Origin of the sequence: Cellulosimicrobium sp. KWT-B (assembly GCF_002127155.1) — a bacterium.
Taxonomy (GTDB): domain Bacteria; phylum Actinomycetota; class Actinomycetes; order Actinomycetales; family Cellulomonadaceae; genus Cellulosimicrobium; species Cellulosimicrobium funkei.
This window is the reverse complement of sequence record NZ_NEDO01000005.1, coordinates 115,343-169,725: the sequence shown is the minus strand read 5'-3', so window position 1 is coordinate 169,725 and position 54,383 is coordinate 115,343. Positions and strand designations below refer to the sequence as shown.

58 protein-coding genes and 1 tRNA gene (2 of these 59 running past the window's edge) are annotated in these 54,383 nt (G+C 74.7%); 36 read left to right on the top strand and 23 right to left on the bottom strand.

Features of this window, described 5'->3' with window-relative positions:
• From B9L22_RS16205 to B9L22_RS16195, 3 genes are all read left to right on the top strand, one after another.
• Positions 1–289 carry the end of an Rne/Rng family ribonuclease gene (locus tag B9L22_RS16205; RefSeq protein WP_233140194.1) on the top strand. Its footprint begins 3,443 nt before the window's first position, so the window shows 289 of its 3,732 coding nt (coding positions 3,444–3,732); its start codon lies beyond the left edge, outside the window; the stop codon is at positions 287–289.
• 181 nt (positions 290–470) lie between these two features.
• Entirely contained in the window at positions 471–1,967 is a 1,497-nt protein-coding gene (locus B9L22_RS16200) for a 5'-nucleotidase (RefSeq protein WP_086151151.1), read from the top strand.
• Between the two features lie 20 nt (positions 1,968–1,987).
• Positions 1,988–2,713 (top strand): thymidine kinase, encoded by a 726-nt coding sequence (locus tag B9L22_RS16195; protein ID WP_086151150.1) that lies wholly within the window; start codon positions 1,988–1,990, stop codon positions 2,711–2,713.
• On the opposite strand, the gene B9L22_RS16190 is transcribed toward B9L22_RS16195, so the two are convergent.
• Positions 2,656–3,288: a protein-L-isoaspartate O-methyltransferase gene (locus tag B9L22_RS16190; protein WP_086151149.1), complete on the bottom strand. Its 633-nt coding sequence runs from the start codon at positions 3,286–3,288 to the stop codon at positions 2,656–2,658. The genes B9L22_RS16195 and B9L22_RS16190 overlap by 58 nt on opposite strands.
• A 168-nt stretch (positions 3,289–3,456) precedes the next feature.
• On the opposite strand from B9L22_RS16190, the gene B9L22_RS16185 reads away from it, so the two are divergent.
• From B9L22_RS16185 to B9L22_RS16125, 14 genes are all read left to right on the top strand, one after another.
• Positions 3,457–3,663, top strand: a complete 207-nt coding sequence (locus tag B9L22_RS16185; RefSeq protein WP_021482381.1) for a dodecin family protein — start codon at positions 3,457–3,459, stop codon at positions 3,661–3,663.
• A 276-nt stretch (positions 3,664–3,939) separates the two neighbouring features.
• Complete coding sequence (gene rplU / locus B9L22_RS16180) at positions 3,940–4,248, top strand: 50S ribosomal protein L21 (protein ID WP_198285668.1); 309 nt, start codon at positions 3,940–3,942, stop codon at positions 4,246–4,248.
• An 86-nt stretch (positions 4,249–4,334) separates the two neighbouring features.
• Positions 4,335–4,592: a 50S ribosomal protein L27 gene (rpmA, locus tag B9L22_RS16175; protein WP_021482383.1), complete on the top strand. Its 258-nt coding sequence runs from the start codon at positions 4,335–4,337 to the stop codon at positions 4,590–4,592.
• A 141-nt stretch (positions 4,593–4,733) separates the two neighbouring features.
• Positions 4,734–6,254: a GTPase ObgE gene (obgE, locus tag B9L22_RS16170; RefSeq protein WP_043658397.1), complete on the top strand. Its 1,521-nt coding sequence runs from the start codon at positions 4,734–4,736 to the stop codon at positions 6,252–6,254.
• Positions 6,255–6,446: 192 nt separating this feature from the next.
• Positions 6,447–7,574 carry a glutamate 5-kinase gene (proB, locus tag B9L22_RS16165; protein ID WP_086151243.1) on the top strand — a complete coding sequence of 376 codons (1,128 nt, stop codon included), beginning with the start codon at positions 6,447–6,449 and terminating at the stop codon, positions 7,572–7,574.
• Between the two features lie 53 nt (positions 7,575–7,627).
• Positions 7,628–8,980 (top strand): glutamate-5-semialdehyde dehydrogenase, encoded by a 1,353-nt coding sequence (locus tag B9L22_RS16160; RefSeq protein ID WP_086151148.1) that lies wholly within the window; start codon positions 7,628–7,630, stop codon positions 8,978–8,980.
• A 190-nt stretch (positions 8,981–9,170) separates the two neighbouring features.
• Positions 9,171–9,326, top strand: a complete 156-nt coding sequence (locus B9L22_RS20285; RefSeq protein ID WP_021483496.1) for a hypothetical protein — start codon at positions 9,171–9,173, stop codon at positions 9,324–9,326.
• A gap of 43 nt (positions 9,327–9,369) precedes the next feature.
• Positions 9,370–9,975 (top strand): nicotinate-nucleotide adenylyltransferase, encoded by a 606-nt coding sequence (gene nadD / locus B9L22_RS16155; protein WP_031316993.1) that lies wholly within the window; start codon positions 9,370–9,372, stop codon positions 9,973–9,975.
• Positions 9,968–11,017 (top strand): hypothetical protein, encoded by a 1,050-nt coding sequence (locus B9L22_RS16150; RefSeq protein WP_143317351.1) that lies wholly within the window; start codon positions 9,968–9,970, stop codon positions 11,015–11,017. Before nadD ends, B9L22_RS16150 begins: the two co-directional genes overlap by 8 nt.
• 25 nt (positions 11,018–11,042) lie before the next feature.
• Complete coding sequence (gene rsfS, locus B9L22_RS16145) at positions 11,043–11,489, top strand: ribosome silencing factor (RefSeq protein ID WP_021482244.1); 447 nt, start codon at positions 11,043–11,045, stop codon at positions 11,487–11,489.
• Complete coding sequence (locus tag B9L22_RS16140) at positions 11,486–12,166, top strand: histidine phosphatase family protein (protein WP_086151146.1); 681 nt, start codon at positions 11,486–11,488, stop codon at positions 12,164–12,166. Before rsfS ends, B9L22_RS16140 begins: the two co-directional genes overlap by 4 nt.
• A 68-nt stretch (positions 12,167–12,234) precedes the next feature.
• Positions 12,235–12,307 (top strand) — tRNA-Ala (locus tag B9L22_RS16135).
• A 185-nt stretch (positions 12,308–12,492) separates the two neighbouring features.
• Positions 12,493–12,948 (top strand): GNAT family N-acetyltransferase, encoded by a 456-nt coding sequence (locus tag B9L22_RS16130; RefSeq protein ID WP_158097223.1) that lies wholly within the window; start codon positions 12,493–12,495, stop codon positions 12,946–12,948.
• A gap of 208 nt (positions 12,949–13,156) precedes the next feature.
• Complete coding sequence (locus B9L22_RS16125; protein ID WP_086151144.1) at positions 13,157–13,726, top strand: dihydrofolate reductase family protein; 570 nt, start codon at positions 13,157–13,159, stop codon at positions 13,724–13,726.
• A 63-nt stretch (positions 13,727–13,789) separates the two neighbouring features.
• On the opposite strand, the gene B9L22_RS16120 is transcribed toward B9L22_RS16125, so the two are convergent.
• A complete protein-coding gene (locus tag B9L22_RS16120) occupies positions 13,790–14,755 on the bottom strand; it encodes an SH3 domain-containing protein (protein ID WP_158097222.1) in 966 nt (321 codons plus the stop codon).
• Positions 14,756–14,926: 171 nt separating this feature from the next.
• On the opposite strand from B9L22_RS16120, the gene B9L22_RS16115 reads away from it, so the two are divergent.
• Positions 14,927–15,772, top strand: coding sequence for an aldo/keto reductase (locus B9L22_RS16115; protein ID WP_086151142.1), 846 nt, complete (start codon positions 14,927–14,929; stop codon positions 15,770–15,772).
• A 96-nt stretch (positions 15,773–15,868) separates the two neighbouring features.
• Here B9L22_RS16115 and B9L22_RS16110 read toward each other — a convergent pair whose 3' ends face one another.
• Both B9L22_RS16110 and B9L22_RS16105 read right to left on the bottom strand, forming a co-directional pair.
• Entirely contained in the window at positions 15,869–16,300 is a 432-nt protein-coding gene (locus B9L22_RS16110) for a hypothetical protein (protein WP_233140193.1), read from the bottom strand.
• A 109-nt stretch (positions 16,301–16,409) separates the two neighbouring features.
• Entirely contained in the window at positions 16,410–17,342 is a 933-nt protein-coding gene (locus B9L22_RS16105; protein ID WP_086151140.1) for an aldo/keto reductase family oxidoreductase, read from the bottom strand.
• Between the two features lie 257 nt (positions 17,343–17,599).
• Between B9L22_RS16105 and B9L22_RS16100 the strand changes: the two genes are divergently transcribed.
• Positions 17,600–18,565, top strand: coding sequence for a LysR family transcriptional regulator (locus tag B9L22_RS16100; RefSeq protein WP_198947322.1), 966 nt, complete (start codon positions 17,600–17,602; stop codon positions 18,563–18,565).
• A complete protein-coding gene (locus tag B9L22_RS16095) occupies positions 18,562–19,794 on the top strand; it encodes an MFS transporter (RefSeq protein WP_086151138.1) in 1,233 nt (410 codons plus the stop codon). Before B9L22_RS16100 ends, B9L22_RS16095 begins: the two co-directional genes overlap by 4 nt.
• A gap of 58 nt (positions 19,795–19,852) precedes the next feature.
• Here B9L22_RS16095 and B9L22_RS16090 read toward each other — a convergent pair whose 3' ends face one another.
• The gene (locus B9L22_RS16090) at positions 19,853–20,071 is read right to left on the bottom strand and encodes an SCO4848 family membrane protein (protein ID WP_086151137.1); all 219 of its coding nucleotides are present in this window, start codon (positions 20,069–20,071) and stop codon (positions 19,853–19,855) included.
• A 172-nt stretch (positions 20,072–20,243) separates the two neighbouring features.
• Between B9L22_RS16090 and B9L22_RS16085 the strand changes: the two genes are divergently transcribed.
• Entirely contained in the window at positions 20,244–21,071 is an 828-nt protein-coding gene (locus B9L22_RS16085) for a siderophore-interacting protein (protein ID WP_233140192.1), read from the top strand.
• A 54-nt stretch (positions 21,072–21,125) separates the two neighbouring features.
• On the opposite strand, the gene B9L22_RS16080 is transcribed toward B9L22_RS16085, so the two are convergent.
• Together B9L22_RS16080 and B9L22_RS16075 are read right to left on the bottom strand one after the other, a co-directional pair.
• On the bottom strand, positions 21,126–22,235 hold the full coding sequence (locus B9L22_RS16080) for an acyl-CoA desaturase (protein ID WP_086151135.1): 1,110 nt from the start codon (positions 22,233–22,235) through the stop codon (positions 21,126–21,128).
• 153 nt (positions 22,236–22,388) lie between these two features.
• A complete protein-coding gene (locus B9L22_RS16075) occupies positions 22,389–23,342 on the bottom strand; it encodes a helix-turn-helix domain-containing protein (RefSeq protein ID WP_086151134.1) in 954 nt (317 codons plus the stop codon).
• A gap of 90 nt (positions 23,343–23,432) precedes the next feature.
• Here B9L22_RS16075 and B9L22_RS16070 point away from each other — a divergent pair, with 90 nt between their 5' ends.
• Positions 23,433–23,855, top strand: coding sequence for a hypothetical protein (locus B9L22_RS16070; RefSeq protein WP_086151133.1), 423 nt, complete (start codon positions 23,433–23,435; stop codon positions 23,853–23,855).
• A 95-nt stretch (positions 23,856–23,950) separates the two neighbouring features.
• On the opposite strand, the gene mqo is transcribed toward B9L22_RS16070, so the two are convergent.
• The 4 genes from mqo to B9L22_RS16050 form a co-directional block, all read right to left on the bottom strand.
• Positions 23,951–25,471, bottom strand: coding sequence for a malate dehydrogenase (quinone) (gene mqo, locus B9L22_RS16065; RefSeq protein ID WP_086151132.1), 1,521 nt, complete (start codon positions 25,469–25,471; stop codon positions 23,951–23,953).
• Positions 25,472–25,764: 293 nt separating this feature from the next.
• Positions 25,765–26,691 carry a maleylpyruvate isomerase family mycothiol-dependent enzyme gene (locus tag B9L22_RS16060; RefSeq protein ID WP_158097221.1) on the bottom strand — a complete coding sequence of 309 codons (927 nt, stop codon included), beginning with the start codon at positions 26,689–26,691 and terminating at the stop codon, positions 25,765–25,767.
• Positions 26,682–27,356: a pyridoxal 5'-phosphate synthase gene (locus tag B9L22_RS16055; protein ID WP_085387679.1), complete on the bottom strand. Its 675-nt coding sequence runs from the start codon at positions 27,354–27,356 to the stop codon at positions 26,682–26,684. Before B9L22_RS16055 ends, B9L22_RS16060 begins: the two co-directional genes overlap by 10 nt.
• Complete coding sequence (locus tag B9L22_RS16050) at positions 27,353–27,958, bottom strand: TetR/AcrR family transcriptional regulator (protein ID WP_086151130.1); 606 nt, start codon at positions 27,956–27,958, stop codon at positions 27,353–27,355. The genes B9L22_RS16055 and B9L22_RS16050 overlap by 4 nt, the downstream gene beginning before the upstream one ends.
• Positions 27,959–28,178: 220 nt before the next feature.
• Here B9L22_RS16050 and bioB point away from each other — a divergent pair, with 220 nt between their 5' ends.
• The gene (gene bioB / locus B9L22_RS16045) at positions 28,179–29,252 is read left to right on the top strand and encodes a biotin synthase BioB (RefSeq protein ID WP_086151129.1); all 1,074 of its coding nucleotides are present in this window, start codon (positions 28,179–28,181) and stop codon (positions 29,250–29,252) included.
• Between the two features lie 27 nt (positions 29,253–29,279).
• Positions 29,280–30,692 (top strand): MFS transporter, encoded by a 1,413-nt coding sequence (locus B9L22_RS16040; RefSeq protein ID WP_086151128.1) that lies wholly within the window; start codon positions 29,280–29,282, stop codon positions 30,690–30,692.
• Between the two features lie 42 nt (positions 30,693–30,734).
• On the opposite strand, the gene B9L22_RS16035 is transcribed toward B9L22_RS16040, so the two are convergent.
• Both B9L22_RS16035 and B9L22_RS16030 read right to left on the bottom strand, forming a co-directional pair.
• Complete coding sequence (locus B9L22_RS16035; protein WP_086151127.1) at positions 30,735–31,733, bottom strand: IS481 family transposase; 999 nt, start codon at positions 31,731–31,733, stop codon at positions 30,735–30,737.
• Between the two features lie 104 nt (positions 31,734–31,837).
• Positions 31,838–33,016 carry an aminopeptidase P family protein gene (locus tag B9L22_RS16030; RefSeq protein WP_086151126.1) on the bottom strand — a complete coding sequence of 393 codons (1,179 nt, stop codon included), beginning with the start codon at positions 33,014–33,016 and terminating at the stop codon, positions 31,838–31,840.
• Between the two features lie 112 nt (positions 33,017–33,128).
• On the opposite strand from B9L22_RS16030, the gene B9L22_RS16025 reads away from it, so the two are divergent.
• Positions 33,129–33,521: a cupin domain-containing protein gene (locus B9L22_RS16025; protein ID WP_086151125.1), complete on the top strand. Its 393-nt coding sequence runs from the start codon at positions 33,129–33,131 to the stop codon at positions 33,519–33,521.
• Positions 33,522–33,601: 80 nt separating this feature from the next.
• Here the strand turns inward: B9L22_RS16025 and B9L22_RS16020 are convergent, their stop codons facing one another.
• Together B9L22_RS16020 and B9L22_RS16015 are read right to left on the bottom strand one after the other, a co-directional pair.
• Complete coding sequence (locus B9L22_RS16020) at positions 33,602–34,537, bottom strand: NADP-dependent oxidoreductase (RefSeq protein WP_086151124.1); 936 nt, start codon at positions 34,535–34,537, stop codon at positions 33,602–33,604.
• Between the two features lie 45 nt (positions 34,538–34,582).
• The gene (locus tag B9L22_RS16015) at positions 34,583–34,990 is read right to left on the bottom strand and encodes a VOC family protein (protein WP_021482782.1); all 408 of its coding nucleotides are present in this window, start codon (positions 34,988–34,990) and stop codon (positions 34,583–34,585) included.
• A 242-nt stretch (positions 34,991–35,232) separates the two neighbouring features.
• Between B9L22_RS16015 and B9L22_RS16010 the strand changes: the two genes are divergently transcribed.
• Complete coding sequence (locus B9L22_RS16010; RefSeq protein WP_086151123.1) at positions 35,233–36,102, top strand: alpha/beta hydrolase; 870 nt, start codon at positions 35,233–35,235, stop codon at positions 36,100–36,102.
• Between the two features lie 19 nt (positions 36,103–36,121).
• Here B9L22_RS16010 and B9L22_RS16005 read toward each other — a convergent pair whose 3' ends face one another.
• The 3 genes from B9L22_RS16005 to B9L22_RS15995 form a co-directional block, all read right to left on the bottom strand.
• Positions 36,122–37,339: an amidohydrolase gene (locus tag B9L22_RS16005; RefSeq protein ID WP_086151122.1), complete on the bottom strand. Its 1,218-nt coding sequence runs from the start codon at positions 37,337–37,339 to the stop codon at positions 36,122–36,124.
• Positions 37,336–38,586 carry a YncE family protein gene (locus B9L22_RS16000; RefSeq protein ID WP_198947321.1) on the bottom strand — a complete coding sequence of 417 codons (1,251 nt, stop codon included), beginning with the start codon at positions 38,584–38,586 and terminating at the stop codon, positions 37,336–37,338. Before B9L22_RS16000 ends, B9L22_RS16005 begins: the two co-directional genes overlap by 4 nt.
• A 73-nt stretch (positions 38,587–38,659) precedes the next feature.
• Positions 38,660–41,344: an ATP-dependent DNA ligase gene (locus tag B9L22_RS15995; RefSeq protein ID WP_086151121.1), complete on the bottom strand. Its 2,685-nt coding sequence runs from the start codon at positions 41,342–41,344 to the stop codon at positions 38,660–38,662.
• A gap of 215 nt (positions 41,345–41,559) precedes the next feature.
• Between B9L22_RS15995 and B9L22_RS15990 the strand changes: the two genes are divergently transcribed.
• Complete coding sequence (locus B9L22_RS15990; RefSeq protein ID WP_074809919.1) at positions 41,560–42,258, top strand: GTP pyrophosphokinase family protein; 699 nt, start codon at positions 41,560–41,562, stop codon at positions 42,256–42,258.
• Between the two features lie 41 nt (positions 42,259–42,299).
• Here B9L22_RS15990 and B9L22_RS15985 read toward each other — a convergent pair whose 3' ends face one another.
• A complete protein-coding gene (locus B9L22_RS15985) occupies positions 42,300–42,602 on the bottom strand; it encodes a DUF1905 domain-containing protein (protein ID WP_031315545.1) in 303 nt (100 codons plus the stop codon).
• Between the two features lie 91 nt (positions 42,603–42,693).
• Here B9L22_RS15985 and B9L22_RS15980 point away from each other — a divergent pair, with 91 nt between their 5' ends.
• Positions 42,694–43,752: a Ku protein gene (locus B9L22_RS15980; protein WP_086151120.1), complete on the top strand. Its 1,059-nt coding sequence runs from the start codon at positions 42,694–42,696 to the stop codon at positions 43,750–43,752.
• A gap of 126 nt (positions 43,753–43,878) precedes the next feature.
• Positions 43,879–44,331, top strand: coding sequence for a VOC family protein (locus B9L22_RS15975; protein ID WP_034653489.1), 453 nt, complete (start codon positions 43,879–43,881; stop codon positions 44,329–44,331).
• A gap of 105 nt (positions 44,332–44,436) precedes the next feature.
• Here the strand turns inward: B9L22_RS15975 and B9L22_RS15970 are convergent, their stop codons facing one another.
• The 3 genes from B9L22_RS15970 to B9L22_RS20650 all read right to left on the bottom strand — a co-directional run bounded on the left by B9L22_RS15970 (position 44,437) and on the right by B9L22_RS20650 (position 45,840).
• Positions 44,437–44,829, bottom strand: coding sequence for a PIN domain-containing protein (locus B9L22_RS15970; RefSeq protein WP_255376925.1), 393 nt, complete (start codon positions 44,827–44,829; stop codon positions 44,437–44,439).
• Positions 44,826–45,089, bottom strand: a complete 264-nt coding sequence (locus tag B9L22_RS15965; protein WP_086151118.1) for a hypothetical protein — start codon at positions 45,087–45,089, stop codon at positions 44,826–44,828. The genes B9L22_RS15970 and B9L22_RS15965 overlap by 4 nt, the downstream gene beginning before the upstream one ends.
• Before the next feature lie 121 nt (positions 45,090–45,210).
• Complete coding sequence (locus B9L22_RS20650) at positions 45,211–45,840, bottom strand: TetR/AcrR family transcriptional regulator (protein ID WP_198947320.1); 630 nt, start codon at positions 45,838–45,840, stop codon at positions 45,211–45,213.
• 225 nt (positions 45,841–46,065) lie between these two features.
• Here B9L22_RS20650 and B9L22_RS15955 point away from each other — a divergent pair, with 225 nt between their 5' ends.
• From B9L22_RS15955 to B9L22_RS15930, 6 genes are all read left to right on the top strand, one after another.
• A complete protein-coding gene (locus B9L22_RS15955) occupies positions 46,066–47,625 on the top strand; it encodes an MFS transporter (RefSeq protein ID WP_233140190.1) in 1,560 nt (519 codons plus the stop codon).
• Between the two features lie 97 nt (positions 47,626–47,722).
• The gene (locus B9L22_RS15950; RefSeq protein WP_198947319.1) at positions 47,723–49,645 is read left to right on the top strand and encodes a metallophosphoesterase; all 1,923 of its coding nucleotides are present in this window, start codon (positions 47,723–47,725) and stop codon (positions 49,643–49,645) included.
• A 54-nt stretch (positions 49,646–49,699) separates the two neighbouring features.
• Positions 49,700–50,404: a YceI family protein gene (locus tag B9L22_RS15945; protein ID WP_143317349.1), complete on the top strand. Its 705-nt coding sequence runs from the start codon at positions 49,700–49,702 to the stop codon at positions 50,402–50,404.
• A gap of 34 nt (positions 50,405–50,438) precedes the next feature.
• Positions 50,439–51,167, top strand: coding sequence for a metal-dependent transcriptional regulator (locus B9L22_RS15940; RefSeq protein WP_086151115.1), 729 nt, complete (start codon positions 50,439–50,441; stop codon positions 51,165–51,167).
• A gap of 114 nt (positions 51,168–51,281) precedes the next feature.
• Complete coding sequence (locus tag B9L22_RS15935) at positions 51,282–52,553, top strand: MFS transporter (protein WP_086151114.1); 1,272 nt, start codon at positions 51,282–51,284, stop codon at positions 52,551–52,553.
• 168 nt (positions 52,554–52,721) lie between these two features.
• On the top strand, positions 52,722–53,378 hold the full coding sequence (locus tag B9L22_RS15930; RefSeq protein WP_233140189.1) for a vitamin K epoxide reductase family protein: 657 nt from the start codon (positions 52,722–52,724) through the stop codon (positions 53,376–53,378).
• 28 nt (positions 53,379–53,406) lie between these two features.
• On the opposite strand, the gene B9L22_RS15925 is transcribed toward B9L22_RS15930, so the two are convergent.
• A complete protein-coding gene (locus tag B9L22_RS15925; RefSeq protein ID WP_086151113.1) occupies positions 53,407–53,853 on the bottom strand; it encodes a YbjQ family protein in 447 nt (148 codons plus the stop codon).
• Between the two features lie 67 nt (positions 53,854–53,920).
• On the opposite strand from B9L22_RS15925, the gene leuS reads away from it, so the two are divergent.
• Positions 53,921–54,383, top strand: the beginning of a protein-coding gene (leuS, locus tag B9L22_RS15920) for a leucine--tRNA ligase (RefSeq protein ID WP_369824857.1). The gene runs 2,537 nt beyond the window's last position; the window shows 463 of its 3,000 coding nt (coding positions 1–463); its start codon is at positions 53,921–53,923; its stop codon lies beyond the right edge, outside the window.

Here is a 54,383-nt window from a genome sequence, read left to right as displayed (position 1 = left end):
CGCCGCCGCCGAGGAGCCCGCCGAGGGCGGCCGCTCACGGTCGCGCCGCAAGCGCGGTTCCGGCTCGGGCGCCTCGGCGCCGAAGGACACCGGGATCACCCTCCCGCAGCCCGCCGTCCCGGTCCTGCCGGAGGTCACGTCGGAGGCGCGGGCCGCGGTCAAGGCCACGCTCGCGACGATCGCGGCGGCCGCGGCGCACGCCCACGAGCACGACGGCGCCGAAGCGCCGGCGGACGGCTCTGCGCCGACGGCGGGCGACGACAGCGTGTCGGAGCCCACCGAGAGCTGAGCGGTGCGGTTGCGGCAGGGGCGGAGGTCTGCGGACCTCCGCCCCTGCCGCATCTCCCCGGACGATCCCGCAGCCCTCTCTCCCGCGAGGAGCCTCGGACGCGGTACGCGCCCGAGGCTCCTCGCGGGGCCGCTCTCGGGGGGTCTTCGCGCACGTCACCGGCACCTGGCATCATGCGCGCATGGGTTACGACCTCTCGGGCCGCCTCGTCGTCGGCGTCGCCTCGTCCGCACTGTTCGACCTCACCGAGTCCGACCGCGTGTTCCGCACGCAGGGGGAGGCGGCGTACCGCGACTTCCAGGAGCGCCACCGCGACGACGCGCTGGCCCCCGGCGTCGCCTTCGGGTTCGTGCGCCGCCTGCTCGCGCTCAACGACCTCGCTCCCTCCGCCGACGACCCGCTCGTCGAGGTCATCGTCATGTCCCGCAACTCCCCGGAGACCGGCCTGCGGGTCATGCGCTCGGTGCGGCACCACGACCTCGACATCACGCGCGCCGTCTTCCGCCAGGGGCGCAGCCTGCACGAGTTCATCCGTCCCCTGCACGTGGACCTCTTCCTCTCGGCCGACGAGCGCTCCGTGCGCGACGCCGTCGACCTGGGCCTGCCCGCGGGGTACGTGCTCGACCCGACGTTCGCTGACGAGGAGGGCGACGAGCTGCGCATCGCGTTCGACTTCGACGGCGTCCTCGCCGACGACTCCTCGGAGCGCCGCTACCAGGACGGCGGGCTCGCGTCGTTCCGCGAGCACGAGGTGCTCAACGCCGACGTGCCGCTCGGCCGGGGGCCGCTGCGCGAGCTCCTCGTCGGCATTCACCGCGTGCAGGTCGTCGAGCGCGAGCGGCACGCGACCGATCCGTCCTACCGGCCGCGCGTGCACGTCTCGCTCGTCACGGCCCGCTCGGCCCCGGCGCACGAGCGCGCGGTCGCGACGCTCTCCTCGTGGGGCGTGACGGTCGACGACGCGTTCTTCCTCGGGGGCGTGGACAAGGGCGGCGTGCTCGAGGTGCTGCGGCCGCACATCTTCTTCGACGACCAGCGCGCCGTGGTCGAGGCGGCGCGCCGGGTCGCGCCGTCGGTCCACGTGCCGTACGGCGAGCTGAACCGCGGCGTCCTGCCGGCCGACCCGGCCCTCGACGCGCGGCCGACGCGCGCGGCCGACGTCGCGCCGCCCGCACCCGGTCGCCGGGAGGCAGCCACCCCGCCCGCGCCCGGCGCGTCGGCGGAGCGCGACGCGGACGACGAGCGGCCGGCCCAGGGATCGGCGGGGGAGCGGCCGACGCCCGACCCGGCGGTCGAGCGCACCGCGGAGGGCGGCCGTGCGGCGGGCACCGGGACGCGCGAGCTCCCGCTCGTCCGGTCCGTCCCGGGGATCGGCGGGCCCGGGCTCGCCGGGATCGCGGCGGGGGTGCCGACGGCCGAGCCGACGCCCGCGCCCGAGGGGGAGAAGACGGCACCTGCTCCCGACGCCCGGGCCGACGCCGCCCCGGCGGCTTCCGGCGACGAGCAGGCCGACGCACCGACCGACGCGGCGAGCCCTGCCTCGTCCGGCACGACGCTCCTCAGCCGCCGGGACGCGCGGCCCGGCGCCCCCGACCGCGTCTCCGTCCTCGGTCCCGCCGGGGAGCCGAAGCCGCTGCCCGTCCGGCCGTCGTCGAACGGCGGCGCGCGCCACCACTGAGCCGGTGGTTCACTGCTCGCATGAGCGACGCGGCACGCCCGGGCGCCCCCGGGACCGTTCCCGGGGGCGCTGACGCAGGGCCCCCGACGGCCCGCCCCGGCGGGCGCGTCGAGGTCGTGTGCGGCCCCATGTTCGCCGGCAAGACGGAGGAGCTCCTGCGCCGGGTCCGGCGCGCGGAGGTCGCGGGGCGCCGCGTCGAGGTGGTCGGGCACGTCCTCGACACCCGGCGCGGCACCGGGACTGTGAGCTCGCACTCGGGCCTCGCGATCCCCTCGCGCACCGCCCGCGACGCGCACGACCTCGAGCGGATCGTCCGCGGCGCCGGGGCGCTCGACCTGGTCGCCGTCGACGAGGCGCACTTCTTCGGGCCGGAGCTCGTCGACGTCGTCCAGCGGCTCGCCGACGACGGGCTCGTCGTGGTCGTCGCCGGGCTCGACGTCACGTTCGACGCGCGGCCCTTCGAACCCCTGCCCACGCTCGCGGCGCTCGCCGAGCGCGTCGACAAGCTCACGGCGGTGTGCGCGGTGTGCGGCGAGGACGCCGCGTTCCACGTGCGCGTCGTCCGGGAGCCGGAGCCCGACGGCGGCGGGGCGGGCGACCCGCTCGCGCCGGTCGCCGCGCACGTGGGCGGCGCCGAGAGCTACGAGGCGCGCTGTCGGCTGCACCTGCCAGGAGCCCCGTGGCGTCGTCAGGACGGCGGCGGGGCCGGTCCCGCCGGGTCCTCGACGAGCGGGACGAACGAGTAGGACCCGTGCTCGCTCACCCGCACCCCGTCCGGGGCGTCGGGGTCGCGCACGACGACGAGCATCGTGTGCCGCACGGGGACGACCAGGCGCCCGCCGGGCACGAGCTGGTCGACGAGGGCGCGGGGGAGGGCCTCGGCGGCGGCCGAGACGAGTACCCGGTCGTACTGCTCGCCCGGCGTGCCGAGGACGCCGGGCGTCGCGAGGACGAGGCGTGCCCACGGCGCGCGCACCGCGGCGAGGTTGGCCGCGCCCCACGCGGCGAGGTCGGCGTGGCGCTCGATGCCCAGCACGCGCCCGGTCGGTCCGACGAGCCGTGCGAGCAGCGCCGTCGTCCAGCCCGACCCGGCGCCGACGTCGAGCACCCGGGCGCCCGGGACGACGTCGAGCAGGCGCAGCATCGCGGCGACCGTCGACGGCTGCGAGCTGGTCTGGCCGTGGCCGATGGCGAGCGGCCGGTCCTGCGCGGCCCAGCGCCGCTGCGCGCGGGGGAGGAAGCCGCGGCGGTCGACCGTGCGCATCGCCGCGGCGACGGCGTCGTCCCGGCGCTCGGCGTCGGGCGGGACCGTGGGGCGCATGCGACCACCTCCACGGCCAGCGTAGGCACGGTGGCTGGCCCGCGCGCCCGGGTAGCCGGGGCACGGTGCCGAGCGGGAGGCGCCCCGGTGGCGCGGCCGCGGGGACGGCGGGATGCTCGACGGGTGCGCGGGCGCATCGGTGCGCCCGCCCTGGACCGGGGAGCCGCTATGAGCGGAACGGTGGCACGGATCACGCACATCAGCGCGCGGTCGGACACGAGCTTCGAGGACGCCGTGCGGATCGGCGTCGAGCGCGCCGCGAGCACGCTGCGCAACGTCTCGGGCGCGTGGGTCAAGGAGCAGAAGGTCGACGTGGCCGACGGCCGCATCACGGCCTGGCAGGTCGTGCTGGAGGTCACGTTCGTCCTCGAGTAGGGTCGGCCGGCGGCCTCGTCGCACGGAGGCGCCACCGTCCACGGTCCTCGGTGCGACGCCTGCTACGCGCCCCGGAGCGGTCGCCCGCGCCGGGGTCCGTGCGCGCCATTTGACCAGGACGCCCTGCGGTCCGTAATCTTGGACGTCGGCGCGCCCAGGCGCGCCGGTCCCGTGTGCCCACGGACGACTCGCACTCGCACGCCGCGGCGTGGTCGGAGTCTCCAAGACGAACTCGCCGTGACGAGCACGCCAAGACTAGGAGAGATGAGCAGCAACGTGGTGTACGCGATCGTCAAGGCCGGTGGCCGTCAGGAGAAGGTTTCCGTCGGCGACATCGTCGTGGTGGACCGGGTGTCCGCCAAGGCCGGTGAGTCCCTCGAGCTGCCCGCTCTCCTGCTGGTGGACGGGGAGAAGGTGACCACCGACGCGGCGAAGCTCGCGAAGGTCAAGGTCACCGCCGAGGTCGTGCGGGACGAGAAGGGTCCGAAGATCACGATCCTGCGGTACAAGAACAAGACCGGTTACCGCCGTCGCCAGGGTCACCGTCAGCAGCTGACCCGCCTCAAGGTCACCGGCATCAAGTGATCTCGCCCGGCGCGAGCTAGCGGCCCCGCGCCGCGCCGCGCCGACGGCACCCTCCCTCAGCAGACCAGCACGAAAGCAGGTTCGTCATGGCACACAAGAAGGGCGCGAGCTCCTCGCGCAACGGTCGCGACTCGAACGCCCAGCGCCTCGGCGTGAAGCGCTTCGGCGGGCAGGTCGTCAAGTCGGGCGAGATCATCGTCCGCCAGCGCGGCACCCACTTCCACCCCGGTGAGAACGTCGGCCGCGGCAAGGACGACACGCTGTTCGCCCTGGCCGCCGGCGCGGTCCAGTTCGGCACCCGTCGCGGCCGCAAGGTCGTCGACATCGTCTCCGCCGAGGGCTGAGCGACAGCCACAGAGGCTTCGAGCAGGAGGGGCGCACCGACGCGGTGCGCCCCTCCTGCCGTTTCCGGCGCCCGTCCCCGCGGGCCGCACCACCCGCCGCGACCGCGGCACCGCACGACCCACCTCTGAGAGGATCCCTCCATGGCCAGCTTCGTCGACCGTGTCGTCCTGCACGTCTCCGGCGGCGACGGGGGGAACGGGTGCGCCTCGGTCCGGCGCGAGAAGTTCAAGCCGCTCGCCGGCCCCGACGGCGGCAACGGCGGTGACGGCGGCACCGTCCGCCTCGTCGTCGACTCCCAGACCACGACACTCCTCGAGTACCACCACTCGCCGCACCGCCACGCGACGTCGGGCACCCAGGGCATGGGTGACGACCGCGACGGCGCCAACGGCGAGGACCTCGTCCTGCGCGTCCCGGACGGCACGGTCGTCAAGTCGCCCGACGGCACGGTGCTCGCCGACCTCGTCGGCGAGGGCGCCGAGTACGTCGTGGCCGAGGGCGGCCGCGGCGGTCTCGGCAACGCGGCGCTCTCGTCCCCTCGCCGTAAGGCGCCGGGCTTCGCCCTGCTCGGCGAGCCGGGCGAGGAGCGGGACGTCGTCCTCGAGCTGAAGACCATCGCGGACGTCGCGCTCGTCGGGTACCCGAGCGCGGGCAAGTCGTCGCTCGTCGCCGCCATCTCCGCGGCGCGGCCCAAGATCGCCGACTACCCGTTCACGACGCTCGTGCCCAACCTGGGCGTCGTGCAGGCCGGCTCGGCGCGCTTCACCGTCGCGGACGTCCCGGGCCTCATCCCGGGGGCGAGCGAGGGCAAGGGCCTCGGCCTGGAGTTCCTGCGCCACATCGAGCGCACCGCGGTGATCGTGCACGTGCTCGACTGCGCGACGCTCGAGCCCGGCCGGGACCCGATCAGCGACCTCGACGTCATCGAGGCGGAGCTCGCCGCGTACGCGCAGGACCTCGAGATCGAGGGCGGGCGGGTGCCGCTCACCGAGCGTCCGCGCCTCGTCGTCCTCAACAAGATCGACGTCCCCGAGGCGCGCGACCTGGCCGAGCTCGTCAAGCCCGACCTCGAGGCGCGCGGCCTGCGGGTGTTCGAGATCTCGACCGCGAGCCACGAGGGCCTGCGTCCGCTGACGTACGCGCTCGCCGAGCTCGTGGAGAAGGCGCGCGCCGAGGCGCCCGCCCCCGAGCCGACGCGCGTCGTGCTGCGGCCGCGCGCGGTCGACGAGGCCGGGTTCACGGTCAAGCGCAAGGGCGGGGCGACCGACTACTGGTTCGAGGTGCGCGGCGCCAAGCCGGAGCGCTGGGTCCGCCAGACGGACTTCTCCAACGACGAGGCCGTGGGCTACCTCGCGGACCGCCTCGCGCGCCTGGGCGTCGAGGACAAGCTGTTCGAGGCGGGCGCCGTCGCGGGCGACGAGGTGCGCATCGGCAGCGACGTCAACGCGGTCGTCTTCGACTGGGAGCCGACGCTCATGTCGGGCTCCGAGCTGCTCGGCGGCCCGCGCGGCTCCGACAACCGCCTCGACGAGAGCCTGCGCCCGACCCGCTCCGAGAAGCGGCGCGAGCACCACGAGCGCATGGACGCCAAGGCGGAGGCGCGGCGCGAGCTGTGGACCGAGCGCCAGGCCGGCACCTGGACGGACCCCGAGTCCGACTGACCTGGAGTCCGACCGACCCGGCGTCGTCCGCGCCGCCAAGGGCCCGGTTCCCGTGGGGACCGGGCCCTCGGCCGTGCCCGGGACGTCCTCGGCGCGGCCCGGGAGCGGTGCTGTCCCGGGCGCAGGCGTCCTGGTCCGTGAAATCGTGCGCGGCGGCGGCCCTCCGGCGGCGATGATGGTCGCGTGAACGCGCTGTCCTCCCGCTCCGAGATCGCCTCCGCCCGCCGCGTGGTCGTGAAGATCGGCTCGTCGTCGCTCACGGGCGCCGACGGCCACCTCGACCTCGCGGCCCTGCGGGCGCTCGTCGACGTGCTCGCGGCCCGACGCGCGGACGGCGGCCAGGTCGTGCTGGTCACGTCCGGCGCCATCGCCGCCGGGATCGGCCCCCTCGGCCTCGCGAGCCGACCGCGCGACCTCGCGACGGCGCAGGCCGCGGCGTCGGTCGGGCAGGGCATGCTCGTCGCCCGGTACGCCGAGGCGTTCGCAGCGCACGGGCTGCGCGTCGGGCAGGTGCTCCTCACCGCGGAGGACACGGTGCGTCGCGGGCACTACCGCAACGCCCAGCGCTCGCTCGAGCGCCTGCTCGACCTCGGCGTCGTGCCCGTCGTCAACGAGAACGACGCCGTCGCGACCGACGAGATCCGCTTCGGCGACAACGACCGGCTCGCCGCGCTCGTCTCCCACCTCGTGCGGGCCGACGCCATGGTCCTGCTCACGGACGTCGACGGCCTGTACGACGGCCCGCCGACGCGCCCGGGCGCGCGGAGGATCGCCGAGGTGCGCTCGCCGGCCGACATCGAGGGCGTCGAGGTGACGGGACGGGGGAGCGCGGTCGGGACGGGCGGCATGCTCACCAAGCTCGAGTCGGTCTCCATCGCGACCGGCACCGGCATCCCCGTGGTGCTCACCAAGGCGCAGCACGCCGCCGCCGCGCTCGCCGGCGAGCCCGTCGGGACCTGGTTCGCCGCGACGGGCAGGCGGACGACGCGCCGTCGGCTCTGGCTCGCGCACGCCGCCCGCACGCGCGGCCGCCTCGTGCTGGACGACGGCGCGGTGCGGGCCGTGCAGGGCGGGCGGGCCTCGCTGCTGCCCGCCGGGGTCACCGCGGTCGAGGGCGAGTTCGACGCCGGCGACCCGGTCGAGCTCGTGGCGTCCGACGGGCGCGTGGTCGCCAGGGGCCTGGTCGCGTTCGAGTCGCGCGACATCCCGGACCTCCTCGGGCGGTCGACCACCGAGCTGCGGGCCGAGCTCGGCGAAGGCTACGACCGCGAGGTCGTGCACCGCGACGACCTCGTTCTCGTGCGGCGGCGCGCGCGCTGACCGCGGGCCGGACGGCGCTCCCGGCGCCACGGCCGCCGACGTAGGCTCGGACCATGACCACCACCGAGGACGCGCCCGTCGTCGCGGGCGCCGCCGAGCCCGGGACCGCCGGTCCTGCCGCAGCCGCGACCGACGCTCCGACCGACGTCGCGGCGGCCGTCGAGGACGTCGCGCGCCGCGCCAAGGTCGCGTCGCGCACGCTCGCGACGGCGACCCGCGCGACGAAGGACGCCGCGCTCCTCGCGCTCGCCGACGCGCTCGTCGCGGCGACCGACGAGATCGTGGCCGCGAACGCCGTCGACCTGGAGCGCGAGCGCGCGAACGGCATGAGCGAGGGGCTGCTCGACCGGCTCGCGCTCGACGCGCCGCGCGTCGCCGCGATCGCCGACGCGCTGCGCGCGCTCGCGGGCCTGCCCGACCCGGTGGGGGAGGTCGTGCGCGGCTCGACGCTGCCGAACGGCCTGCGCCTGCGCCAGCTGCGCGTGCCCATGGGCGTCGTCGGCATGATCTACGAGGCGCGCCCCAACGTGACGGTCGACGCCGCGGGCCTCGCGCTCAAGAGCGGCAACGCGGTGATCCTGCGCGGCGGGTCCGCGGCGGCGAGCTCCAACGAGGTGATCGTCGGCGTGCTGGCCCGTGCGCTCGAGGCGCAGGGGCTGCCCGGCGACCTCGTGCAGTCGATCGACCGGTACGGGCGCCCGGGCGCGGTCGCGCTCATGCACGCGCGGGGTCTCGTCGACGTTCTCGTCCCGCGCGGCGGGGCGGACCTCATCCGCACCGTCGTGCGCGAGTCGACCGTCCCCGTCATCGAGACCGGGGTCGGCAACGTCCACGTGTACGTCGACGCGAGCGCGGACCGGGCCATGGCGCTCGAGATCCTCCTCAACGCCAAGACGCAGCGCGTGGGCGTCTGCAACGCCGCGGAGACGCTCCTCGTCCACGCGGAGGCCGCCCCCGAGTTCCTCCCGGCCGCGCTCGCCGCGCTCACCGAGGCGGGCGTCGTCGTGCACGGCGACGACCGCACGGCCGGCCTCGCGCCCGCGGGCACCGACGTGCTCGCGGCCACGGACGAGGACTGGGCGACCGAGTACCTCGCGCCCGAGATCGCCGTGCGCGTCGTCGACGACCTCGACGCCGCGATCGAGCACGTGCGGACCTGGACGTCGGGCCACACCGAGGCCATCGTCACGCGCGACCTCGCGGCGTCGGAGCGCTTCGTCGCCGAGCTCGACTCCGCCGCCATCATGGTCAACGCCTCGACCCGCTTCACCGACGGCGGCCAGTTCGGCCTCGGGGCGGAGATCGGCATCTCGACCCAGAAGCTCCACGCGCGCGGCCCCATGGGCCTCGCGGAGCTCACGACGACGAAGTGGGTCGTGCACGGGGACGGCCACGTCCGCCCCTGACGCACGGCCGCCGGCGGGTACCTGATACCCGCCGGACGAGGTCCCCGGACGGTCGTGAGAGACTGGTCGGCGACCGGCGCCCGTCCGGTCCGCCGTCGGGCCGGTCCCGGCGGGCGTACCGTTCCATCGCACCACCCCGGCCCGCGGCACGTGCCCGTCCGGCCCGGGGACGACCTTCGAGGAGGACGTCGTGATCTCTGCCGTCGTGCTGGCCGCCGAGGAAGGCGCCGAGGCCGCGTCGCACCTGCCCATCCCGCCGCTCGCGTACGGGCTGCTCGGGTTCGGCGGGCTGGTGGCCCTGCTGCTCGTGACCTACGCGTTCCGCAGCGTCGGCACGCGGCACTGACCCGCCCCGGACGACGGAAGCGCCCACGACCGATGACGCGTCGATGAGCCCGCGCCGGCCCCGCCTGGGGGTGATGGGTGGCACGTTCGACCCCATCCACCACGGCCACCTGGTCGCCGCGAGCGAGGCCGCGGCGCGGTTCGACCTCGACGAGGTCGTCTTCGTCCCCACGGGCAAGCCGTCGTTCAAGCAGCACCAGACCGTCAGCCCGGCCGAGCACCGCTACCTCATGACCGTCATCGCGACCGCGTCGAACCCGCGGTTCACGGTGAGCCGTGTGGACGTGGACCGGCCCGGGCTGACCTACACGGTCGACACGCTGCGCGACCTGCGGGCCGCGCGACCGGACGCCGAGCTGTTCTTCATCACGGGTGCGGACGCCGTCGAGCAGATCCTCACCTGGAAGGATGCCGACGAGCTCTGGAAGATGGCACACTTCGTGGCTGTCTCCCGCCCGGGTCACCAGCTGAGCGTCGAGGGCCTGCCTCCGGGCGTGGTCACGACGCTCGAGGTCCCCGCCCTCGCGATCTCGTCGACGGACTGCCGTCGGCGCGCGGAGGCCGGGCAGCCGGTGTGGTACCTGGTTCCGGACGGCGTGGTCCAGTACATCGCCAAGCACGGTTTGTATCGAGGTCAGCACGATGAGTGACAACGGCAGCAACATGCAGCCCGTCCGCCCGCTCACCCGGCGCGAGATGCGCGAGCGCGAGCAGGCGGCCGCCGCCGAGCGGTCCGCGCAGAGCGCCGCGCCCCCGCCTGCCCCGGCACCGGGTGCGGGCGGCTGGCAGCAGCCGACGCGCCCCGCCGCGCCGTCCGGCCCGCCGCCGTCGCGCCGCACCCTGCGCGAGACGACCGGCCCGGCGGAGCAACCGGCACAGCCGTCGGTCGTGCGACCGCCGGCCGCCTCGGGCGGCATGCGCGGCCTGGACGAGACCGGGCGCCTCACGCCGGTCCAGGAGACCGCCGAGCGCGTCGCGATCCGCCCTCCGGCCCCGACGCCCGTCGTGCCCACGCGCACGTCCTCGCGTCCGCCCGCCGCGACCCCGCGGCCCCCGGTGCCCGGCGCGTCCGGCCCCGTGCGCCCCGCGACGCCGTCGGCTCCGGTCGGTGGTCTCGCCGCGGGCGCGGGCCCCGCGCGTCCCGAGGCGACGCAGCCGCCGCGCCTCTCGGCGTTCGCGGCTCCGCCCACCAGCCCTGCCCCGCCCGGCACGCCCGCGCCGGCTCCGGCGACCTCCCCCTGGGCGGGGACGCGGGCGCCCGCCCCCGAGCGCGCGCCCGCGCCTGCGCCGCCCGCCGAGGCGGGCGGCGCGGCCCTGCCGTGGTCCGCGATCACGGCAGGCTCCGCGCCCGAGCCCGCGAGCGCGGAACGCGAGCAGACGTCGCCCTTCGGCGGCGTGCGGGAGTCCGCACCCGCTCCCGCCGGCGGCTCGGACGAGCTCTTCCCCCGCGTGCGCGGTCGTGCCGCCGAGCCCGAGGAGTCGGACGACGACGACCTCGAGGACGAGCGGCGGGGCCCGTCGTACACGTGGCTGCACTACCTGATCCTCGTCGCCGTCGCGTTCGTCCTCGGCCTGCTCGTCTGGACGCTCGTGTCCCGCGACGACCCGGGCCTGGCCGTAGAGGACGCGAGCGCCTCGGCCGCCGCCGTGCGGACGTGGGACGACCCCGGCACCCTCGACACCGGCCGCTGACCGGCCGCACCACGAACGGAGACACGTGACCGCCACCGACCGAGCCCTCGAGCTCGCCGTCATCGCCGCCCGGGCGGCGTCCGACCGCAAGGCCGAGGAGATCATCGCGCTCGACGTGAGCGAGCAGCTCGTCCTCACCGACGTGTTCCTCATCGCCTCGGGGTCGAGCGAGCGCCAGGTCTCGGCGATCGTCGACGCCGTCGAGGAAGCCATGCACAAGGCCGGGTCCAAGCCGATCCGCCGCGAGGGCAAGCAGGAGGCCCGTTGGGTCCTGCTCGACTTCGGGGACGTCGTCGTGCACGTGCAGCACGCCGAGGACCGTGTGTACTACGCGCTGGAGCGGCTGTGGAAGGACTGCCCGGTCGTCGAGCTGCCGGAGGACGCGCGCGGCGGTGACGGCACAGCCGACGACACCGACGACACCACGCGCGGCGACGGCGCCATCCGCCTCTCGGGGGAGCCCCTGGCGTGACCGCCGGCACGCTCGTCCTCCTGCGCCACGGTCGCACCGCGTACAACGCGACGATGCGCCTGCAGGGGCAGGTCGACATCCCGCTCGACGCCGTCGGGCAGTGGCAGGCCGAGCAGGGCGCGAAGGCCCTCGCGAGCGCGCACCGCGCGACGCGCGTCGTCGCGTCCGACCTCGTGCGCGCCGCCGACACCGCGCGTGCGTACGCGGCGGCGATCGGCGCGGACGTCACGTACGACCCCCGGCTGCGCGAGCGCGGCTTCGGGGAGTGGGAGGGCCTCACGGGTCCGGAGATCGCCGAGCGCTGGCCCGAGGAGTACGCGGCGTGGCGCCAGGGCGAGGAGCCCGTGCGTGCGGGCGCGGAGCCCAAGGCCGACGTCGCGGCGCGCCTCGTCGCGTCCGTCACCGAGCACGTGGAGTCGCTGGAGCGGGACGACACGCTCGTCGTCGTCTCGCACGGCGCCGCGATCACGCTCGCGGTCACCGCGCTGCTCGGCCTGGACCCGGAGGGCTGGCGCGGGATCTCCGGGCTGCACAACGTCCACTGGTCCCACCTGCACCGCTCGGCGCCCGCAGCGACGCCCGCGTGGCGCCTCGTGGCGCACAACGTCGGGGCCGGGTTCCCGCTCGACGAGTGGAACGCGGGACCGGATTGGAATCTGGAGCCAGTTTCTGCGTAGACTAGCGACGCTCCGCAGGACGGGAAACCGGCCGGAGGAGTGCATGACCTGGATCTTCACGGATCCACGGGGCTGTGGCGCAGCTGGTAGCGCACCTGCATGGCATGCAGGGGGTCAGGGGTTCGAGTCCCCTCAGCTCCACCGAAACACCAGGTCGTCGGCCATCTCGGAGTCCTTCTCGAAGGGCTTCCGAGGTGGCCTTTCGGCGTTCTGACGACGGCCAGAGCCGCGAGCGTTTCTCTGCACCTCCTTCACGCACGACCTCCGACGCCACGGCGCGGTGCCAGAGCGTTGCGGCACGCGTAAGACCTGGGAAGAATGCGGCGATGCGTGACACCCAGCGGTTGCTCGTCCGACCCGCCCAGCCGGGGGACGCCGATCAGGTCTGGCCGCTGGCTCGCGACTTCGCGACGTCGTTCGCCCCAGAACGCGCGGCGTTCGACCGGACGTGGCAGAGCCTCGCCGAGACGCCCGGCACGCTGGTCGTCGTCGCCGAGGCGGGTAGCAGGGTCGTGGGCTACCTCTTGGCCAGCTGCCACCTGACCTTCCTGGCCAACGGTCCGGTCGCCTGGGTCGAGGAGGTGATGGTCCACGAGACTCACCGCCGGTCCGGTGTCGGCCGAGAGCTGATGGGCTGCGCCGAGGACTGGGCCCGGGAGCACGGTGCCGCCTACCTGGCACTCGCCAGTCGTCGTGCGGGGTCCTTCTACCGTGCGCTCGGCTACGAGGACTCGGCCGTCTTCTTCAGGAAGACCCTGGAGGAGGACCGCGGCGCCGGGTAGGGGCCGCTCGTCGGCCGATGGAGGGTAGCGGCGAGGCGTGGCCCGGACGCCGTCGGCCGACCGGTCGGGATCGTCCTGGCGCGGACTCCGTGATCGACGATGCTCGTGCGCCGGGGCGCAGGTCTTGGCGCGGCCTCCCGCGCCTGCCACGCTGGTGCGGTGCGACGGCGCTCCGCCCGTCGCGCGGGTACCCGGGGGAGGGCACGCGATGAGGCCACTGCGCTACGCGATCAACGTCACGCTCGACGGCTGCTGCCACCACGAGGCGGGCCTGCCGCCCGACGAGGATTCGATGCGGTTCTGGACCGAGGAGACGGCGCGCGCGGACGCGTTGCTGTTCGGGCGGGTCACCTACCAGATGATGGAGGCGGCGTGGCGCCGTCCGGCGTCGGGCGCGTGGCCGGACTGGATGGGGGAGCGGGACGTCCCGTTCGCCGAGGCGATCGACGGGGCGAGGAAGCACGTGGTGTCGAGCACGCTGCGCGAGGTCGACTGGAACGCCGAGCTCGTCGAGGGCGACCTGGGAGACGCGGTGCGGCGGCTCAAGGAGGAGCCGGGCGGGCCGCTGTTCGTCGGCGGCGTGACGCTGCCGCTCGCGCTCGCGGACCTCGGGCTGATCGACGAGTACGCGTTCCTCGTGCAGCCGGTCCTGGCAGGGCACGGGCCGACGCTGCTGTCGGGGTTGCGCGAGCGCATCACGCTCGAGCTGGTGGACCGGCAGGAGCTGCGCTCGGGCGCCGTCGCGGTGCGGTACCGGCCCGTGACGGCCGTACCGTGAGCCGGGACGACGACGCCCGGCGCGGCAGGTGCCGGCCGGGCGCTCGTGCGGGAGGAGCGGGGACTACGACGTGCTGACGTGCACGTGGTCGAAGTGGTTGGCGGTCGCGCCGCCACGGTCCTCCATGCCGGACCACGCGCTCGCCGGGTCGCCGGCCATCCAGATCTTCTGCTGGTAGATGAGGTACGTGATGCCGAGCGAGCCCGCGTTGGCCTGCAGGTAGCGCGCGATGTCCCAGCCGGTCTCGCCGCTGATCATGATGTCGACGGCGCGGCCCGTGCCGTGGTCGCCGTCGTCGCCGGGGCGGATGCCGCCGAAGGTGGTGACCTGCGGGAAGTTCGCGCACACGGAGCGGTAGACGGCGCGCGCGTTGGCGCGCAGCGACGACTCGATCCCGGTGCTCACCGAGCACGCGGCGTCCGAGACGCCACCGGCGCTCGACCCCCCGGCCGCGGCGGCGACCTGGGGCGCCTCGGGCTGCGACTGCGCGAGGAAGCTCGACTTGATCCACGCGGCCGCGCCGTCCCAGACGATCTGGCTCCAGTCGCCCTCAGTGACGCCCGTGACGTCGACGGCGGCGGCGAACTCGGTCGTCGCGACGCGCTCGGCGTCCGGGGACGGCGCGGAGCGCACGTTGACGGCCTCGGTGGTCCAGAGCTGGCCGGTCACGGGCGGCAGGGGCGGGGGCGTCGGGGCGGCCTGGGCGGCCGGGACGACGGCGATCTCCGCCGCGGTCTCGACGACCGGGGGCTCCTGGGGCGCCGTGGGCGGCGCGACACGCTCGGACGAGCGGCTGGCGGCCCCCGTGCCGCGCTCCACGCTCGCGCCGGCGGTGGGCTCGACGCTCAGCGGAGCGAGGTCGGGGTTGCCCTCGGCGGGCTGGGGGCCCGCACCCACGGCACCCGCGCCGAGCAGGGTGACGAGCGCCAGCGCGGGGAGCTTGAGCGACCGGACCGGCAGCGTCGGCAGGGCCGGGAGCCGGAAGGAGCGCGCGGTGGCGGGGGCGGCGCTGTGGCGGCCTCGGGACATGGTGCGCTCCGGTTCTTCGTGGGTAGGACGCGCCAATGTAACCAAACCGTGATCTGAGAAGTCCAGTCGGACATTCCGCGCAGCGCGCGCGTTCGACTCATGAGCGGCAGCGCTGAGTCGCATGCGCCGCAGTCGTTGGACGGGCGAGGGGCGGGTTCCTACGCTGGAAGCATGACCGTTCCCTCTGTACCGACCGTGACGCTCAACTCCGGTCACGCCATCCCGCAGCTCGGCTTCGGCGTCTTCCTCGTGCCGCCGGACGAGGCCGAGAAGGCCGTCAGCGAGGCCCTCGAGGTCGGCTACCGCCACATCGACACCGCGGCGATCTACCGCAACGAGGAGGGTGTCGGCGCCGCCATCGCGAAGAGCGGCATCCCCCGCGACGAGCTCTTCATCACCACGAAGCTCTGGAACGACCGCCAGTCGGGCGAGCAGCCGCACGACGCGATCCGCGAGAGCCTCGACAAGCTCGGCCTCGACCACGTCGACCTGTACCTCACGCACTGGCCCGCGCCCGAGCAGGACCAGTACACGAACGCGTGGGCGAAGCTCATCGAGATCCGCGACGCGGGCCTCGCGCGCTCGATCGGCGTCTCCAACCACCTGCCCGAGCACCTCGACCGGATCGTCGCCGACACGGGCGTCGTGCCCGCCGTCGACCAGATCGAGCTGCACCCGGCCTACCAGCAGCGCGACGTGCTCGCCTGGGCCGACGCGAACGGCACGAAGATCGAGGCCTGGGGTCCGCTCGGCCAGGGCAAGTACCCGCTCTTCGAGAAGCAGGCCGTCGTCGACGCCGCGGCCGCCCACGGCGTGACGCCCGCCCAGGCGGTGCTGCGCTGGCACCTGCAGCGCGGCTTCATCGTCTTCCCGAAGTCGTCGCGCAAGGAGCGCATGGTGGAGAACTTCGACCTCTTCGGGTTCGAGCTCACCGCCGACGAGGTCGCCGCGATCGACGCCCTCGACACGGGCGACGGGTCGGGCCGCGTGAGCGCCCACCCGTCCGAGGTCAACTGACCCGGTCGCCCGCGGCCTCCCGCGAGGCAGCACGCACGACGAGGGGCGCCGTCCGACCGGACGGCGCCCCTCGTCGTGCGCTGGTGGAGAAGCGGCTCAGCCGCACTCGTCGCAGACGCCCGTCGCGGGCAGGACCGTGAAGCACGTGGGGCACACGGCCGGCGGCTTCTCGGGCTCCGCGGAGCGGGCGGTCGTGCGGCGCGGCGTGCGCGTCGCGGGCGCGGCCTTCGCCGTGGCCCGACGCGCGGGTGCGGGCGCCGCCGCGGGGGCGGCACCGGGCACGTCGAACCCGCGCTTGCGCAGCAGGTCCGCGACGCCGACGGGGCTGCTGCGAAACTCCTCGGCGGTCGCGACGCGGCCGGTCGCGTACCGGTGCGCGACGCCGAGGATCGCCTGCGCGTCGTAGACGCGGTCCTCGTGGACGAGCGGGGTGCCGGGGGACGCGGTGAACCCGTAGACCCCGAGGAACGCGTCCCGGCCCCGGTCGTCCCAGTCCGCGAGGGCCTGGAGGATATGCTGCCGGGTCACTGCCGAGAAGGTTGCCACGGCACGAGCCTAGACCGCCCCGCGGGACCCCTCGGACGACGAGCGCGTGACCTTCCGCACGCGCTCGTGCCGGGCCCTGGGCGCCCGTGGATCAGGGCACGGTGTACCCCGCGGCGCGGAACATCTCGTACCACTCCGCACGGGTGAGCGGGACCTCCGAACCGAGTGCGGCGCCGGCGACCCGGTCGGGGCTCGTCGTGCCGAGCACGACCTGCGTCCGCGCCGGGTGGCGCGTGATCCACGCGGTCGCGATCGCGATGGGCGGCACGTCGTACCGGGCGGCGAGCCGGTCGATCACGGCGTTCAGCTCGGGGTACTTCTCAGACCCCAGGAAAACGCCCGTGAAGAACCCCGCCTGGAACGGGGACCAGGCTTGGATCGTGATGTCGTGGAGGCGGCAGTAGTCGAGGATGCCGTCGTCGCGACTGATCGACTGGTCGAGGGCCTGCATGTTCGCGGCGACGCCCTGCGCGACGAGCGGGGCGTGCGTGACGGAGAGCTGGAGCTGGTTCGCGACGATCGGCTGCTCGACGTACCGGCGCAGCAGCTCGATCTGGCCCGGCGTGTGGTTCGAGACCCCGAACGCCCGTACCTTGCCCGCGGTGTGCAGGTCGGAGAACGCGCGCGCGACCTCCTCGGGCTCGACGAGGGCGTCGGGGCGGTGCAGCAGCAGGATGTCGAGGTAGTCGGTGCGCAGGGCCTCGAGCGAGCCCTCGACGGACGCGACGAGGTGCTCGTACGAGAAGTCGAAGTAGGGGCCCTCGGGCACGATGCCGGCCTTGGACTGGATGACCCACTCCGCGCGCTCGGCGGGGGAGAGGTCGAGCGCCTCGGCGAAGCGACGCTCGCAGCCGTGGAGCTCGGAGCCGTACACGTCGGCGTGGTCGAGGAACGTGATGCCGGCGTCCCGTGCGGTGCGCACGAGGGTGCGGACCTCGTCGTCGGTCTTGTCCTGGATGCGCATGAGGCCGAGCACGACGTCCGGGACGACGATGTCGGTGCCGGTCAGGGTGAAGGTCTTCATCGGTGGAGCTCCTTCGCAGGGTGGGCGGGTCGGGTGCGCGACGTCGGTGTCCGGGATCCGAGAGTGCGCGGCTGCAGGGGGGGCGTTCCCCAGGGTCGGGGGTAGGAAGGGACGTCGTCCGCCGGGGCGGGGTGCCGGACGACCTGAGCGAGCCCGGTCGGCCGCGACGGGTCGAGCCAAGGAAGCGATAACCTAGAAGTCCAACAACTAGCATTTGTCAGATAGAGAACTGTGAGTGGTCAATGGATCTTCGTCAGATGGAGTACCTCGTCGCCCTCGCGGACGAACGCCAGTTCACCCGGGCCGCCCAGCTCGTCGGCGTCTCGCAGTCGGGGCTCTCCGCCGCGGTCCGCAGCCTGGAGGAGGAGCTCGGCGCGAGCCTGTTCACGCGGACGACGCGGCGCGTCGAGCCCACCGAGGCCGGTCTCGCGCTGCTCCCGCACGCACGCTCCATGCTCGCGCAGGCGGCCGCCGCTCGCGACGCGGTCGTGCGGGCGACGCACGCGCTGTCCGGCTCGCTGCGCGTCGGCTCGGAGCAGTGCCTGGGCGTCCTCGACGTGACCGCCCTGCTCGAGCGCTTCCACCGGCGCTACCCGCAGGTGGAGATCCACTTCGCGCAGGCGGGCTCGCACGACCTCCTCGCGCGCGTCCGCGAGGGCGACCTCGACGTCGCGTTCGTCGCGACCACCGAGCACCTGGGGCCGCTGTCCCAGACGGTCCTGGGCAGCGAGCCGCTCGTGCTCGTGTGCGCGCCCGAGCACCCGCTCGCCGGGAGGGGCCGGGTCGAGTGGTCCGACCTCTCGGGTCAGGAGTTCGTCGACTTCGACCCCTCGTGGGGCGCGCGGCCGGTCAACGACGCGACCTGCGCCGCGCACGGCGTCCACCGGCGCGTGCGGTGCTCGGTCAACGACGTGCACACGCTCCTCGAGCTCGTCGACCGCGGGCTCGGCATCGCGCTCGTGCCGCGCCACGTCGCGGGCAAGCCGGAGGCCGAGCGCCTCGTGACGCTCGCGCTGCCGGAGGGCGGTGCGCCGAGCTGGGTCGTCTCCGTCGTCACGGGGCGCTGGGACCGCGGCGCCTCGGCCGCGCCGCAGCTCCTGGAGCTCCTCGCCGACGCCCCCGCGTGCCGCGGCGTCGAGGTCGCCCGGACGGGCGCCGCGGCGTCGCGCACGGGTGTCGAGGTGCCGAGCCCTGCTGTCGAGGCCGTGGCGGAGGCCCGGTGACCGCCCCCGCGGGCACCGACGCACCGCTCTTCCCGCTGCGCAGCGTCGTCCTCGGCGCGTTCCTCCCCACGCTCGTCCTCGAGATCGGCGTGGGGGCCATGCTGCCGGTCGTCGCGGTCACGGCCACGGGCCGGGGCGCGAGCCTCACGGTCGCGGGGCTCGTGGCCGCGCTCGTGCCGATCGGCAAGATCCTCTTCGACCTGCCCGCCGGAGCGCTCGCCCAGCGCCTCGGTGACCGTGCGGCCATGCTGCTCGCCGGAGGCGTCGCGGCGGTCGCCTTCGCGACGATCGCGCTCACCCCCACCCTGTGGGGCCTCGCGGCGGGGGTCCTCGCGCTCGGTGCGTCGACCGCCGTCTTCAACCTCGCCCGCCAGGCGTACCTCACCGAGATCACGCCCCCGCTGCGCCGGGCGCGCGTCCTGTCGACGCTCGCGGGCGTCCACCGGATCGGGCTGTTCCTCGGCCCGTTCGCGGGCGCGGCGGTCATCGCCGCGACCGACGTGCGCGGCGCCTACTGGCTCGGGACGGGCGCCGCCCTCACCGCGGTGGTGGTGCTCGCCGTCGTGCGGCCGGACCCCGCGGAGGCCGGGCGTGCGCGACTGCGCGGCGCGCGGGCCGTGCCGCGGGTCGGCATCGCCCGCGTGGCGCGCGACCACCGCCACCTGTTCGCGACGCTCGGCGTGGCGATCCTCCTGGTCAGCGCGGTCCGCGGGGCCCGGCAGACCGTCATCCCCCTGTGGGGCGAGCACCTGGGGCTGGACGCCGAGGTGACGTCGCTGATCTTCGGCGTCTCCGGCGCGCTCGACATGCTGCTCTTCTACCCGGCGGGCAAGGTCATGGATCGGTTCGGGCGCCTGTGGGTCGCCGTGCCGTCCATGCTCACGATGGCCGTCGGTCTCGCGGTGCTGCCGCTCGCGCACACCGCCCCCGCGCTCGCGGTCGTCGCGGCGGTGCTCGGGGTCGGGAACGGCATGGGCTCGGGCATCGTCATGACGCTCGGCGCCGACGTCGCGCCCGCGGACGTGCGCCCGACCTTCCTCAGCGTGTGGCGTCTGTTCCAGGACACCGGCGACGCACTCGGCCCGCTCGTGCTGTCGGCCGGTGCGGCGCTGGGATCGCTCGCCGCGGGCGTCTGGGCGACGGCGGCGCTCGGCGCCGGCTCGGCGGCCGCCCTCGCGCGGTGGGTGCCGCGGCACTCACCGCTCGCGAACCTCGTCCGACGTCGCTAGTCCGGGCCGCGCTCGGGCGCGGGGTGGGGCGTCGGGCCGGGCCGCGCGACGGCCCGGCTCAGACGAGCGTGAGGACGCCCAGCACCCCGACGGCGAGGGCGAGCACGAGCGAGACGGCGATGAGCACGACGTGCACGGTGAGGAAGCGCGTCGCGCGGCCGTCGGCGTCGCGCGAGCGGGGGTCCTTGGCGATGCGCTGGAGGAAGCGCGGCCAGATGAGCAGGTTCCAGGCGGCCGTGACGAGCAGGACCACGGACCAGACGACGGGGATCTCCACGTCCCGAGCATGCCAGGAGGCGTCGGGTGCCTCGGGCGGGGCGACCGCGGGCAGGGTGTGGGATCCAGCACATCGACGCAGGCGTGAGGTGAGGCTAACCTCTCTCGTGGTCGACGCGCTCGCGGGGCCGCCGTTCCGCCCGGGGAGCCGGGCGTCGCACGAGGAGCCGCCGGTGTCCGTCAAGACCGTCAAGCCCCAGGACGCGCACGTCGTCACGCTGAGCGTCGTCGGGCGCGAGCGGGTCAGCCCGAACGTCGTGCGGGTCACGCTCGGGGGAGACGAGCTGGACCTCTTCACCCCGCTGGGGTTCGACCAGTGGTTCCGGCTCTTCCTCCCGCGCGAGGACCAGGACGCGCTGCGGCTGCCGACCCGCGCGTCGGGCCTCTGGTACGTCCAGTACCTCGCCACGCCCAAGGCGCGCCGGCCGTGGGTGCGGAACTACACCGTGCGGGCCGTGCGCCCGGACCTGCGCGAGCTGGACGTGGACTTCGTCGTGCACGGCGACGCGGGGCCCGCGTCCTCGTTCGCGCTGTCCGCCGAGCCGGGGGACCGCGTGGGCCTGCTCGACCAGGGGATCGGCTACCACCCGCGCGTCCCGCACGACTGGACGCTCCTCGTCGCCGACGAGACCGGGCTGCCCGCGGTCGCGGGGATCTGCGAGTCCCTGCCCGACGACGCGCGCGGCCTCGCGGTGGTCGAGGTCCCCGAGGCGTCGGACGCCCAGGAGTTCCGCGTGCCGGCGGGCGTCGAGCTGCGCTGGCTGGCGCGCGACGGCGCGCGGCCCGCGGGCGGCGGCGACCACGACCTGCTGCCGGGCCGCCTCGCGCTCGACGCCGTACGGTCGGCCGACCTGCCCGCCGGCCCCGTCTACGCGTACGCGGTCGGGGAGTCGGCGCTCGCGACGGGCGTGCGCCGCCACCTGGTCAACGACCGGGGTGTGCCGAAGGCGCACGTCGACTTCGTCGGGTACTGGCGCCACGGGCACGCGGCGTCCGCCTGACGTGCCCCGCGCGCGCCGTCGGGCGCGGGGCGTCGTGCAGCAGGGGCGGGTCGGTCAGACCCGGCGGAGCTGGCGGAACATCGGGCAGTCGAACGGGTCGCGCGCCGAGAGCCCCACGCGGTTGAGGTACCGGACGACGATCGCGTAGGACTGCACGAGGCTCGTCTCCGTGTACGGCAGTCCGAGGTGCGCGCAGTGCTCGCGCACGATCTCGCGGGCCCGCGCGAGGTGCGGGCGCGGCATGCTCGGGAACAGGTGGTGCTCGATCTGGAAGTTGAGCCCGCCCATGAGGATGTTCATCCACCAGCCGCCGCGGATGTTCCGCGAGGTGAGGACCTGCTTGGACAGGAAGTCGATCTTGCTGTCGGCGGGGATGATCGCCATGCCCTTGTGGTTGGGGGCGAACGACGCCCCCATGTAGACGCCGAAGACGGCGAGCTGGACGCCCAGGAAGGCGGCCGCGAGGCCGAGCGGCAGGAACCAGACGACCGCGCCGACGTAGAGCGACAGGCGCAGCGTGATGGTGACGATCTCGATGACGCGTGTGCGGACGTCGCCACGCGCGCGGCCGCCGGCGAGGAGCGAGCGGAACGCCTGCACGTGCAGGTTCACGCCCTCGAGCGTGAGGAGCGGGAAGAACAGCCAGCCCTGGTAGCGGTTGATGACGGCCCGGAAGCCCTTCGCGACCTCCGCGTCCTCCTCGAGGAACACGACGACGTCGGGCGCGATGTCCGGGTCCTTGCCGCGGCGGTTCGGGTTCGCGTGGTGGCGCGTGTGCTTGTTCATCCACCACGAGTGGCTGATGCCGACGACGCCGTTGGCCAGCACCTTCCCGAGGCGGTCGTTCGCCGGGCCGGACGCGAACACCTGCCGGTGCGAGGCCTCGTGCGCGACGAACGCGAACTGGGTGAGAATCAGGCCGAGCGCCCCGGCGATGAGGAGCTGGAACCACGAGTCGCCCAGGAGCACGAACCCGGCGACCGCGCCGCCGAGCGCGAGCGTGAGGACCCCGAGGGTCCACAGGTAGTAGGCGTGCGTGCGGTGGAGCAGGCCCGCGTCGCGCACCGTGCGCGACAGTGCGCTGTAGGTGCTGGTGACGGCGCCGGGCTCGTCGGTCCGAGGGCGGGTGGCCCGGAAGCCCGGGCGCACTGCGGCAGAGGTCATGTGTCCTCGCAGGGGTGTCGGTGTCGACTTCCCAGCCGCGGAGGTGAGCAGGTGCTCGTCGTGCAGATGGCCCCACCCTACGGGACCGTAGGTTGCGCGCGCGAGGGGGCCGGGTGAAGGAGTCGCGAAGGAGCGACACCTCGCCCGCAGGGCTCAGGCGGCGAACCGGAAGGTCTGGCGGTACTCCGTCGGCGTGATCCCGACCGCCCGCCGGAAGTGGTGCCGCAGGAGCGCGGCCGACCCGAAACCGCTGCGGCGCGCGACCTCCTCCAGGTCCAGCGAGGACTCCTCGAGCAGCGCCTGCGCGTGCGCGACGCGTTGCGACGTCAGCCACGCGAGCGGGGTCGTGCCGGTCTGCGCGACGAACGCGCGCGCGAACGTGCGCTCGGACGTGTGGGCCCGGCGGGCGAGGTCGCGCACGGTGAGCGGCTCGTCGAGGTGGTCGGTCATCCACTCCAGCAGCTCCCCGAACGAGTCCTCCTCGCACTCGGGCACCGGGCGCTCGATGAACTGGCGCTGCCCGCCGTCGCGCTGGGGCGGCACGACCATGCGCCGGGCGATCGTGTTCGCCACCCGCGCCCCGAGCTCGCGGCGCACGAGGTGCAGGCACGCGTCGATGCCCGCCGCCGTGCCGGCGCTCGTGATGAGGTTGCCGTCGTCGACGAAGAGCACGTCGGGGTCGATGTCGAGGCTCGGGTAGCGACGGCGCAGCTCGTCGGCGTGCATCCAGTGCGTCGTCACCCGCCGTCCCTCGATGACGCCCGCGGCCGCGAGCACGAACACGCCCGAGCACACGCTGAGCAGCAGGGCGCCGCGGTCGGACGCGCGGCGGACGGCGTCGAGCACCTCGGGCGGGTAGTCGGTCCCGATGCGGATCGCCGGCACGACGACCAGGTCCGCGTCGTCCGTCGCGGAGAGGTCGTGGTCGGGCACGACGTGCGCGCCCACCGACGTCCGGACGGCACGGCCCGCGACCGGGCCGCACACGCGGAAGTCGAACGACGGGACGCCGTCGTCGCTGCGGTCGAGGCCGAACACCTCGCACACGACGCCGAACTCGAACGGGGCCAGGCCGTCGCACACGACGGCCGCGACGGATCGCACCATGCTCGGCACGCTACGCCGCTGGCAGGATCTTGTCGAGAGGTGTCAGTGCTGCCACTCGTGGCCCGGGTCGTGCGCCGGGAGGGTGGAGCCATGGACATCTTCTGGGGTGTGGTGGTTCTTCTCCTCGTCGTCGGCCCGACGGTCGCGGCCCTCGCGGTCCGCCGTGAGGACCCGGCCCGTCCGTGGTTCCCCGCCGGGTCCGACGGCGCATGGCCCGACGGCGCCGCGTGGGACGCGCGCGGGGACCGGTCGGTGCACGGCGGGCGCTGGGACCGCGACGCGCAGCGCCTGGACGCCGACCTGCGCGCCGCGGCGTCGCGACCGGTCGAGCCGGCCGCCGTCGTCGACCCGCACGAGGTCGCGGCCGAGCTCGTGCTGCGGCGCGTCGTGCCGAACCCGGCCGTGCGCGACGGCGTGCGCGCCGCTCCTGCCGTGCCGGGCGGGCGCCCCGGGGCGAACGCGCCCGTCGCGCCGCGGCGACCGGGGACCCGGGGCACGCCGCTCGCGCGCTGAGCCTCCGCGCGCTGAGCTGCCGCGTCCTCGGACGCACGAACGGCCCGGACCTCGTGGAGGTCCGGGCCGTTCGCGGGGGAGCGGTGTCGCTCGGGTCAGGCGCGCGAGCCGACCGCGTCGACGTCCGCGTCGCCCGTGAGCTGGTCGAGGCCCTCGAGCTCGTGCGCCTCCCACGGCGCGTGGCCGAGGCTCGGGATCATCGTCGCGAGCTCCGGGCGCCACTTGGTGAAGCGGGCGGGGAAGCAGCGCTCGAGCAGGTCGATCATCGCCGGGACGGCCGTCGAGGCGCCCGGCGAGGCGCCGAGCAGGCCGGCGATCGAGCCGTCGGACGCCGCGATGACCTCGGTGCCGAACTCGAGGACGCCCTTGCCGTCCTTGTCCTTCTTGATCACCTGGACGCGCTGGCCCGCGGTGATGGTCTCCCAGTGCTTGGGGTGCGCGGTGGGCATGAAGCCCTGGAGCGCGGTGAACTTGGTCTCCGGGCTCGCGAGGAGCTGGCCGACCAGGTACTGGGTGAGGTCGAGGTTCTTCAGGCCCGCGCCCACCATCGAGCCGAGGTTGTGCAGGCGCAGCGACGTGAACAGCCCGAGGTACTTGCCCTTCTTGAGGTACTTGGGGCTGAAGCCGGCGTACGGGCCGAACATCAGGTACGTCTTGCCGTCGACGACGCGCGTGTCCAGGTGCGGGACCGACATGGGCGGCGAGCCGACGTCGGCCTTGCCGTAGACCTTCGCCTGGTGCTGGGCGACGAGCTCCGGGTCGTCCGTGCGGAGGAACTCGCCGCTGATCGGGAAGCCGCCGTAGCCCTTCGCCTCCGGGATGCCGGCCGCCTGGAGCAGCGGCAGCGCGCCGCCGCCGGCGCCGACGAACACGAACCGGGCCTCGACGGTCGAGCGGCGCTTCGGGGCGTTCCACGAGCGGTCCTTGACCGTCAGGCGCCAGCGGCCGTCCTTCGTCTTCTTGAGGTTCTTCACCTCGTGCTCGAGGTAGAGCTGCGTGCCCTCCGAGACGAGGTAGTCGACGAGCTGCTCGGTGAGGGCGCCGAAGTCGACGTCCGTCCCGCTCGTCGCGCGCGTCGCCGCGACCGACTCGTCGCCGTCGCGCTCGGCGACCAGGAGCGGGGCCCACTCGGCGATGACCGCCGGGTCGTCCGTGAACTCGAGCTCGCTGAACAGCGGGTGGCGGCGCAGCGTCTCGAAGCGGCGACGCAGGTAGTCGACGTTCTCCGCGCCGCGCACGAAGGTCATGTGGGGGGTGCGGGAGATGAAGCTCGCGGGCTGCGGCAGCGCGCCCGTCGTGAGCAGGTGGTGCCAGAACTCGCGCGACACCTCGAACTGCTCGTTGATCTTCACCGCCTTGGTGATGTCGATCGAGCCGTCCGGCTTCTCCGGCGTGTAGTTCAGCTCGCACAGGGCGGCGTGACCCGTCCCGGCGTTGTTCCACGGGTTCGACGACTCCTGCGCCACGGCGTCCAGGCGCTCGTAGATGCGCACCGTCCAGGTGGGCTCCAAGACCTTCAGGAGTGCCCCGAGCGTGGCGCTCATGATGCCACCGCCGATGAGGGCTACGTCGATCTGGTCTGCGCTGCTTGCGGGGTTGCTCGCTCGACTCGACACATGTCGATCCTACGCTTGTGAAAGAGTGCACTAACTGTGCGGTGCGTCACGGGCGTGCGTCACACTTTCGCGGGACCTCGGTCCCGAGCCGGGCAGGTCGGACGTCGCGTACCGCGCGATCCGTCCGCGTTCGCCCGGGTCGCACCACGATCTCGCGAGGGAGAACACGGGTCCCGAGCCGTCCTCCCGCGAGGTAGAGCCGTGGTCTCGCGAGGTAGAGCCGTGGTCCGCGTGCACGAGCCGACCACGCCTCTACCTGGCGGACCTGGGCTCTACCTGGGCCGACCGGGGCTCTACCTCGCGGGGGTGGGGTTCTCCTGCGGCGGGGAGTACGGGGACGGCCAGGGGCCGATCTCGGGGAGGCTCACGGGTTCGCCCGCGAGGCGGGCGGTGGGCTCGGCGCCGGGGGCGCGGCCCGCGAGCCAGGCGGCGACGTCGGTGAGGCGACCGTGGACGACGACGGCGCCCCGGCCGGGCGCGGACGCGGCTGCGGCCGCGGCCCCGGGCGTGGGCTCGGCTTCGGGCGCGGGCTCAGGTCCGGCAGCCACGCGGAGGCCGCCCGGTCCGACGCGGAGAGCGCCCGGTCCGACGCGGAGAGCGCCCGGTCCGACGTGGACGCCGGCGGGGCCCACGACGAGGTCTCCTGGTGCCCCGTCGAGCTCGACCACGACGTCGTCCGCGAGCCTGACCCCGAGGAAGTCGAGGAGGTGCAGCCCGAGCGCGGGAGCCCAGGAGTCGAGGCCGACGCCCGCGTCGAGGTCGACCGCGTGGATCCGCACCTCGCGCCACCAGGCCACGAGCGCGTCCGCGACCGTGCCGTCGCGGTACGTCACCGGCGCGGACCACCCGGCGGACCCGGCGGCGGGCCACGCGGCGTCGAGGCGGTCGGCCAGCGCGTCGAGCGCCGCGACGTGCTGCGCGACCGAGCGCAGCGCGCCCGTCCGGATGCCGTCCTCGCGCCCGGCCGCGCCGCCGTCGTACACCTCGACGAGCTCGCCGCGCGCGGCGAACTCGGCCTGGCGCGCCATGGCCTCGCCGATGGCGGTGACGTGCGCGAGCACGTGGCTGCGCGACCACCCGGGCAGGGCCGACGGCGCGCCGAGCCCGGCGGCGTCGAGCCCGCGCGCCGCGTCGGTCACCGCGTCGAGGGCGGCGCGCGCGTCGCGCCGGACCTCCTCGACGTCGGGCGGGGTGAGGGCGGGGGCGTCGGTCAGGGCCACAGCAGCTCCTTCGTCCAGGTGGTCGGCGCGCCGGACGCCGCGGTGTAGCGCAGGCGGGTCTGGCCCGCGCCCGACGACGCCCAGAACTCCACGCTCGTCGGCTCGAGCGCGTACGCGGTCCAGGCGTCGAGGACGAGCCCGGGCTCCGCCCGCACGCGGTCGAGGGCGGCGTCCCACGCCTCCCGGTAGGCGGCGCGGGACGCGAGCGGGGCGCTCTGCGACCCGGCGAGGGCGGTCGCGCGGGAGAAGTCGGACCGGTCCAGGAAGTCGGCGGCGGACGTCTCGGCGTCCAGTGGCACGACGGGTCCCCGCACGCGGACCTGCCGACCGTGCTCGCGCCAGAAGAACGTCAGGGCGGCGTTCGGGTTCTGCGCGAGCGCGACGCCCTTGGGGGAGTCGGCGCGCGTCGCGAAGACCCACCCGTCGCCGTCGACGTCCTTGAGGATGAGGGTCCGGGCGTCCACGCGGCCGCTCGCGTCGGCGGTCGAGAGGGTGGCGGCGTGCGGGGCGGGCAGCCCGGCGTCGATCGCGTCGTCGAGCCAGCGGACGAAGAGCGTGCCCGGGTCGTCGGGTGCGGCGTCCACGTCGAGACCGGGGAGGTCGGGGCCGAAGACGGGCAGGGCGCGCAGGCGCTCGCGCAGGGACGGGCGGTCGGCGTCGGTCATGCGTCCTCCGAGGTGGTCGGGAGCGGGTCGAGCAGGGCGACGAAGCCCCGCGCGGCGGCGGACATCGCGTCCGGGTCGTCGAGGGCGCGCGCGAGGACGTACCCGCCCTGCACGACGGCGACGGCGGCGTGCGCGCGGTCGCGCGCCGCGTCGTCGGGCAGCCCGCCCTCGACGAGGACGGCGGCGGCCAGGTCGACGAGCCCGCGGAAGTAGGCGCGCACCTCCGCGGCGAGCGCGGCGTCGTCCATGACGGCCTGGTCGCTCACGAGGCGCCCGACCTTGCAGCCGGCGAGCGCGGGCCGCGGGCGTTCGAGATAGCGGACGAGGCGCTCGACGGCGGAGCCCTGCGCGCCGAGGTCGCGGCGCGCGGCGTCGAGGCCCGCGGTCGTCGTGGCGTGCACGGCCGCGGCGGCGAGGTCGTGCTTCGTGGGGAAGTGGTGGTAGAGGCTGCCCTGCCCGACGCCGCTCGCGGCGAGGACCTGGCGTGGGCTCGTCGCGCCGACGCCCTGGGCCCAGAACAGTTCTTGCGCGGCGGCGACGAGGCGCTCGCGGGCCGAGCCGGGCGCCTCCGCGCGTGGCTCGGGTCGCGTGTCGGACGGCATGGTCCGCAGCCTAGCGGGCGACCATACCTACCGCTAGGTATGTCGCCGACGAGCAGCGGCGGCCGACGTGGTGCGGCCTGCACCTGGGGGAGAGCGACGGTCCCGCCGCACCGGTGTTGTGGGCCGTCACCAACGCGTCGTCGGGCTCTCCCGTCCGTGCGGCCGGACGCTGGAGAGATCGTGCACGGGCCCGCGCGGCGCGCGTCGCCACGATCGACCCATGGACCACGACCTCGCCGCGCTGCTCGACGACCTCGTCTCCGCCACGACGCGCGAGGAGGTGCCGTCCGCGGACAGCCTCCTCGCGGTCCTCGCGACCGACGACGACGACCTCCTCGACGTCGTCGCGGCCGCCGCCCGGGTCCGACGCCGGTGGTTCGGCCGGCGCGTGAAGCTCGCCTACCTCGTCAACCTCAAGTCCGGGCTGTGCCCCGAGGACTGCACGTACTGCTCCCAGCGTCTCGGGTCCGCGGCGGAGATCCTGCGGTACACGTGGCTCCGCGCGCCCGAGGCGCTCGGTGCGGCGCGCGCGGGGATCGACGCCGGGGCGTCGCGCGTGTGCCTCGTGGCGAGCGGGCGCGGCCCCACGGAGCGCGACGTGACCCGCGTCTGCGGGGTCGTCTCCCGGATCGTCGAGGAGCATCCCGGCGTCGAGGTCTGCGCGTGCCTCGGGCTGCTGTCCGACGGCCAGGCCGAGCGCCTGCGCGACGCGGGCGCCTCCGCCTACAACCACAACCTCAACGCGTCGGAGGACGCCTACCCCGAGATCTGCACGACCCACGACCACGCGGACCGCGTCGCGACCGTCCGGCGCGTCCAGGGTGCCGGGCTGTCGGCCTGCTCGGGGCTCATCGCGGGGGCGGGGGAGACCCCCGAGCAGCTCGTCGACGTGCTCCTGGAGCTGCGGGCGCTCGACCCGGACTCCGTCCCGGTCAACTTCCTCGTGCCCTTCGAGGGGACGCCGCTCGCCGGCCGGCACGAGCTCACGCCGCAACGGTGCCTGCGGATCCTCGCCGCCGCGCGGTTCGCGCTGCCCCGGGCCGAGCTGCGCCTGGGCGCCGGGCGCGAGCTCCACCTGCGAGCCCTCCAGCCGCTCGCCCTGCACGTGGCCAGCTCGCTGTTCCTCGGCGACTACCTCACGGCGGAGGGGCAGGACGCCGCCGCGGACCTCGCGATGATCGCGGACGCCGGCCTCGAGGTCGAGGAGGTGCCTGGACCCGCCGGGCGGACGGCGCCGTCGCGCGTCGTGCCGCGCCGCCGCGGGGCGGGGACGGACGTCGCTCCCAACGCCTGATCGCCGCGACCGTCGTAGCGTGAGGGCGTGACGGTGCAGCAGCGGGTGCTGGTGGTCGCGGTCCTCGCGTCGTTCGTGTCGTTCCTGGACGGCTCGGTGGTCAACGTCGCGCTGCCCGCGATCTCCGCCGAGCTCACCACCGGGCCGGTCACCGGCCTCGCGCTGCAGCAGTGGGTCGTCGACGCGTACATGATCACGCTCGGCGCGCTCATCCTCCTGGCCGGGTCGCTGTCGGACGTCCACGGGCGCCGCCGCATCATGGCGATCGGGCTCGTCGGGTTCGCCGTGACGTCGGTCGCGTGCGCGCTCGCGCCCGACGGCCTCGTCCTCGTCGTCGCGCGCGGCCTCCAGGGCGTCGCGGGCGCCCTGCTCGTGCCCAGCTCGCTCGCCATGATCATCTCCACGTTCGACGGCGAGCGGCAGGCGCGCGCGATCGGCTCCTGGACCGCGTGGACCAGCACCGCGTCGCTCGTCGGGCCGCTGCTCGGCGGCATCCTCATCGACGCGATCTCGTGGCGCTGGGTCTTCTGGATCAACGTGCTCCCCGTCGCCGTCACGCTGTGGCTGCTGCGCGGCGTGCCCCGGTCCGCGGCGGAGGAGCCGGGCGCCGCGGTGGGCCCGGGCGGCCGACGGCGCATCGACACGCTCGGGGCGACGCTCGCCGCCGTCGGGCTCGCGGGGACGGTGTTCGCGCTCATCGAGCAGGGCCGCTTCGGGTGGGCGAGCCCGGTGGTGTGGGGGCCGTTCGCCGTCGGGGTCGTGTGCCTCGTCGCGTTCGTGGGGTGGGAGCGCCGCGCCCCGGACCCGATGCTGCCGCCGCGCCTGTTCCGGGTGCGCAACTTCGCGTGGGGCAACCTCGCGACCGCGGCGATCTACGGCGCGCTGTACTTCGGCGGGTTCGTCGTCACGCTCTTCCTCCAGCAGGTCGGCGGGTACAGCGCGACCGCCGCCGGGCTCGCCCAGCTCCCCGTCACGCTCGTGCTCCTCGCCCTGTCGACGCGGTTCGGGGCGCTCGCGGGCCGCTACGGCCCGCGCCTGTTCATGACGCTCGGCCCGATCGTCGGCGGGGCCGGCTACCTGCTCCTGCTCACGACGACCGACGACGCCGTCTACGTCACCCAGGTCCTGCCGGGTCTCGTGCTCTTCGGCCTGGGCCTCGCGATGACGGTCGCGCCGCTGACGTCGGCGATCCTCGGCTCGATCCCCGCGGCCGACGCCGGCATCGGCTCCGCGGTGAACAACGCGGTGTCGCGCGTCGCGGGGCTCGTCGTCATCGCGTTCGCGGGGGTGATCGTCGGCGGCGTGCTCGACCTCGACGGCTTCCACCGCTCGCTCCTCGTCACGGCGGCCCTGCTCGTCCTCGGCGGCGTGCTCAGCTGGGTCGGCATCCGCAACGACCGTGTGCGCGCCGCCGGCGCCGGAGGGGCCCAGAGCGGCTGAGGCGGGGGCCGGCTCGAGGTCCCGAGCCCGCCGTGCCGACGGCTAGCTGTACTTCCCCGTGAGGTTGTGAACGCGATCTGAGGGGGTCTGGCCGCTGATACCGGTGTGGGGTCGGTGGTGGTTGTAGTGATGCAACCATGCCTCGTAGGTCGCGGCGCGCGCGGTGTCGCTGGGGTAGGTGGTGGCGTAGGCCCATTCGGCGGCCAGGGTGCGGTTGAATCGCTCGACTTTGCCGTTGGTCTGAGGCCGGTAGGGGCGGGTGCGTCGGTGCTTGATCTGGCCGAGTGCTGCGGTGAAGTCCTTGGACCGGTAGCAGGCGCCGTTGTCGGTCATGACCGCGGTGACTTCGATCCCGAGGCTCGCGAAGTAGGTGCAGGCTCGGGTCCAGAACGCTGCGGCGGTCTCTTTGCGTTCGTCTGACAGGATCTCGGAGTACGCCAGTCGGGAGTGGTCGTCCACGGCATGGTGCAAGAACCGGTATCCGCGTGAACCCGCGGCTCCTGCTCGTGCGGCTCGATCACGGATCACGCCGGCGGCGCGGTCTTGGGCCGAGCCGCGACCATGGGCCCGCCAGCCACCGCCGTCCGGGATCCGTCCGAGCTTCTTGATGTCGACGTGCACGAGCTCTCCGGGGGCGGCTGCCTCGTAGCGGTGGGCTGCAGTCCGGCGCACGGGTAGCCCGGTGGCCTGGTCCAGGTGGGCCAGGCGCGGCATCCGGTAGCGGGCCAGGACCCGCCCGACCGTCGCGCGCGGAACGCCAAGGTGGTAGCCGATGCGGTGTGGCCCCCAGCGGCGGGTGAACCGCACCGCCACGATGCGCCGCTCGAGCTGTCGTGAGCAACGCCGGGGACTGCGGTGCGGGCGGCTGGAGTGGTCAGTCATGGCAAGGCCGGCACGGTAGCGGCGGGCCCATTTCGATGCCGTCGCGGGCGAGACTTGGAATCGCTCGGCCGCGCGGCGCACCGGCCAGCCGTCATCGACGATCGTCTTGGCCAGGCGGGCACGGCCCGTTGGGGTCAGCGGCGCATTAGCGTGGGTCACGAGGGCCTCCGGTCCGAAGGTTGGTGTGGTAACCCCTTCGATACCGGAGGTCCTCGCTCCTTCAGCTCAGGCCACGCCGTTCACAACCTCCCGAGGAACTACAGCTAGCGCACCGTCTGGAGGTCGTGGGTCGAGGTGTTGAGGCGACGCGCGCCGTCGGGCACGTCCGGCGGGAACGCGACGACGATGTCCTCGATCCGGACGCCGAAGCGGCCGGGCAGGTACACGCCCGGCTCGACGGAGAAGCACATGCCGGGCTCGATCGGGCGGTCCTCGCCCTCGACCATGTACGGCGGCTCGTGCGTCGTCGTGCCGATGCCGTGGCCGGTGCGGTGCACGAACTGCTCGCCGTAGCCCGCGTCGACGATGACGGCGCGCGCGGCGCGGTCGACGTCCTGGCACGTCGCGCCCGGGCGCACGGCGTCGACCCCGGCCTGCTGCGCGCGCCGGACGACGTCGTAGACCTCGCGCTGCTGGTCCGCGAGGGCGTCGTCCGTGCCGCCCGCGACGAGCACCGTCCGCGAGGTGTCCGACCCGTACCCGTCGCGCAGCCCGCCGAAGTCGAGCACGACGAGGTCGCCGGGCTCGATGACGCGGTCGCCCGCGTCGTGGTGGGGGTCGGCGCCGTTCGGGCCGGAGCACACGAGCGTGAAGTCGACCTGCTCGTGCCCGTGCTCGCGCAGGAACCGGTCGAGGTCGGCCGCGACGTCCCGCTCGCGCCGGCCCGCGAACGCGACGCCCAGGACGTCCGCGAACGCGGCGTCGGCGGCCGCGCCCGCCGCGGCGAGGCGCTCCACCTCCGCGGCGTCCTTGACGGCCCGCAGCGTCGGGACGGCGTCGGAGAACGCGGTGAGGCGGGCGCCGGGCAGCGCGCGCTGGAGCCCGAGCACGTGCAGCGCCCACGTGGCGTCCGAGACGGCGTAGGTGCCGTCCGCGGCGAGGAGCCGCGCCGCGGCGTCGTGCTCGTCGTCGCCGTCGCGCCACGTCACGACGTCGAGGCCGTCCGCGCCCGGGGCGGAGGCCAGGTCGCCCCGCTCCAGCAGCGGCACGACGACGGACGCCCCGCCGGTCGTCCCGGTCCCCTCGGCGGGGATCGTGAGCAGCGTCAGCCGCTCCGTCTCCGGCGGCGCGTACCCGGTGAAGTACGCGAGGTCGGGGCCGGGCGAGACGAGCAGCCCCGTGAGGCCGGCCTCGCGCGCGTGCGCGGCGGCGCGCTCGCGACGCGCGGCGTAGACCTCGGGACCGAACGCGGCCCCCGGACGTGCGGCATCGGTGCTCGACATGAACCCAGCGTGGCACCGCTCGCCGCGGAGATCGACCCGAGCGGCTCGACGTCGGTCCTCCGCGGGTCCGCTCGGGCGGCCGGGTCGGGTCCGGGGGTGGCAGGCTGCTCGCATGACCGACGTGCGCAACCTCCTCGCCGCTCTCGACACGTTCGACGGGCACTGGCAGCCGCACCGCGTGGCGAGCCTCAACGACGCCGACGTCAAGGTGGTGAAGGTGCTGGGCGAGTTCGTCTGGCACACGCACCCCGAGACCGACGAGCTGTTCCTCGTGCTCGACGGCGAGCTGACGATCGATCTGCGCGACGGCGGCGTCGAGCGGGCGGTCGTGCTGGGCCCGCACGACCTGTTCGTCGTGCCGCGGGGCGTCGAGCACCGGCCGCGTGCCGCTGTCGAGACCTCCGCGGTGCTCGTCGAGCGGCAGGGGACGGTCAACACGGGCGACGCGGGCGGCGACCTCACGTCGCCGCTGCGGGAGCTGCCGGGCGAATCGCGGACCGCCTGACGGCCCGCCCGACCGGCCCGGACGTGCCGGACCGGCCTGCGGCGGGTCGATCGGGCGCCGCCCGGGCCGGTCTCGGAGGGTCAGACCCGCACGACGACCTTGCCGCGCACGTGCCCGGACTGGCTCGCGCGGTGCGCGTCGGCGGCGTCGGCGAGGTCGAAGACCTCGGCGATCTCCGGGCGCAGCAGGGCCTCGTCGCCGAGCCGCGCGAGCTCGGTGAGGTCGGCCGCGTCGGGGCGCACCCACACGTAGTGCCCGCCCAGCTCGTCGCGTGCCCGCGCGTCCGTGATCGAGGCGACCGTGCCGCCGTCGCGCAGCACCTGCGGGACCGAGTCGAGCGCGTCGCCGCCCACGTAGTCGAGGACCACGTCCACGCCCTCCGGCGCGAGCGCCCGGACCCGCTCCGCGAGCCCGTCGCCGTACGTCACCGGCTCCGCGCCGAGCGAGCGCAGGAAGTCGTGGTTGCGCTCCGACGCCGTCCCGAGGACGCGCGCCCCGAGCGCCTTCGCGATCTGGACGGCGAACGACCCGACGCCGCCGGCGGCAGCGTGCACGAGCACCGTCTGGCCCGCCGCGAGGCCGGTGCGCCGGATGGTCTGGTACGCCGTCAGCCCGGCGAGGGGCACGGCCGCCGCCTCCTCGAACGACCACGCAGCCGGCTTGCGCGCGAGCGTCCGGACGGGCGCCGCGACGAGCTCGGCGAACGTGCCGCCCGAGACCTCGCCGCCCACGACGTCCTTGCGCACGTACCCGTACACCTCGTCGCCGACCTGGAGCTCGGGGGTGTCCAGGCCCACGCGCTCGACGACGCCCGCGACGTCCCAGCCGGGCACGACGGGGAAGACGGCGTCCATGACCTGGTCGAGGTATCCCTCCCGGACCTTCCAGTCCACCGGGTTCACGCTCGCGGCGCGCACGCGCACGAGGACGGAGTCGGGGCCGACCTTGGGGGTCGGGAGGTCGGTCGTCTCGAGGACGTCGGGGCCGCCGTAGCGGGAGTAGGTGATGGCTCGCATACGGGCGGCAACCCCGCGGGCGCCCGACGGATTCCCGCGGCGCGGTCAGCCCTCGAACGCGGTGGGGTCCATGTGGAGGACCTCCCACTGGTGCCCGTCGAGGTCGGCGAAGCTCCGCGAGTACATGAAACCGCCCTCCTCCTGGGGGTCCTTGACCGCCGTCGCGCCGGCGGCGAACGCGGCGTCGACGAGCCGGTCGACCTCGGCGCGGGAGCCGACGCTCAGGGCGTTGATCACCTCGGTCGTGGCGGTCGCGTCGGCGATCGCCTTGTTCGTGAACCGCTGCGCGAACTCCGCGGTGAGGAGCATCACGTAGATCGTGTCGCTGAGGACGATCGAGGACGCGTTCTCGTCCGTGAACTGCTCGTTCACCGTGTACCCCAGCGCGGTGTAGAACGCCTTGGCGGCGTCGAGGTCCTGGACGGGCAGGTTGACGAAGATCTGGGTGCTCATGCGGTCCTCCGGTGTCGCGGGCGCCTGGCCCGAGGGTGTCGCGGGGTAGACGCACCCGGGCCCGGAAACTCATCGACGGCGGAGGGCAGAGGGTCTGTCGCCCGGCGCCGGGGACCGGTAGCGTCCGACGGAGGGCACCGCGCACAGTTCTCGAAGGACAGGTCGGCGGGGTGCCGGCCGGGGGGACGCGACGTGGCGTCCCCGCTCTTCTCCACCGCCACCGAGCCTGAGAGGACCCGGCCATGACCGACGTCGACCGCTCCCCGACCCCCGCCGAGGCACCCGCGGGGTCGCCTCCCGATCCTCGCCCCGACACCGTCGTGCTCGTGCACGGCCTCTGGATGACCCCCCGGAGCTGGGAGGGGTGGGTCGCGCACTACGAGCAGCAGGGACTCACCGTCCTCGCGCCCGGCTACCCCGGTTTCGAGATCGAGGTCGAGGGGCTCCGGGAGAACCCGCAGCTCATCGCCGACCTCACCGTCCCGGAGACGCTGGACCACCTGGCCTCCGTCATCGAGGCGCTCGACGCGCCGCCGATCATCATGGGCCACTCGTTCGGGGGCACCCTCACCCAGCTCCTGCTCGCGCGGGGTCTCGGCGCCGCGGGCGTCGTGATCGACTCGGCGCCCACCGAGGGCGTGCGCGTCACCCCGGTGTCCCAGGCGCGCTCCCTCTTCCCGGCGCTGCGCAACCCCGCGAACCGGCACCGCGCCGTCGGCTTCACGCCCGAGGAGTTCCACTACGCGTTCACGAACACGCTCAGCGAGGAGGCGTCGCGCGCGGTCTGGGAACGGTACGCGATCCCCGCCCCCGGCCACTGGGTGTGGGAGTACGGCCTCGTCGCCAACTTCAAGCCCGGGCACCAGGACACGTGGGTCGACTACTCGGCGGACCGGGCGCCGCTGCTCTTCGTCGCGGGGGAGCAGGACCACATCATGCCGCCGGCCGTGAACCGTTCGAACGCCAAGCACTGGGAGGCCTCGCCCGCGCTCACGGAGTACTACGAGTTCGCAGGCCGCGACCACTGGACGTGCGCGGCGCCGGGGTGGGAGGCGGTCGCGGACCACGCGCTCGACTGGGCCCTGGCGCACGCGAGGGCGCCGCGCGCCTGACGGCTCGGGGCCCGCGACGTCAGACGAGCACGTCGCCGTCGCGGGCCACGACCCGGCCGCCCGCGACGACGAGCGCGCGGCGCGGGGCGCGCACGACGGCGTCGGGCACGTTCTCCGCGTCGACGAGCACCACGTCCGCGGGCGCGCCGACGACGAGGTCGTGGACGTCGCGGCCGACGAAGCGCGCGGCGTCGGACGTCGCGACGCGCGCCGCGGTGACGAGCTCCTCGTCGTACCGGAAGCGCGAGAGGCGGGCGAGCTGGGTCGTCAGCGCGAGGAGGTCGCCGGTCCCGTAGGGGGACCACAGGTCGCGGATGCCGTCCGTGCCGAGCCCGACGGCGACGCCCGCCGCGCGCAGCGCGTGCACGGGCAGGGGAGCGGCGCCGATCGGCGCGACCGTGGTCATGGTGATACCTGCCTCGCCCATCGCGGCGACGAGGTCCGCCTGGCGCGACGCCGGGACGTCGCCGACCGCGAAGCCGTGCGCCACGTTGACCTTCCCCTGGAGGCCGGCGCGCAGGGTGCGGTCGATCATGAGCTCGACCTGGAACGCGCCGAGGTCCCCGCCGTCGTGGAGGTGCACGTCGATCCCGACGCCGCGGCGCTCGGCGATCGCGAACAGCCCGTCGAGCTGGCCGACGGGGTCGCGGTCGATCGACGCCGGGTCGAGGCCGCCGACGTGCTCGGCGCCCGCGGCGGCGGCCGCGTCGAGCAGGTCGAGCACCCCGGGCCGGCGCAGCACGCCGTCCTGCGGGAACGCGACGATCTCGGCGTGCACGGCGCCGTCCAGCGCGGCGAGCGCCTCGCGCACGACCTCGATGCCGCGCAGCCCCAGGCCGAGGTCGACGTCGACGTGGGTGCGGATCGCCGTCGTGCCGTGCCGCACGAACTCGCGCAGCACCGTGAGCGTCACGTCGACGCCCGGGATGCCGAGCTCGTCGCGGTGCGCGCGCTCGTGCGCGATGCGGCCCTGCGTCGTCGCCTCGCCGCCGTAGCTCACCCAGGGCCGGCCCCACCAGCTCTTGTCGACGTGCGCGTGGGCGTTGACGAGGCCCGGGAGCGCGAGCAGGCCGCGGCCGTCGACGACCCCGTCCTCCGGCACGGTGCCGGCCGCCGGGTCGTGCGGCGTCACCGCGGCGATGCGGCCGTCCGCGACGTGCAGGTCGACCGGCTCGCCGCCCCAGGGGCGGACGTCGCGCAGGACGGTGACGGTCTCGGGGGTGCGGGCGGTGGTCATGCGGCGGGTCCTTCCGGCAGCGGGACGACGACCTGGGGCCGTCCGGGGATCTGGATCTCGTACGTGTCGAGCGTGCCGAGGTCGACGACGGTCGCGCCGTCCCACGCCTCGGCCTGCGTGTACCCGCCGGCGAGCACGGCGTTCGGGCGGCCCGTCGCGGGGTCGGTCCACGTCGTCACGGTCTCGTGGCGTCGCGTGAGCGGGGCGACCTGCTCGGCGCCGGTCGCCGGGTCGAGCACCGTCACGTTCGGCCCGCCGGTGGCGTTGCCGAACGGGCCGTTGCCCACGACGACGACGCGGCCGTCGGGCGCGCGCGCGACGCCGTGCTGGTGGCTGTCCGCCGCCGAGGCGACGGTCGTCGTCGTGCCGGTGGCCGGGTCGAGGCGGACCAGCACGCGGCCCTGGTAGGGCAGCAGGAGCGAGCCGTCGTCGTCGAGCACCGCGTAGTGCGGCTTCTCGAACGACGCGAGGCCGCCGTCCGTGCCGAACGGCGCGACCTCGATCCGCCGGGCCTCGAACGTCGTGGTGTCGACGACGTGCACGGAGAACGCGTCGTGGTCGACGGTGTAGACCTCGCTGCCGTCGGCGGCGACGAGCACGTCGAACGGTCGCAGCCCCACGGGGGTGCTCGCGACGACCTCGCGCGACGCGACGTCGATCGTCTCGAGCGTCGACGAGTCGCCGCGGTGGACGGCGACGTGGACGCGGGCGCCGTCGGGCGAGACGGCGATGCCCATGCCGCCGCGGCGGTACTCGCCGAACGCGACGCGCGCGGGCGCGTCCCGGTAGGGGAGGAGGTCGACCCGCTCGCGCGTCGCGAGGTCCACGACGGCGACGCCCTGGGCCGTCGAGACGTAGGCGCGCATCGTCGGGGCGTGCACGGCGACGCCCCACGGCGCGGCCCCCACCTCGATGCGGTCGACGACGGCACTGCCCTCCCGGATCCTCGGGTCGACGACCGCGAGCCCGTCGGACTCCGCCTCGGTCGCGAGCAGGAACCGCGGGGTCTCGACGGCGGGCACGGCGTCGGGCGCGGGGGTCGTCGGCCCGTCCGCGGGCGTCGTCGCCGGAGCCTGCGGCGAGGCGGCCGGGCTCGGCGGTGCAGCGGGCGCGGCGTCGTCGCCCGCCCCGCCGGGCGTGCACGCGGCGAGGACGGCGACACCGAGCGCTGCGGCCCACGCCGCCGCGCGGCGCGGCCGGCGGTCCGCGGGCCGGTCGGCACGGCGCGGGAGGGGAGGGGCAGCCATGGCCAAATGGTATACCAATCGTCCGAGCGTTCCGCGGGCGCGATGCGGCGACCGACCGAGGACCGCAGCCGGGTCAGCCCTCGAGCGTCGCGGGCGCCTCCCGCACGACGTCGTCCGGCGACTTGTCCCGGCGCCACCCCTTCCACACGGGATGGCGCAGCTTGCCGAACGGGACGTCGTCGCCGTCGCCCTCCCCGGCACCCGTCCACTCCGCGTAGACGACCTCCGCGACCCGCCGCGGCGACACCCAGTGCGCGTCGCGCGCGTCCTCGCGCGGCACGCCCACCGCGGGCGGCGTCGTGCGCCCGATCCGGTCGAGCTCGGCGACCAGGTCGCGCCGCTCGGCGTCCGTGAAGCCCGACCCGACCCGGCCCACGTAGACGAGCCGGCCGTCGTCGGGCACGGCGAGCAGCAGGGACCCGACGAGGTGCGTCCGCTCGCCGTGGCCCGGCCGCCACCCGACCACGACGACCTCCTGCGACTGCGCGTGCTTGAGCTTCAGCCACAGCGCCGAGCGGCGGCCCGACGAGTACGTCCCGTCGCGCCGCTTCGCGACCACGCCCTCGAGCCCCAGCCGCCTCGACGTCTCCATCGCGGCCTCCAGGTCCCCGTCGAAGACCGGCGGCACGTGCACCGGGGCGACGGCGTCGCGCAGCACGTCCTCCAGCACCTCGCGCCGCTCGTCGTACGGGCGCTTCGCGAGCGACCGCCCGCCGGTCTCCAGGACGTCGAACACCATGAGGTCGACCGTGACCCGCCGTCGCGCCGCGGCGACGTCCCCCGGCTTGGCGATGTTCGCGCGCTGCTGGAGGCGCCGGAAGCTCGGCCGCCCCCGCGCGTCGAGCGCGACGATCTCCCCGTCCAGCACCACCGGCAGCGCCTCGGCCGGGACCTGCTCCGCGAGCGCCTGCAGCTCCGGGTACGTCACCGACATGTCCTTGCCCGAGCGGCTCACGAGCCGCACGCGCCCCTCGGACACGTGCGCGAGCGTCCGGAACCCGTCCCACTTCATCTCGAACGCCCACGCGTCGCCGTCGTGCAGGTCGCCCGCCGACGCGGGCGACGCGAGCATGGGTCGCCAGTCCGTCCGCGCGGGCCGTGGCTCCGGCGCGTCGTCGTGGTCGGGCGAGGACGCGCCGCGAGCCGACCGCGAAGCCGGGGGTGGGGAGGAGGTGCCGGGTCGTGGCGGGTCTGGCGGGAGCGGCGAGGGACGAGCCGCGGATGGTAGACCCGGCGCCTCCTCCCCACCCCCGGCGCCCCGACCCCGCGCGCTCTCGCCCGGACGGCCCGGCCTCGGCGCCATGAGGTGGATCAGCCAGTTGTCCTCGTCGCGGCCGTCGCGGCCGCCCGTGTGGATGAGCGCGAGGCGGCGCGTGCCGTGCTGCTCGCCGTGGAGCGTGACGATGACCTCCTCGCCGTCGCGCCACTTCTCGAGCTCGTACGTGCCGGCGTCCCAGATGGTCACCTCGCCGGCGCCGTACTCGCCCTTCGGGATCGTGCCCTCGAACGAGCCGTAGGCGAGCGGGTGGTCCTCGGTCTGGACGGCGAGGTGGTTCTTCTTCGGGTCGGTCGGCTCGCCGCGCGGGAGCGCCCAGCTCACGAGCACGCCGTCGTGCTCCAGCCGGAAGTCCCAGTGCAGGCGGCGGGCGTGGTGCTCCTGGATGACGAAGCTGTTGCCCGCGCTCGGCGGCGGCGCCTCGTCCGGGACGGGCTCGGGCGTGCGCCCGGCGTCGCGCATGGAGCGGTACCGGTGCAGGCGGTCGGGCCGCTCGTCGTCCGTCCCGCCGTCTGCGGCGTCGCTGCCCGACGCCGCGCCCCCCTTGCGCTCGAACGTCGCCATGCGCGCGGGCGTGGGCTCGAGCGCGGAGAGGTGACCCTGCGTGAGCGCGGCGAGCGGGTCGCCCAGGGTGCGCACGCGCTCGACGACCTCGTCGAGGTCGAGGTGGCGCAGGTCCGGGTCGTCGAGCTCCTCCCAGGTGCGGGGCGCGGCGACGGTGGGGTGCTCGCGCCCGCGCAGCGAGTAGGGCGCGATCGTCGTCTTGTTGCCGTTGTTCTGGCTCCAGTCCACGAGCACCTTGCCGCCGCGCAGCGACTTCTTCATGTCGCTCACGACGAGGTCGGGGTGCTCGGCCTCGAGGTAGCGGGCGAGCTCGTGCGCGACGGCGGAGACGGCCGCGGCGTCCTGCTTGCCGTCGAGCGCGGCGTACAGGTGGATGCCCTTGGACCCGCTCGTCACGGGCAGGGGTTCGAGGCCCATGCCCTGGAGGATCTGCCGCGCCTGGCGTGCGACCTCCGCGCACTCGGCCAGCCCGGCCCCCGGGCCGGGGTCGAGGTCGAGGACGAGGCGGTCGGGGTCGAGGTGCGCCCCGGTGCGACCGAACTGCCACTGCGGCACGTGGAGCTCGAGCGACGCCGTCTGGCCGAGCCACGTGAGGGTCGCGAGGTCGTTGACCAGCACGTAGTCGTTGGCGCTGCTCTTGTGCTGGATGCGTCGCGTGCGCACCCAGGACGGGACGCCCTGGCCCGCGTTCTTCTGGAAGAACACCTGGCCGTCGACGCCGTCGGGCCACCGCTTGCGCGTCGCGGGCCGGTTGGCGCAGTGGGGGAGCATGACGTCGGCGACGGCCGCGAGGTACGCGAGGACGTCGGCCTTCGTCGTGCCGGTGGCGGGGTAGAGGACCTTGTCCAGGTTGGTGAGGCGCAGGCGGTGACCACCGACGTTCACCGTCTCGCCCGCCCGGCTGGATGTGGTGGCCATGGGCCCATCGTGGCGCGGGCCCGACGGCGTCGCCCGCCGTGGCGGGAACTTCTCGGCGTCCTCGACCGTGGACACTGGGTGGGGCTGTCCGACCGGCCGGGGAGCCCGCCCGGGGTCGATGCCGGACCGAGAGGATCACCGTGACGCACCTGACGACCGACGACGTACCGCTCCCCGCGGAGATCGGTCCCCGCGTCCGCGAGTTCCGTCGCCTGATGATGAACTACAAGTTCGGCATCGACGAGGTGATGACGAAGATCACCGTGCTCCGCGACGAGTTCCGGCACGTGCACGACGACAACCCGATCGAGCACCTGGGCTCGCGCCTGAAGTCGCTCGAGTCGATCGTCGCGAAGGCGCGCCGCAAGGGGATCCCGCTCACGCCGGAGGGCGTGCGGGAGAACATGTTCGACGTCGCGGGCGTCCGCGTCACGTGCGCGTTCGTCTCCGACATCTACCGCGTGCGCGACCTGCTCGTGGGCCAGCGCGACCTCACGGTCCTGGAGGAGCGCGACTACATCGCGCACCCGAAGGGCAACGGCTACAAGAGCCTGCACCTCATCGTCCAGGTGCCGGTGTTCCTCTCCGACCGCGTCGAGGACGTCGTCGTCGAGATCCAGCTCCGCACGATCGCCATGGACTTCTGGGCGAGCCTGGAGCACAAGATCTACTACAAGTACCAGCGGGACGTCCCTCAGCACCTGACGGACGCGCTCAAGCTCGCGGCGGACGTCGCCGCGACCCTCGACACGACGATGGAGCGCATCCACGACGAGGTGCGCAGCCTCGACGGCGTGCCGGAGCCGGTCGAGAACACGGACGAGCTCGCCACGCCGCGCGAGGTGATGGAGAGCTTCATGCGGACGGCGCAGGTCGCCGACGAGGCGTTCCACGAACGCCGCCACGACGGCTGAGGCGACGCGCCCGCACGGGCCGCGCGACGACGTCGGGCCGCTCAGACCAGCGTCTCGACGCCGATCCGCACCCGGTCGCCGACGTCGACGCCCTCGGCGCGGCGGACCGCGGCCTTGATCGGCACGACGAACGTCTTGCGCTGCGCGTCGGGGAACACCGACGTGGACCAGCGCTGCGCCCCGAGCGTCACCTCGACCTTGACCGAGCCGAACCCCGCGGGCGGCAGCGGCAGCTCCGCGATCTCGTCGCTCACGTCCTCCGGGAGCGCGGCGAACACCCAGCTGTCGGTGCGCGCCTCCCACCGCCACAGCTCGGCCTCGAACTCGAACCTCGTCCCCGCCACCCGTCCATGGTGCCGCGGGCCACCCACACGCGGGTGCCGACGTCGCGCCGTATCCCTCGCGGGCGGGCGCCGGTGACGCCACCATGGACGGATGAGGGCCATCTGGAAGGGCGCCATCACGTTCGGCCTCGTCAACGTGCCGGTCAAGGTGTACTCCGCGACGGAGGACCACGACGTGCCGCTGCACCAGGTCCACGACAAGGACGGCGGCCGCATCCGCTACCGGCGCGTGTGCGAGATCGACGGCGAGGTCGTGCCGTACGAGCACATCGACAAGGCGTACGACGACGGCGAGCGCACCGTCGTGCTGACGAGCGAGGACTTCGCCGCGCTCCCCGCCGAGCGCAGCCGCGAGATCGAGGTCGTGGAGTTCGTGCCGAGCGAGCAGATCGACCCGCTCCTGCTCGACCGCAGCTACTACCTGGAGCCCGACTCGAAGTCCAACAAGGCGTACGTGCTCATGCGGCGCACGCTCGAGGAGACCGACCGGACGGCGATCGTGAAGTTCGCGCTCCGGCAGCGCACGCGGCTCGCGGCGTTGCGCGTGCGGGACGACGTGCTCGTGCTCCAGACGCTGCTGTGGGCCGACGAGGTACGCGAGGCCGCGTTCCCCTCGCTCGACGACGAGGCGAAGGTGACCGACAAGGAGCTCGCCATGTCGGCGCAGCTCGTCGCGAGCTTCGAGGCGGACTTCACGCCGGAGGAGTACGAGGACGACTACCAGGCGCAGCTCCGCCAGCTCATCGAGGCCAAGCTCGAGCAGGGCGACGCGCTGGACACCGCCGAGACCTTCGGCGAGCAGCCGGAGGAGGGCGAGGGCGCGGAGGTCATCGACCTCATGGAGGCGCTGCGCAAGTCGGTCGCGTCGTCGAAGAGCTCGCGCGCGAGCGGGGGGAAGGCCTCAGGTTCAGGCTCAGGTTCACGGTCCGGGTCGGGCTCCGGGTCGACCGCGAAGTCCGGCTCCGGCCGCGCGAGCTCGTCGTCGGGCAAGGCGTCGAGCGGTTCCCGGTCGACGAGCGCGAGCAAGAGCTCGGGCACGAAGGAGAAGGCGGCGTCGAAGCCGGCCGCGAAGAAGAGCACGAGCCGCGCCGCCTCCACGAAGGAGAAGTCGACCACCTCGAAGACGACCCGGAAGAAGGCGTCCGCCTAGCACCGGGCGGCGGGCGGGCGCGCACCGCGCGATCCCGGGCGGGTGCGATGAGTTCCGCGCCCGGCGCCCGTCGGAACGGGTGGGCGGTCGACCGGCCGCCCGCGAGGCCCTGCGAAGGAGACGACGATGCGCGCGATCGTGCCGAGCCTGTGGTTCGACGGCAACCTCGAGGAGGCCATCACGTTCTACTCGAGCGTCTTCCCCGACGCGAAGGTGGGCGACGTGTTCCGCCAGCCCGACGGCACCGCCGTGTCGGCGGACTTCGAGCTCGCCGGACAGCGGTTCGACGCCATCAACGGCGGGCCGCAGTTCCCCTTCACCGAGGCGGTGTCGTTCGTCGTCGAGTGCGAGTCCCAGGACGAGGTCGACGAGTACTGGGCGGCGCTCACCGACGGTGGCCAGGAGTCGCAGTGCGGCTGGCTCAAGGACCGGTTCGGGCTGTCGTGGCAGGTCGTGCCGCTCGAGTTCCTCGCGATGCTGCAGGATCCCGACCCGGTGCGCGTGCAGCGCGTCGTGGACGTGATGATGACGCAGTCCAAGCTCGACCTGGTGCCGTTGCGCGCCGCCTACGAGGGCTGAGCCGGGTCTTGCCGCGTCGGGCAGGAGCGGCCCGTGACCGGAGAACCCCGCCGCGCTCGAGGGCGCGCGCTACGGCGTCTACACGTACGGCGCCGGCGGCGTGAGTCACGGGGCGAGGCCGAGCACCGTCGTGCCACGCGCCCGAGCGGCGTTCGCCAGGCGGGAGTCGAAGGTGGCGAGAGGGACACCGAGGAGCTCGGCGAGCGCGAGGACGCAGGCGTCGGGCATCTTCAGCGCGGCGGTGGCACGGACGAGCGCGAGGTCCTCGGGCGTGGGCTCGCCCTGCGCGGAGAGGCCGAACCCGGCCGCCTCCAGGCGGTGACGTGCCTGTACCTGGGCGCCTGCTCGCGCCGGACCGACCAGCACCTCGGCGAGGGTGAGGGAGTGGAGGACGATCCCGCGCTGTCCGTGCTCGAGGACGAGCGACGTCGCCTTGGTGTGGTGCACGTCGGAAGGGTTGGACGCAGCGATCACGACGTTCGCGTCGGCGACGATCACTCGTCCCAGCCCGCCCGGACGTCGTCGAGGTAGTCGGGCGCCGCGTAGTGCTCCGAGAGCGTCGTGAGCGCCGCCACTGCCCGGCGGCGCTCGGCCTCGGCGACGTCGTCCTCGTGCTCGACGGCCGCGGCTCCCTCCTCGATCAGGTGGGTGAGGAGTCGCGTCGCGGGCTCACCGGGCCACCGGCGTCGGGCGACCGCCAGCGCGTGGGCGACGGCGTCCGTCTCCGTGATCGCGTGGCGCGGCCTGAGCGTGGGCATGGATCGAGAGTAACACCGAAAGTTCTGGTGTCACACCCGACCTCGGGGCATCCGCTGGGCGGGGCGCCGGGGATTCGTGGCGCTCGTCGGCAGGGCCAGGAGTCAGTCAGGATCTCTGGCGCTACCGCGCTCCGCCCGGGCGTCGCAGCGCGACGAGCTCGCCGATGAGGCCGAGGAGGTCGTCCACGTCGTCGCCGGGGCGGGGGCCGCGGAAGGCGAGGTCCTCGCCCGGGGTGCCGTCGCCGTCGTCCCCCTCGGCGCCGCCCGTGACGCGGCCGAGCACGTCGCTGCTCAGCGCCGCGTGCGCGTAGAGGCCGTCGCTGAGCAGGACGATCGCGTGGGCGACGACGGGGTCGTCGACCTCGTCGAGCACGGCGCGGGTCCACGCGTCGTGCGCGCCGTCGAGCGCGGCACGGGCGCGCGGGTACGACCCCTGCGCGAGCCGGGACACGGCGAGGTAGACGAGCTCGAACTCGGTGTCGACGAGCGTCGAGGTGCGGATGAGGTAGTCGACCGCCCCCGCGGGGGCGGCGCGCATCGCCTCGACGTCGGCGGCGGTGAGCTCCCGGAGGTGCTCGGTGAGGCCGTCGGCGAGCGCGTCCTTGGAGCCGAAGTGGTAGAGCAGCCCGCCCTTCGACACCCCGGCGCGCTCGGCGACCGCCTCGAGCGTGGCGGCGCGCTCGCCCTGCTCGACGAGCAGGGACGCGAACGCCCGCAGGACCTTGGCGCGAGCAGCGGGGGGCGGCGGCATGGCACCGAGGGTAGTCGGCCCGTGCGGACCCGCAGGCCGGTGAGCCGCGAGCCCGCGGCCTGCGCGGGGGCGCCGGTCGGGGGAGACCGCGCGGTGCGGAGCGTGACAGTCGCGGGTGGGATGACGAGGGTCTGTCTCGTCGTTACTATACCGTCTGGACGGTCTGGAAGTTCGGCGCCACCGCGTCGCCCCGGCCGCCCGGAAGACGTGGAAGGACCCCTCGCCGTGACGACCCCCGTGACGACGACCCCGACCGGGACCACCGCCCAGCACGAGCCCGCGACGCGCGGACCCGCGCGCGGCGCCGCCGGCCGTTGGTTCGCGCTCGCCGTGCTCATGCTCCCGGTGCTGCTCGTGTCGGTCGACAACACCGTGCTCAGCTTCGCGCTGCCCCAGATCTCCGAGTCGCTGCGCCCTACCGGGACGCAGCTGCTGTGGATCATCGACATCTACCCGCTCGTGCTCGCCGGCCTGCTCGTGCCGATGGGCTCGTTCGCTGACCGTGTCGGCCGCCGTCGGCTGCTCCTCACCGGCGCGGTGGGCTTCGCCGCCGTCTCCGTGGTCGCGGCCTACGCGCCCAGCGCCGGCGCGCTCGTCGCGTCGCGCGCCGCGCTCGGCTTCTTCGGCGCCATGCTCATGCCGTCGACGCTCTCGATCCTGCGCAACGTGTTCACCGACCGCGAGGAGCGCCGGCTCGCCATCGCCGTCTGGGCCGCCGGGTTCGCGGCCGGGTCCGCGCTCGGGCCGATCGTCGGCGGCTTCCTCCTCGAGCACTTCTGGTGGGGCTCGGTCTTCCTCCTCGCCGTCCCGGTGCTCGTGCTGCTGCTCGCGCTCGCGCCGTTCTTCGTGCCCGAGTCGCGCGACCCCGCGCCGGGCCGGATCGACGTCCTGTCGATCGTGCTCGTCATGGCGACCATGACCCCGGTCGTGTACGGCATCAAGACCTTCGCGAAGTCCGGCCCGAGCGTCGTCGCGCTCGTGAGCGTCGCCGTCGGGCTCGCCGCGGGCGTGCTGTTCGTGCGCCGTCAGCTCCACCGGTCCGACCCCATGATCGACGTGCGCCTCTTCACGCGCGGCGCCTTCAGCGGCGCGGTGCTCGTCAACCTGCTGTCCGTGTTCTCGCTCGTCGGCTTCCTGTTCTTCGTGTCGCAGGACGTCCAGCTCGTGCTCGGGCTCGGCCCGATGCAGGCGGGCGTCGCGCTCCTGCCGGGGCTGGTCGTCATGATCGTCGCCGGGCTCGGCGTCGTCCGGGTGGTGCGGCGCGTGCGCCCGGCGCACGTCGTCGCCGTCGCGCTGCTGTTCTCCGCGACGGGCTACGCGATCGTCGCCGCGGGCGCCGGGCAGAGCACGCTCGCGCTGCTCATGGTCGCGTTCGTCGTGCTCTCGCTCGGCGTGGGCGCGGCCGAGACCGTGTCGAACGACCTCATCGTGTCGTCCGTCCCCGCCGCGAAGGCGGGTGCCGCGTCCGCGATCTCCGAGACCGCGTACGAGGTGGGCGCCGTGCTCGGCACGGCGGTCCTGGGGAGCATCCTCACGGCGTCGTACCACGCGAACGTCGTCGTCCCGCAGGGCGTCCCCGCGGCCGACGCCGTCGCCGCGGCCGAGACGCTCGGCGGCGCGACCCAGGTCGCCTCGACCCTGCCCGCCGGGCAGGCGCAGGCGCTGCTCGACTCCGCGCACGCCGCGTTCGGCAGCGGCGTCGGCACGACGTCGCTCATCGGCGTGGTGCTCATGCTCGTCGCCGCGGGCGTGGCGCTCGTCACGCTGCGGGGCGCGAAGTCCTGACGACGCGCCGCCCCGCACGCCCCGCCGCACCCTCGCGGCGGGGCGCGCGGCGCTCGCGGTTGGCGACGAGAGCCGCGATCCGGGAGGCTGGGCGGTGATGAGCCGTCCGCACCGCACCCCGCCCCGCTGGGTCCGCTGGACCCTCGGCATCCTGCTCGCCCTCGTGCCGTGCGTCGTGTGGGGGGTCACGACGGCGACGGCCGAGCGCAGCCTCGGCCCGCACGAGGCGCTGTACGAGGTCACGACGAACGGCCTCGTCACCGTCGACCTCGGCCCGCTCGGGACGATCCAGATCGACTCGCCGCTACCGCTCGGCCTGGGCGCCGACGTCACGGTCGAGGAGATCCCCGCCGACCTCACGGCCGTCGGGCAGGCGGACACGCTGGAGGGCCTGTCGCAGGACCTCGAGGACTACCTCCGCTTCTTCGGCGGCCCGCAGGAGACGATCGGCTCCGTCGCGCGCGCCCTCGTCGTCGACGCGCTGCGCCGCACGGGGTTCGCGATCCTCGTCGTCGCGGCCGTCGGTGCGGGTCTCTACCTCCTGCTCGGCCCGCCGCGCCGGCGCGAGCTCAGCGAGCGGGTCGCGCCGCGCACGTACGAGATCACGGCGGGCGTCGTGCTCGTCTCGCTCGTCGGGGCGTCGCTCGTCGCGAGCGACCCGGGCACGACGGCCGGGCCGTCCCAGCGCGCGTCGGCGGTGTTCGACGGGACCCCGCTCGAGGGCGCGCGCATCACGGGCCGGCTCGCGGGCGTCGTCGACACCTACGGCGCGATGCTCATCGACCTCTACCGCGAGAACGAGGACTTCTACGCGCGCGCGGACGCCCACCTCGTCGCGGCCTGGGACCGGCGCGACCGGATCCAGCGCCTCACCGCGCCGCGGCCCGCCGCGTCGGGCACGTCCGACGACCGGGCCTCCGACGAGCCGTCCGACGGCGCGTCCTCCGACGCCCCCGACGCGACGGGCGACGCCCCGGACGCGACGGAGGGGACGACGTCGGGCACGGACGACGGGACCGACGCGGGAGCCGACGAGCCCGACGAGCCCGGCGCGCCCGCCGACGGCTCCGACACCGAGACCGACACCGAGGCGGGCGACGAGCCGCCGCCGCGGCCCGCCCCGGCGGCGGAGGAGGACCTCGTCACGCTCCTCGTGGTGAGCGACCTGCACTGCAACACCGGCATGGCCCCGCTCATCCGGACCGCGGTGGAGCGGTCGGGGGCGTCGGTCGTCCTCAACGCCGGCGACACCACGATGAACGGCACGGCCGTCGAGTCGTTCTGCGTCGACTCGTTCGCCTCCGCGGTGCCCAAGGGCGTGACGATGGTCGTGGCCGACGGCAACCACGACAGCGTCGAGACCTCGGCGCAGGAGCGCGCGAACGGCCAGACCGTCCTGGACGGCAAGGTCGTCGAGGTCGAGGGGATCCGCATCCTCGGCGACCGCGACCCGCTCGAGACGCGGCTCGGGCTCGGCAGCCAGCCGCCCCGCGAGGAGACGCCGGAGGAGTACGCGGCCCGGCTGACCGAGGTCGCGTGCGCCGAGCAGGAGGACGGCGACCCGATCGACCTCCTCCTCATCCACACGCCCCGCATGGGGAACGAGGCGCTCGACTCCGGCTGCGTCCCGAACCAGGTCTCCGGGCACATGCACACCCGGTCCGGTCCGGAGCGGACGGGCGGGGGCGTCCGGTACGTGAGCGGGAGCACCGCGGGCGCGGTCAAGGACCAGCTCCGCATCGGCCCTCTCAAGGGCACCGCGGAGATGACGGTGCTGCGCTTCGACCCCGAGCGGCGGCGCATCGTCGACTGGCAGCTCGTGCAGATCGGGACGGACGAGTCCGCGAAGGTCTGGCCGCGGATCGCGTGGCCCACGCCGTCCGGCGAGCCGGTCGTCGAGGAGCCCGACGAGGCCGGCACCGAGGTCGGCACCGAGGGCGACGTGCCCGCCGGCGACGTGCCCGAGGGCGACGCGCCCGCCGATGCCCCGGCCGGGGGTGAACCCGCGGGCGAGGGCTGAGCCGCTGCGCGTCGGTGCTCGCCGCGCGCTGCGCGGCACGGCAGGATGGGGCGTATGAGCAGGTCGACGCGCTGGATCGTCGTGTCGGTGGTCCTCGCGCTCGTCGTGGTGCTCCTCGCCCCGTTCGTGTACTCGGAGGTGCAGGAGGGCCGCACCCCGCCCCCGCTGGGTCTGCAGTCGCCGGGGGAGGAGACGGCGTCCGCGGCCCCGGCCGCGCCCGGGCCCTTCGACGTGGACGGCGAGTGGGTCGTCGCGCCGGGCTCCGAGGCGGGCTTCCGCGCGGACGTCCTCGACGTCCCGGCCGACGAGGCGGTGCTCCTCGGCACCACGCCGGACGTCACCGGCACGCTGCGCGTCGCGGACGGCGAGCTGCAGACCGCGACGGTGACCGTCGCGACGACCGCGCTCCGGACCGGGTCGTCCGTGGCGGACCGCCAGCTCCAGCAGGCGCTCGAGACGGACCTGTACCCGACCACGCTCTTCTCGCTCACGTCGTCGCTCGACGTGAGCGAGCTCGCGGCCACCGAAGAGCCGGTCCGGCTCCAGGCCGCGGGGGCGCTGACGATCCGCGACGAGACCCAGGCCGTGACGGTCGCGCTCGACGTGCAGCGGTCGGGCCAGGGGGTGCTCGCGACCGGGGCGATCGGCGTGCGCTTCTCCGACTTCGGCATCGCGGTGCCGCCCGACGCGCCCGTGCAGGTGCGCGACGAGGGGACGGTCGAGGTGCGGCTCGAGCTCGTCCGGTCCGCGACCCCCTGAGCCCCCGCCGGACGCCGTGACCTAGGGTGGTCGGGTGGACCACCCGACCGACCTGACGCCCGTCGCCCAGGACTACCTCAAGGTCGTCTGGGCCGCTCAGGAGTGGGCGGACGAGCGCGTGACGACGAAGCTCCTCGCCGAGCGCATCGGCGTCGGGGCCTCCACCGTCTCCGAGACGGTCCGGCGGCTCAGCGCCCAGGGTCTGCTCGAGCACGCGCCGTACGGCGCGATCACGCTCACCGAGCGCGGCCGCAGCCTCGCGCTCGCAATGGTGCGCCGCCACCGGCTCCTCGAGACGTACCTCGTGTCGGAGCTCGGCTACGGGTGGGACGAGGTCCACGACGAGGCGGAGGTGCTCGAGCACGCAGTCTCCGACCTGCTCATCGAGCGCATCGACGCGCGCCTCGGGCACCCCACGCGCGACCCGCACGGCGACCCGATCCCCGGCGCCGACGGGACCGTCGTCCGCCCGCCCGCGGTCCCGCTCGCGGAGCTCGTCGTGGGCGACCGCGGCACGGTGGTGCGGATCTCCGACGCCGACCCCGACGTGCTGCGCTACCTCGCCGAGATCGGCGTCGGCCTCGACACGGGCGTCGAGGTCCGCGAGCGCCGCGAGTACGCGGGCATCCTCTCGGTCGTCTGGTCGCCGCCGGCGGAGGGCGTCGAGCCGGCGCCGGAACCACGCCCGGCGCCGCCCGCCCAGCTCGGCCTGCGCGCGGCGGACCACGTGTGGGTCGTGCGCGCCGAGCCCGTCTCCGCCTAGACTGGTCGCCTGCCCTTCTTCTCGTCGCCGATGTCGCCGACCGGGCTCGAATCGATTCGACACCTCGGTTCGAGCCGCTCGCCCGACCCGCCCGACCGACGCACGAGGACACCCATGACCGACGCCACCCCGACCGCACCGCCGTCGGACGCCCCTGAGCCGCGCGACGCCGGCCGCGGCGCCGGGCCCGCGCTGCTCGCGCTCGCGATGGGCGGCTTCACCATCGGGACGACCGAGTTCGCGACCATGGGGCTCCTGTCCGACATCGCGACGGACCTCGACACGTCCATCCCGACCGCCGGCCACGCGATCACGGCCTATGCCGTCGGGGTCGTCGTCGGTGCGCCGCTGCTCACCGTCGCCGCGGCACGCGTGCCGCGCAAGACGCTCCTCGTCGCGCTCATGGCGTTCTACACGCTCGGGAACCTCTTCTCCGCCACGGCGGGGAGCATCGAGACCCTCGTCGCCGGGCGCTTCCTCGCCGGGCTGCCGCACGGCGCGTTCTTCGGCGTCGGGGCGGCGGTGGGTGCGGCCGTCGCCGGTCCCGGCCGCCGGGGCCGCGCCGTCGCGACGATGATGGCGGGCCTGACGATCGCGAACGTCGTCGGCGTCCCTCTCTCCACGTTCGCCGGGCAGCAGCTCGGCTGGCGGGCCGCGTTCGTCGTCGTCGGGGCGCTCGGGCTCGTGACGCTCCTGGCGCTGTGGCGGCTGATCCCCGCCGGGGCGGGCAACGAGGACACGAGCGTGCGGCGCGAGCTCGGCGCCCTGCGCAACGGCCCGCTGTGGACGGGGTTCGTCGGCGCCGCGATCGGGTTCGGCGGCATGTTCGCCGTGTACTCCTACGTCGAGCCGACCGTCACGCGCGTCACGGGGCTCGCGTCCGGCGCGGTGCCGCTCGTGCTCGCGATCTTCGGCGTCGGCATGACGGTCGGGACGGTGCTCGGCGGCCGGCTCGCCGACCGCTCGGTGATGCGCACCGTGTACCTCGGGTTCGTGTCGACCGGGGCGATGCTGGCCCTCTTCGCGCTCACCGGGCAGCACCCCGTCCCGGCCGTGCTGTCGCTGTTCCTCCTCGGCGTCACGTCGCAGATCCTCGGCCTGTCGCTCCAGACGCGGCTCATGGACCTGTCGCCGTCGGCGCCGTCGCTCGGCGCGGCGCTGTGCCACTCCGCGCTCAACGTCGGCAACGCCAACGGGGCGTTCCTCGGCGGGCTCGTCATCGCCGCCGGCTGGGGCTACCTCGCGCCCGCCTGGACGGGCGTCGCGCTCACCGTGGCGGGGCTCGCCATCATCCTCGTCGTCGGTCGCCGCCCCGCGGGCGTCGTGGTCGCCCCGCTGCCCGACGACGCGCACGCGCCGTCCGCGGCCGTCTCGCCGCCGCGGTAGCCCGCCGACCGGCCGAGGTGGCGCGCCGACCGGCCGAGGTGGCGCGCGTGCGGTGGCCGGGTGCCTCCCAGCCAGGTCCCAGCGGGGCGCGGTAGGTTGTGCCGTGCGCGCACCGCCGTGCGCGCCGTCACGTCCGGCGGGAGCCGGTGACCCACGAGGAGCGTCCCCGTGAGCAAGAGCGCCACCGCCGGTGCGAACGTGTCCGCCGAGCCCGACGACGAGCTGCTGCCCGTGTCCGGCCCCCGCCCGATCAGGACCCGCACGATGGGCTGGCTGCTCGTCGTACTGGGCGCGATCGGCCTCGCCGGCTCGGCGGCGCTCGCGATCGAGAAGTACCTCAAGCTCGCCGACCCCGGCCACGTCGCCTCGTGCAGCGTCAACGCGCTGCTCGACTGCGGCGACGCGATGGACTCGTGGCAGGGCGCGCTCCTGGGCTTCCCCAACCCGCTGCTCGGGATCGCGGCGTTCCCCGTGGTGATCACCACGGGCGTCGTCCTGCTCGCCGGCGCCCGCCTGCCGCGCTGGTACTGGCTCGCGCTCCTCGGCGGGACGACGCTCGGCATGGGCCTGATCGTCTTCCTCATGTGGACGACGATGTACGCGATCTCCGCGATGTGCCCCTACTGCATGGTCGTGTGGTTCGCCATGCTCCCGCTGTTCTGGTACCAGGTGGTCCACGCGGTGCAGGAGGGCTACCTGCCCGCGGGCGAGGGCGTGCGCCGCACGCTCGTCGGCAACCGGCACCTGATCCTGGCGATCGGCTACGTCGCGCTCGTCGCGTGGATCGTGCTCGTCAAGGGCCCGATCATCATCTCGCTGTTCTGACCGGCGCCGCGGCGCCGGTGGCGCCGCGTCAGCGCCAGGCGGGCTGGTCCGGCGCGGCGTCCTGCGGGTAGCCGTGACCGCCGGGCTGCCGGGGAGCGGACGGCGCACCCTGGGCCTGGTGGGCGGACTGCGCCGTCGCGCCGGGCTGGCCCGCGGCGAGCGGGCTGACGACGACGGCCGTGCCGTACGCGCACACCTCCGAGAACGACGCCGCGATCTCGCCCGTGTCGAAGCGCATCCCGACGACGGCGTTGGCCCCGCGGCGCTGCGCCTCCTGCACCATGCGGTGCATGACCTCCTGGCGCGACTCGTAGACGAGCTGCGTGTACTCCTTGACCTCCCCGCCCCCGATCGAGCGGAAGGACGCGACGAAGTTCGCCCCGAGGTTGGCGCTGCGCACGGTCATGCCCATGACCTCGCCGAGCACCGCGTCGATGCGGTAGCCGGGCACGTCGTTGGTCGTCACGATGATCACGCCGCACATCCTCGCACGGGGCGGACGGCCGCCGTCGGGCCGTGCGACGGCCGGTAAACTCGGCCGGGTGACCACGCCTGACACGACCTCGATCCCGCACGCCCCGGACGCCCCCGCCGCGGGCGGCCCCGCCCACCGCTACACGCCGGCGCTCGCGGAGCAGATCGAGCTCAAGTGGCAGGAGCTCTGGGAGCAGCGCGGCACGTTCTGGGCCGCGAACCCCACGGGCGACCTGACGGACGGCGAGGGCGACGGCCCCGAGGGCGCGAGCCCGTACTTCATCATGGACATGTTCCCGTACCCGTCGGGCGCGGGCCTGCACGTGGGACACCCCCTCGGGTACATCGCGACGGACGTCGTGGGCCGGTTCCGGCGCATGCGCGGCGAGAACGTGCTGCACGCCCTCGGCTACGACGCGTTCGGCCTGCCCGCCGAGCAGTACGCGGTGCAGACGGGGCAGCACCCGCGCGTGACCACCGAGGCGAACATCGCCAACATGCGCCGGCAGCTGCGCCGCCTCGGGCTCGCGC

What these genes read in the sequence shown, in the direction of transcription:
- B9L22_RS16200 (WP_086151151.1), top strand. Translation starts at nt 471, where the DNA reads ATGGGTTACGACCTCTCGGGCCGCCTCGTCGTCGGCGTCGCCTCGTCC.
- B9L22_RS16195 (WP_086151150.1), top strand. Translation starts at nt 1,988, where the DNA reads ATGAGCGACGCGGCACGCCCGGGCGCCCCCGGGACCGTTCCCGGGGGC.
- B9L22_RS16190 (WP_086151149.1), bottom strand. Translation starts at nt 3,288, where the DNA reads ATGCGCCCCACGGTCCCGCCCGACGCCGAGCGCCGGGACGACGCCGTC.
- B9L22_RS16185 (WP_021482381.1), top strand. Translation starts at nt 3,457, where the DNA reads ATGAGCGGAACGGTGGCACGGATCACGCACATCAGCGCGCGGTCGGAC.
- rpmA (WP_021482383.1), top strand. Translation starts at nt 4,335, where the DNA reads ATGGCACACAAGAAGGGCGCGAGCTCCTCGCGCAACGGTCGCGACTCG.
- obgE (WP_043658397.1), top strand. Translation starts at nt 4,734, where the DNA reads ATGGCCAGCTTCGTCGACCGTGTCGTCCTGCACGTCTCCGGCGGCGAC.
- B9L22_RS16160 (WP_086151148.1), top strand. Translation starts at nt 7,628, where the DNA reads ATGACCACCACCGAGGACGCGCCCGTCGTCGCGGGCGCCGCCGAGCCC.
- nadD (WP_031316993.1), top strand. Translation starts at nt 9,370, where the DNA reads ATGAGCCCGCGCCGGCCCCGCCTGGGGGTGATGGGTGGCACGTTCGAC.
- B9L22_RS16150 (WP_143317351.1), top strand. Translation starts at nt 9,968, where the DNA reads ATGAGTGACAACGGCAGCAACATGCAGCCCGTCCGCCCGCTCACCCGG.
- B9L22_RS16130 (WP_158097223.1), top strand. Translation starts at nt 12,493, where the DNA reads ATGCGTGACACCCAGCGGTTGCTCGTCCGACCCGCCCAGCCGGGGGAC.
- B9L22_RS16125 (WP_086151144.1), top strand. Translation starts at nt 13,157, where the DNA reads ATGAGGCCACTGCGCTACGCGATCAACGTCACGCTCGACGGCTGCTGC.
- B9L22_RS16120 (WP_158097222.1), bottom strand. Translation starts at nt 14,755, where the DNA reads ATGTCCCGAGGCCGCCACAGCGCCGCCCCCGCCACCGCGCGCTCCTTC.
- B9L22_RS16115 (WP_086151142.1), top strand. Translation starts at nt 14,927, where the DNA reads ATGACCGTTCCCTCTGTACCGACCGTGACGCTCAACTCCGGTCACGCC.
- B9L22_RS16105 (WP_086151140.1), bottom strand. Translation starts at nt 17,342, where the DNA reads ATGAAGACCTTCACCCTGACCGGCACCGACATCGTCGTCCCGGACGTC.
- B9L22_RS16100 (WP_198947322.1), top strand. Translation starts at nt 17,600, where the DNA reads ATGGAGTACCTCGTCGCCCTCGCGGACGAACGCCAGTTCACCCGGGCC.
- B9L22_RS16080 (WP_086151135.1), bottom strand. Translation starts at nt 22,235, where the DNA reads ATGACCTCTGCCGCAGTGCGCCCGGGCTTCCGGGCCACCCGCCCTCGG.
- B9L22_RS16075 (WP_086151134.1), bottom strand. Translation starts at nt 23,342, where the DNA reads ATGGTGCGATCCGTCGCGGCCGTCGTGTGCGACGGCCTGGCCCCGTTC.
- B9L22_RS16070 (WP_086151133.1), top strand. Translation starts at nt 23,433, where the DNA reads ATGGACATCTTCTGGGGTGTGGTGGTTCTTCTCCTCGTCGTCGGCCCG.
- B9L22_RS16055 (WP_085387679.1), bottom strand. Translation starts at nt 27,356, where the DNA reads ATGACCGACGCCGACCGCCCGTCCCTGCGCGAGCGCCTGCGCGCCCTG.
- B9L22_RS16050 (WP_086151130.1), bottom strand. Translation starts at nt 27,958, where the DNA reads ATGCCGTCCGACACGCGACCCGAGCCACGCGCGGAGGCGCCCGGCTCG.
- bioB (WP_086151129.1), top strand. Translation starts at nt 28,179, where the DNA reads ATGGACCACGACCTCGCCGCGCTGCTCGACGACCTCGTCTCCGCCACG.
- B9L22_RS16030 (WP_086151126.1), bottom strand. Translation starts at nt 33,016, where the DNA reads ATGTCGAGCACCGATGCCGCACGTCCGGGGGCCGCGTTCGGTCCCGAG.
- B9L22_RS16025 (WP_086151125.1), top strand. Translation starts at nt 33,129, where the DNA reads ATGACCGACGTGCGCAACCTCCTCGCCGCTCTCGACACGTTCGACGGG.
- B9L22_RS16020 (WP_086151124.1), bottom strand. Translation starts at nt 34,537, where the DNA reads ATGCGAGCCATCACCTACTCCCGCTACGGCGGCCCCGACGTCCTCGAG.
- B9L22_RS16015 (WP_021482782.1), bottom strand. Translation starts at nt 34,990, where the DNA reads ATGAGCACCCAGATCTTCGTCAACCTGCCCGTCCAGGACCTCGACGCC.
- B9L22_RS16010 (WP_086151123.1), top strand. Translation starts at nt 35,233, where the DNA reads ATGACCGACGTCGACCGCTCCCCGACCCCCGCCGAGGCACCCGCGGGG.
- B9L22_RS16005 (WP_086151122.1), bottom strand. Translation starts at nt 37,339, where the DNA reads ATGACCACCGCCCGCACCCCCGAGACCGTCACCGTCCTGCGCGACGTC.
- B9L22_RS16000 (WP_198947321.1), bottom strand. Translation starts at nt 38,586, where the DNA reads ATGGCTGCCCCTCCCCTCCCGCGCCGTGCCGACCGGCCCGCGGACCGC.
- B9L22_RS15995 (WP_086151121.1), bottom strand. Translation starts at nt 41,344, where the DNA reads ATGGCCACCACATCCAGCCGGGCGGGCGAGACGGTGAACGTCGGTGGT.
- B9L22_RS15990 (WP_074809919.1), top strand. Translation starts at nt 41,560, where the DNA reads ATGATGAACTACAAGTTCGGCATCGACGAGGTGATGACGAAGATCACC.
- B9L22_RS15980 (WP_086151120.1), top strand. Translation starts at nt 42,694, where the DNA reads ATGAGGGCCATCTGGAAGGGCGCCATCACGTTCGGCCTCGTCAACGTG.
- B9L22_RS15975 (WP_034653489.1), top strand. Translation starts at nt 43,879, where the DNA reads ATGCGCGCGATCGTGCCGAGCCTGTGGTTCGACGGCAACCTCGAGGAG.
- B9L22_RS15965 (WP_086151118.1), bottom strand. Translation starts at nt 45,089, where the DNA reads ATGCCCACGCTCAGGCCGCGCCACGCGATCACGGAGACGGACGCCGTC.
- B9L22_RS20650 (WP_198947320.1), bottom strand. Translation starts at nt 45,840, where the DNA reads ATGCCGCCGCCCCCCGCTGCTCGCGCCAAGGTCCTGCGGGCGTTCGCG.
- B9L22_RS15950 (WP_198947319.1), top strand. Translation starts at nt 47,723, where the DNA reads ATGAGCCGTCCGCACCGCACCCCGCCCCGCTGGGTCCGCTGGACCCTC.
- B9L22_RS15945 (WP_143317349.1), top strand. Translation starts at nt 49,700, where the DNA reads ATGAGCAGGTCGACGCGCTGGATCGTCGTGTCGGTGGTCCTCGCGCTC.
- B9L22_RS15935 (WP_086151114.1), top strand. Translation starts at nt 51,282, where the DNA reads ATGACCGACGCCACCCCGACCGCACCGCCGTCGGACGCCCCTGAGCCG.